Here is a 55,807-nt window from a genome sequence, read left to right as displayed (position 1 = left end):
TCTGCCCATGCTGCGGGCGGTGAGCCATCCCCATGCGGTCAATCCGGCCCCCGCGCTGCGCCAGCAAGCCGAGGAGCTGGGCTGGCCGGTGTGGGAGTGGCAGCGCTGAGTCGCGTGCTCAAACAGGCTTAAAGCACGGCAAGAATAGCGACATAAACAACAGAGAGAGGCAGTTGCCTCTCCCTTGTCTCCTTCCCCCGGTTGTGCTCACCCCCCCTCCGGCCGGGGGGGGCGTCGGGTAGAATCAAGGTTAGGGGAAGGATCCTCTTCCGTCACGTCGCAGGTGCGACGCTGGGGGAAGCAGATGCGATTTTTTCCCTCCCGCTTGGCCTGATAAACCCCGCTGTCGGCCAGTTCTATCAGCTCCTTGGTCGAGAGCCCGGAGTGGCTCAAGGCCACCCCGCCGCTGAGGGTAATGGTCAGTTCCGGCTCTCGCCACTCCAGTTGAGTGACCGCAAGTCTGAAGCTCTCCAGCAGCGAGGTGGCCTCACTCATTTGCATCTCCAGGCGCAAGATCAGCACCAGCTCCTCGCCACCGTAACGACAGAGCCAGCCCCACTGGTCAAACATTTTCATGCCCAGCTTGCTCACCCGTTTGAGCACTATATCCCCTGTTTGGTGGCCAAAGGTGTCGTTGACCTGTTTGAAGTTATCGAGATCGAACATCACTACTAGGAAGGGGGCACCGCTGCTGAGCTGTCTCTGCAGGCACTCGTCGAAGAAGCGGCGGTTGTAGAGACCGGTGAGTTTGTCCTGATTGGCTTGCTGGCGGATCTGGGCAAAGTCCTGACTGGCGGCATCCATCTCTTCATAGACCTTGGCCAGCTCCAGCATGCGGCTGCCATGATAGGCAATCCCGCCAGAGCGGCTGGTGCGGATCAACAGGGTAATCTCCCCCAGCATGCGGCGGAAGTAGCGGGCCCAAAGCAGGGCTAGCAGCAGATAGAAAAAGCAGGCAACGGCAATCATCAGCTGCACGTTGATGGAGACGCTGTCGATCACCTGCTGCATGCTGGCGGTGGGCTCGACACTGAGCAGGAACCAGCGCTGCTCGGGGACACGGTAGTAGGAGACCATCATGCCGCTGGCATCGTCGAGGAAGAAACCTTGCGGCTGTTGCATGTGTGTCAGCCATTCAGGGTGGGTGAGCGGTTTGAATACCTGTTCGCGATCCGGGTGAGCCAGCACCAGCCCGTCATGGTTGATCAGGATCTGATAGCCCTTGCCCAGATGATGGCTCTGTTCATGCCGGTTGTTGAGCCAGTTGGCGAGGGGGGTGAGCTGGGTATCGAGGGAGAGCACCCCCACTCGCTTGCCGTCAGGGTCTTGAATTACCCGAGCCAGCGCCATGGTGAGGGTACCCAGAGTGTAGTCGTAATAGGGATCGGTCCAGACGATCCGGTTCGGGTGGCTGGCTGCCAGCAGATACCAGGGGCGAGTTCTGGGATCGAACTTCTCGTCCGCCTGCCAGGTGGGGTGGATCAGCATCTGGCGATGCTCGGTTCCTACATAGACGTAGTCGAGCTCCATCACCTCGTGATAGGCCTGCCACTGTTGCAGGTAGCGCTCGCCGTTACTGATCGCTGGGCCGCTGAAATCCTGATAATTTACCTGCTGATAAATAAGCGTAAACTGGCGTTTGAGGGTCGCCAGATAGGGTTCTATCAGGGTATGGAAATACTGGGTGTTGCGAGCAATCAGATATTGTTGCTGCTCGTGGCGCAGGGTGCGCTCCATATGCAGGTAGTAGATGCTGCCGAGCAGCAACACAGGGATAAAGAGCAAGAGGAAGCCCAGCCGCATGCGGGTGATCAAAGACCAAGTGTTCTTGGGCTTGGCGGGGGACATGAACAGATCCTTTTCGTCTCGGGTGACACCAGCATATATGATGCGGTGCGGCTCGTCTAAAGGCAGAAAATGAGATGTTTCCGATGCTGAACCACACTCTGCTCTCAATGATTCATTATGGCAGCATAGCGGTGCTGATCCTTGCCCTCTGTGTCGAGTATCTGATCTTTCGGCGCGGCCTGAACATGCTGCGAGTGCGCCGCCTGCTGCTGGCAGATGGGGTGGCGGCGCTGGCGCTCTTCTCCATCTTTGCGACCGGGAGTCTGCTGGCCCTCGAGCATGCCAGCTCGGTGGCAGAGATCTTTGCCCATCCTGCCCACAGCCTCAAGATGGGGCTGTTTCTGCTGATTGTCGGCTCCCTCGTTTATCCCAGCCGCCTCTTCTATCGCTGGCGTCGCGCCCTGCGTCTGGGCAAGGCGCCGATGATCTCCATCCAGCAGCACTTCCGGGTGGTGTGGATCCTGCGGGGCAATCTGCTACTGATTGCCCTGTTGGCCGTGTTCACCAAGCCTTCGCTGCTGTAACACTCGCGGCGCTCAAAAGCAGTGCGATGCAGCGCGTTGAGAGCAAGGGCGAAGACAAAGAGTGGAGACAAGAGGATAGGGAGGCGGGTATCTTGGATCGGATAACCCGTCACGCGCCGATTTAAGGAAGAATCGCCATGCGCTCCAATCTGATGTTGCTGATGGCTGCCACCATCTGGGGTATGGGCTTTGTCGCCCAGCGCCTCGGGATGGATCACATGGGGCCCTATACCTTCAATGGCCTGCGCTTTCTGCTCGGCGCCCTCTCCCTGTTGCCGCTGCTCTGGTGGCTCAAATCCCGACAACCTGTTGCCGTCGCGGGCGACCATCGCCAGCTGCTGATCGGTGGTGTACTGGCCGGGCTGGTGCTGTTCTGTGCTGCCTCCCTGCAGCAGGTGGGGCTGCTCTATACCACTGCCGCCAAGGCCGGTTTCATCACCGGGCTCTACATCATTCTGGTGCCGGTACTGGGGCTGCTGCTGCGCCACAAGAGCGGGCTCAATACCTGGATCGGCGCAATCATCGCGCTGGCCGGTCTCTATGTGTTGAGCGTTACCGACGAGTTCACCATCGGCTTTGGCGATCTGCTGCAGGTGGTCGGCGCCCTGTTCTGGGCCGTTCACCTGCTGCTGGTGGATCACTACTCCAACCGGGTTGCTCCCATCAAGCTCGCCGGGGTGCAGTTCATAGTCTGCGGCCTGCTCAGCCTTGCCACTGCTTTTGTTATCGAAACCCCGACTGTGGCTGGTGCCGTGGCCGGTTGGCAGGCACTGCTCTATGCCGGGCTGGTATCGGTCGGGGTGGGTTATACCCTGCAGGTGGTGGGGCAGCGGGGCGCTCATCCTGCCCATGCCGCCATCATCCTCAGTCTGGAGACCGTCTTTGCCGCCGTGGGTGGCGTGTTGCTGCTGGGTGAGACGCTGGATGAGCGTGCCATTGCCGGTTGCGCCCTGATGTTGGCGGGAATGCTTATCTCTCAAATCCGGCTGCGCTGGTGGTGGAAGTCGCGCCGAGACAAGGTGCCTGTGACCAAGTAAACCGCGCTCGCAGCATAATAAAAACGCCCCGACTGTCGGGGCGTTTTGCATGGTGGCTGTTCGGTCAGAGGCGCTGATCCAGCTCGCGCTCCAGCTCTACCGCCTTCTGACGGGCCGGATGGGTATTGAGGCGTTCCCAATAGGCTTGCAGATGCGGGAAGTGGGCCAGCTGGCCGCTTTGCGCCAGCAGATCCACCAGGAAGGAGTTCATGATGTCAGCGCCGGAGAGGCGATCCCCCACCAGATAGTGGCGATTCGCCAGTACCTCATTGAGGTAGCCCAGCACCTTGGCACACTCCGCCTTGGCGTAGTCCGGCAGGAAGCGCATCGGGCTGCCATCCTTGCGCACGAACATGTCGAGCAGCAGCGGCAGGATGCCGGAGCTCTCGGCAAAGTGAAGCCACTGCAGGTATTCGGGATACTCCGGGCTATCTGGTGCCGGTGCCAGCCGTTCCGGAGCGTGGCGGACAATCAGGTACTCGGTGATGGCGCCCGATTCCGCCAGCACCCGGCCGTCGAACTCGATGACCGGCGACTTGCCGAGGGGGTGGATGGCTTTTAGTTCGGGCGGTGCCAGAAAGGTGGTGGCATCGCGCTGATACGCCTTGATCTCATAGGGCTGACCCAGCTCTTCGAGCAGCCAGATGATGCGTTGGGAGCGGGATTTGTTCAGGTGGTGCAGGACTATCATAACGACCTCGATTCGGTGGCAGGAAAGTGTGTACGAACGGGCGAGGATGGCGGTTCACCGGCAGTAAAAAAGAGCGGGCTTGATGCCCGCTCCCTCGTTGACTGACTCAGGCCTCCAGCGCTTGATCCAGATCCGCCAGAATGTCCTCGATCGCCTCGATCCCGACCGACAGCCGGATCATCTCGGGTTTCACCCCGGCCTTGGCCTGCTCCTCCTCGCTCAGCTGGCGATGGGTGGTGGAGGCGGGGTGGCAGGCCAGCGACTTGGCATCGCCGATATTGACCAGCCGCTTGAAGATCTTCAGCGCATCGTAGAAGCGCACGCCCGCCTCGTAACCCTCTTTCAGGCCGAATGAGAGGATGGCCGAGGGGCGACCGGCCATGTACTTCTCCGCCAGCAGATAGTGGGGATGACCCGGCAGACCGGCGTAGCTGACCCAGGCCACCTTGGGGTGATGCTTGAGGTGGTTGGCGACCCGCAGAGCGTTATCCACGTGGCGCTCCATGCGCAGGCTTAGGGTCTCCAGTCCTTGCAGCAGCAGGAAGGCGTTCATCGGCGCCAGCGCCGCGCCGGTATTGCGCAGCGGCACTGTGCGCACTCGCCCGATAAAGGCGGCCGGGCCAAAGGCCTCGGTGTAGACCACCCCGTGGTAGGAGGGTTCGGGTTTGGTCAGCTGCGGGAAGCGCTCGGCGTGATCCGCCCAGGGGAACTTGCCCGAGTCGACGATGACGCCACCCAGCGAGTTGCCGTGGCCGCCGACATATTTGGTCAGGCTGTGGACGACGATGTCAGCGCCATGTTCGATGGGTTTGCACAGCACCGGGGTGGCGACCGTGTTGTCGACGATAAGCGGCACGCCACGGGCGTGGGCGGCCTTGGCCAGCGCGGCCAGATCGACGATGTTGCCCGCCGGGTTGCCGATGCTCTCGCAGTAGACCGCCTTGGTCTTGTCATCGATAAGGGCGGCGATGGCTTCGGCGCTGTCATCCTTGGCGAAGCGTACCTCGACCCCGAAACTCGGCAGCATGTGGGCGAACAGGGTGTAGGTGCCGCCATAGAGCTGGGGCGTGGAAACAATGTTGTCACCTGCGGCGGTCAGCGCCTGAATGGCGTAGGTGATGGCGGCGGAACCTGCCGAGACCACCAGCGCGGCGATCCCCCCTTCCAGCGCAGCCATCCGCTGCTCCAGCACATCGTTGGTGGGGTTCATGATGCGGGTGTAGATGTTGCCCGGCACCGCCAGATTGAACAGATCCGCCCCGTGCTGGGCGCTCTCGAACTCGTAGGCCACCGTCTGGTAGATGGGCACGGCGACCGCTTTGGTGGTGGGGTCGCTGGAAAAGCCGTGGTGCAGGGCCAGGGTCGCATCTTTCATCACACACTCCTTGTTGGATGTTGCTTGTCGCAGTTATAGATGGATAGACGTCCAATCTATCAGGCCCGTGGCCGATGTAAACAGCAAGATCCGGCAAAGCAATGTCGCCCGCAGGGGATGCGCCTCCCGAGTGGCTGGCACGGCTCGCACTCAGAGGCGACGGCGATACTCCTTGTCATCGATCTGGTTCATATCCCACTGCATCAGGCGGTTGAGCTGCTGCATGGGATCCTCGATGAGCGGCAGCGGGCGCGGCAGGATCCGCTTGAAGTAACGGCGCAAGGTCTGCTGGATCCGGTTCGGTTTGAGGGGGTTGGCGTGGCTCATGATGGTGCTCCTCTACTGTGGTTCTCACGTTCATCAGCAGTATTGAGCTAAAATGCGGAAGTAAAAACTGATGACTTATAGCAACAGGATTTCCTCTTTTATGCCGACCGGTCGCCTTTACCAGCAATTTCAACGACTCGCCCAGCTGCTTGGCAGCGACGAACGGGAGATCAGCCTCGCCGAGGTGGCGGATCTGCTCTGCTGCACCCCGCGCAACGCCCGCCTGCTGCTGCGGCGGATGCAGGATCAGGGCTGGCTCAGCTGGTCGGCAGAAGCGGGGCGGGGGCGGCGCTCCCGGCTCACCCTGCTCGACAGTCAGGAGAGCCTGACCCGGCGCCGCTTACGGGATCTGCTCAGCCAGGGCCAGCTGGCGCAGGCGGTACGGCTGGCCGCAGATCGCCTCGATCTGCTCACCCCGCTGTTGATCGAACAGCTCGGTCAGGCTACCCGCGAGGGGCGCCAGATCCTGCGGGTGCCCTACTACCGGCCGTTGCCACAGTTGCTGCCCACCGGCCCGATGCGCCGCTCCGAAATCCACCTGAGCCGCCAGATCTTCAACGGCCTCACCCGGCGAAATGAGGAAAATGGGGAAATCGAAGGGGATCTGGCCCACCACTGGGAGTGTCTGGGCCCCTGTCACTGGCGCTTCTATCTGCGCCCGGCGGTGCGCTTTCACCACGGCCGCGAGCTGGTGGTGGAGGATGTGATGGAGAGCCTGCTGGCCCTGCGGGATCGCCCGCTGTTTTCCCATCTGATTCGGCTGGAGAGCCCCTGGCCGCGCACGCTGGATCTCTATCTCGACAGTCCGGATCCCTGGCTGCCCCACCTGCTGGCGGAGCCGGTGGCGACCATTTTGCCGCGGGAGCTCAAGGGGGAGGCGGGCTTTGCCCTGCAACCGGTGGGTACTGGCCCCTACCGGGTGGCCGCCAACGATCCCCTGCATCTTTGCCTTGCGGCGTTTGACGACTACTTCGGCCTGCGCGCCCTGCTCGACGAGATCGATATCTGGATGCTGCCGGAGCTGGCGGAACGGCTGGAGACCCACCTGCAGCTGGGGCGCGACAGCCCTGAGCTCGGCACCATGCGTGGCGAGTCGGAGCTGGAGTCGGGCTGCTACTTCCTGCTGCAGGACGATCGTTCCGGATCCTTGCAGGATCCCGCCCTGCGCCAGTGGCTGGGCCAACTGCTCAATCCGGTAGCCCTGATGGGACGGGTCGCCCTCGAGTTGCAACGGGGCTGGACCAGCGCCCTCGGCCTGCTGCCCCACTGGCGCGAAGCGCTGCCCGCGCCCTTGCCCACACCGGCGCAGTTGCCGACGACCTTGGTGCTCGCCTGCTTCAACCAGCATCTGGAATTCAACGAGTGCGCCAACGCCATGAGCAGCCTGCTGGCCGAACAGGGGATCCGGCTGGAGGTGCGCACCCTCGATTACGGTCGCTGGGTGAGCGGCGAGGATGAGGATGTGGATCTCTGGCTCGGCACCCTCAACCTCGAACATGCCGGCCCCTTTGCCCCCTACGCCTGGTTGCAGGGGACCCCGTTGCTGCGCAAGGTGTGGAGCAGTCAGCATGAGTTGTGGCAAGGGTTGATGCAGTGGCGGGCCAGTGGTGAGGAGCCCGGCCCCCGCGCCCTGCTGGCAAGGGTGCAGCAGCAGAGCTGGTTTGTGCCGCTGTTTCACCACTGGCTGGAGCTGGAGAGCCGGGTCGGCGTGCATGGGGTGCGGATGACGGCGCTCGGCTGGTTCGATTTTCGCAGCGCCTGGTTGCGGCCCGAGCCGCCCCATCAGCCCGCAGAGGCGCCATAGTTCGTCCAATTTCTGTCGCGGCTGACGGGCGTTCCGTGGCCGCTTGCGTGAAAGATCCGTAAATCGGCCGCTGCTGCACAGTTTGTGTCACGCCTCTGTGCCATGCTGTTTCAGGTTATGGACAGCAGAGCAAATGAGGAAAACGATGAGCAATAATTCAGACAGTTCCGCAGGAAAATGCCCGGTCATGCACGGGGGAACCACCTCCGTCGAGACGTCCAGAATGGAGTGGTGGCCGAAGAGCCTCAACCTCGACATTCTTCACCAACACGATACCAAGACCAATCCGCTGGGGGCCGGTTTCAACTATCGGCAAGCCTTGAAGGGGCTCGATATGGCGGCCCTCAAGCAGGATGTTACCGCCCTGATGACCGACAGTCAGGAGTGGTGGCCCGCCGACTGGGGCCACTACGGCGGCCTGATGATCCGCATGGCCTGGCACTCGGCCGGGACTTACCGCATCGCCGATGGTCGCGGCGGTGGTGGCAGTGGCAACCAGCGTTTTGCCCCCCTCAACTCCTGGCCGGATAACGCCAACCTCGACAAGGCCCGTCGCCTGCTGTGGCCCATCAAGAAGAAGTACGGCAACAAGATCAGCTGGGCCGATCTGATCATTCTGGCGGGCACCGTGGCCTATGAGTCCATGGGGCTCAAGACCTTCGGCTTCGCCTTTGGCCGCGAGGATATCTGGCACCCGGAGAAGGATATCTACTGGGGATCGGAGAAGGAATGGCTGGCGCCCAGCGGCAAGCCGGGTGGTCGTTACTCCGGCGAGCGGGATCTGGAAAACCCGCTGGCGGCGGTGATGATGGGGCTTATCTACGTCAACCCGGAAGGGGTGGATGGCCAGCCCGATCCCCTGAAAACCGCGCAGGATATGCGAGTCACCTTCGCCCGCATGGCGATGGATGACGAAGAGACGGTGGCGCTGACCGCCGGTGGCCACACCGTCGGCAAGGCTCACGGCAACGGCAACGCCAAGCAGCTCGGCCCCGAGCCGGAAGGGGCCAGCCTCGAGGAGCAGGGGCTGGGCTGGATCAATCACCACAGCCGCGGCATCGGCCGCAACACTGTGACCAGCGGCATCGAGGGGGCCTGGACCACCCACCCGACCCAATGGGACAACGGCTACTTCGATCTGCTGTTCAAGTACGACTGGTGGTTGCAAAAATCACCGGCGGGGGCCCATCAGTGGGAACCGATCAATATCGCCGAAGAGGATATGCCGGTAGATGTGGAGGACCCCTCGATCCGCTGCAAACCCATGATGACGGATGCCGACATGGCGCTCAAATTCGACCCCGAGTATCGCAAGATTGCCGAGCGCTTCCGCGATGATCCGGCGGCCTTCTCCAACGCCTTTGCCCGCGCCTGGTTCAAGCTGACCCACAGGGATATGGGGCCGAAGAGCCGCTATGTCGGCCCCTATGTGCCGACAGAAGATCTGATCTGGCAGGATCCGGTGCCTGCCGGACGTGCCGATTATGACGTGGCGGCGGTGAAGGCCAGGATTGCCGCTAGCGGCCTCTCCATCAGCGAGCGGGTGAGTACCGCCTGGGACAGTGCCCGTACCTTCCGAGGCTCCGACAAGCGGGGCGGAGCCAACGGTGCCCGCATCCGGCTGGCGCCGCAGAAGGATTGGCCGGGCAACGAACCGGCGAGGCTGGCGAAGGTGCTGGCGGTCTATGACAAGCTGGCGGCCGAGTGTGGCGTCAGCGTCGCGGATCTCATCGTGCTGGGGGGCAACCTCGCCATCGAGCAGGCTGCGCAGGCCGCTGGGGTGACGGTGAGCGTGCCGTTTGCGCCGGGCCGGGGGGACGCCACTCAGGCCCAGACCGATGTGGCCTCGTTCGAGGTGCTGGAGCCGTTGGCCGACGGCTTCCGCAACTGGCTCAAGCAGGACTATGTGGTGACGGCGGAGGAGCTGCTGCTGGATCGCGCTCAGCTGATGGGGCTCACGGCCTGTGAAATGACGGCGCTGGTCGGCGGGATGCGGGTACTCGGTACCAACCACGGCGGTACCGGGCACGGGGTCTTTACCGACCGGGTTGGGGTGCTCAGCAACGACTTCTTCGTCAACCTGACCGACATGGACTACCAGTGGCTGCCGAAAGCGAGCAATCTCTACGAGATCCGCGATCGCCGCAGCGGCGCCCTGAAGTGGACGGCCACCCGGGTGGATCTGGTGTTCGGATCCAACTCGGTGCTGCGCGCCTATGCCGAGGTCTATGCCCAGGATGACAACAAGGAGAAGTTTGTCTGTGACTTCATCACCGCCTGGAACAAGGTGATGAATGCGGATCGCTTCGATCTGCTCGGCTAGTCCCCAAGCCGTTTGGTTATCTGCACCAGCCCCGCACAGCCGAGATGTGCGGGGCTTTTTACTGCCCGCTTTTCTGTGCAGCCCTACAATCCGCCGCGCTGCGACACCCGCTGGCCGGTCGCGCAGGGCCGCTGGCATCCCTGTCCTTGGCCCAGCAGTATCATGTAACATGCTGATCCGCTGGTGATGCTCGGCGGCCACCCATTGGCCACTGATGTCCCATGAACGGACAAGGACAGACACAAAGAGACAAGGAGTCAACCCATGCTGGAAATGCAGATCCAACCCCGCTTTCAGGAGACGGATGCCCTCGGCCATATCAACAATACGGTGCCGGCGGTCTGGTTTGAATCGGCGCGGGATCCCCTGTTCCGGATCTTCTCCCCCGATCTGGATGTGCATAACTGGCAGCTGATCATCGCGGGCTATACGGTGCAGTTCAAACGGGAGCTGTTCTACGGCCAGCCGGTCACCATCAAGACTGGCGTGCGCCGCATCGGCACCAGTTCCTTTACGGTCTGGCAGGAGGCCTGGCAGGGCGGCGAACTGGCCGTCACCGCCGAAACGACCCTGATCCATTTTGACTACCGGGCCCGCCAGTCCCTGCCCCTGAGTGATGCCCACCGGGAAGGGCTGCGGGCCTGGCTGACAGAGAGTTAACCACGGGCCGGATGGCCCATCACAGGAGTGCTATGTACAACTCAATGCGCAACACAGCGATCGCGCTGACCCTGGGATTCTGCTCCCTCCCTTCTCTGGCCGCTTCTCTCGCCGAGCAGTTTACCCTGATGGAGAAGGGGGCCGAGAGCGCCCTCGATACCCGTCAATTCAGCCATGACGGCGTCGATATCAAGGCCTGGATCGATGGTGCCCCCGTCATCATCGCCGTGCCCATCATGAACGAGCTGGGCAAGCTGGAAGGGGAGAGCCGCTACTACTTCAAGGGCGGCAAGCTGTTCGGGGTCAAAGAGCCCGCCGCCCAGTTCGCATTTGACGACAGCGGCAAGCTGACCCAGTGGCTGGATGAGAAGGGCCAGCCCGCCGAGTTCGTCAGCAAAATGAGCATGCAGCAGCGTCAGGAGTGGCTCACCAAGCGGGCTGCCGAGCTGAGCAAGCTGTTTGTGGTGAGCGCGGCCGAGCAGAAGGCGGCCAAGGGTGGCGTCAAGCTGAAGGGGGCGGATCTCGCTCACTGGCTCTGCAACGGCAAACTGATGGATCTCGCCCATGGCGACAAGGTGATCTTCGAGCAGGATAAGCTGAAGATTGGCGAGCAGGGGATCGAGGGGGAGGTCTCCCTGCGTCAGGATAAGGGGTGGCAGGAGTTGAGCCTCAAGTGCGAGGTGCAGGGCACTCAGGTGACCCGCCTCACCTGGCAATCTTTACCGGCAACCAACAAGCCGCAATAAGTGCACCACAGCAAGGGGCCCATCGTGGGCCCCTTGTCATTGGCTCATTGTTCCCCCAGCTTGAGCCGGGTGAGCGCCTCGACCCGGCGCCACTGTCCGGGTTCGAACCAGCGGGCCAGCAGCTCCTGTTGCTGTTCGGCCCGGGCCTCGTTCGGCAGTTGCCTGAGTTCGGCCAGAAAGCCGCTGAGCTGCTCCTCGAACCCTTGCCGGTTCTGCTCCAGCTGGCGCATCCGATCCACCGCTTCCGGCCCCCCCGTCTCCAGCAGCAGAGCCTCCCGTTTGGCCGGGTCCATCTGCGCCAGCCCTTGTAACTCCTCAAGCAGACGGCTGTTGGCCTCCGCCTCGCGAAACCAGCCCGGTTGCTCCACCAGCCAGAGATCCAGCTCGCTGGCCAGCTGCGACTTGTCGCTGTCTCTTGCCTCCGCCAGCGCCCTGCGGCGCAGGGTCAGCTGCTCCATCAGCCGATCCTCGGCAAACAGCTGGGCCTGCTCCGCCGGGGTAAAGCTCTGCTGGCGCAGCTGCTCCCGCTCGTCAAACAGGATCTGCAGGCTGGCGAGGGAGATCTCGGTGGGCACCGTCAGGCTGCTCTGGGCGGAGACAAAGGTGCGATAGCGCGCCTGCAGGGCATCGGCGGCCTCCTGCTCGGGATCGTGCGGGTGGCTCTGTGCATGCTGATTGGTTTGAGCCTGTGATGAGTCTGCCGTCGGTGCTGTGGGCCAGAGCAACACCCCGCCAAGCAGCAGGGTGATGGCGCAGGGTACGACGAGCAGGGTGGCTATCTTCATAGTCCCAGCTCCTTGAGACGGTTGGCATGCTGGCGATAGAGGGTGACCGGATCGGTCTCGAACAGATGGTGGATGCCGAAGGACTGGTTCACTTCGTCCAGATGGTTCATCCGGTAGCCGGTGCCGATCACCTTGCCGAGGTGACTGCTGCAGACTCCGACCAGTCCGTCATTGGGCTCCTTGAAGAAGGCGCCGGTCAGCGCCAGCGCAGGATCCACCGGATCCAGCAGATTGGTCAGGTTGCCGCGCCCGCTCCAGGAGAAGTAGTAGACGCCGTTGCTGGCCTGCATCGGCCCCTCGCCGCAATAGCGGCTGGGCAGCCCCTCCGGGTAGCGCTGGTTGAACTGGCTGGCCCCCTTGCTAGTGAGGGCATCGAGGGCGGCGACCGGATCTTGCGGCAGCTGGCTCCCGCCCGAGAGCAGCGAAATCATGTCGGAGAGGGCGTGGGCTGCGGCGGCCGCCAGCTTCTCGGCGGCCGAGCCGGGGGCGGCATTGGCCCGCACCAGATCGGCAATCTCGGAGCCGTAGTTGACCCCGCCGACGCTGGTGGCGGAGGCGACCAGCTCGGGGGCGACCGAAGCGACATAGCGGATGGTCGGGCCGCCATGGGAGTGGCCGATCAGGTTGACCTTCTCGGCGCCGGTGGCGGCCAGCAGCAGTTCAATCTGGGCGAGCAACTGCTCCCCCCGCTGCTCGGAGCTGGCGGTAGCAGATACCTGAGCCACGTAGACCTTGGCGCCATCGCGGCTCAGGGCTTGCGGAATGCCGTAGAAGTAATCGACCCCGAGCAGCTTGTCGAAGCCGAACAGGCCGTGCACCAGCACTATGGGGTAGCGGGTCTGGGTGTATCCGCTGGCGTGTGCCAGCATGGGCAGGGTGCAGAGCAGCACCAGAAGCCATCTCTTCATCATCAGCATCCTTGTTGATTCGTGAGGAACAGATTGTGTGGCGTACTCCATGTTCGCCGGTGCCAGTATGGTGGCTGCTGACGGGAGAGGCTGTGAGGGGGATCGCAACTCGGGAGTCAAAAGGGATTCAGGGGGCGGGCAGGGAGGCTGTGCTCCCCGCCCTGCGGCTTATTGCCACGCCACCAAGTGATACTGCTTTTTGCCCCGGCGCAGCAGCAGGTAGCGGCCAAACAGCCGATCAGTGGCACTCAGCTGATCATCTTGCTTGAGCACACCATTGAGGCTGATAGCGCCCGCCGCCAGCAGCTCGCGGGCGATGCGTTTGGAGTTCGCCAGACCGCAGCTGACCAGCAGGCTGACCAGATCCGTCTCGCCGCTGACGGTGCTGCACGGCATGCCATCCTGCGCCAGCTGGGCCAGATCGCTCTCGCCGAGGCGGGCCACATCGCCGCTAAACAGCAGCTCGCTGATGCGCTGCACCGCCGCCAGCGCCGCCTTGCCGTGTACCAGCTCGGTCAGCTCGTTCGCCAACACCTGCTGGGCCTGCTTTCGCCCCTGCCGCTTGGTATCTTCCGCCTCCAGTGCATCAATCTCGCTCAGCGACATAAAGCTGTAGTAGCGCAGGAAGCGGTAGACATCCTCATCCGCGGTGCCGAGCCAGAACTGGTAGAAAGCGTAAGGGGAGGTGAGCGCCGGATCGAGCCAGACCGCGCCCCCTTCGGTTTTGCCGAACTTGGTGCCGTCTGCCTTGGTGATAAGGGGCAGGGTCATGCCGTGTACCTGCGCCTGATGGAGGCGACGGGTGAGATCCATGCCGCTGGTGATATTGCCCCACTGGTCATTGCCGCCAATCTGCAGGGTGCAACCGAGCCGCTGGTGCAGCACCGCAAAGTCGTAGGATTGCAGCAGAGCGTAGGAGAACTCGGTGAACGAGATGCCCTGATCCGGGCGAGCCAGCCGCTGACGCACCGATTCCCGCGCCAGCATGGCGTTGACCGAGAAGTGCTTGCCGATATCCCGCAGAAAATCGAGGGCGGACATCTGCCCCATCCAGTCGCCATTGTTGACCAGTTGCGGGGCCGACAGGCCCTCATCGGCGGGCAGCAGCGCCCTGATTTGGGCCGACAGGCTGGCGACCCAACCCTGCACGGTATCGGCACTGTTGAGGCTGCGCTCGGTCGCCTTGAAGCTGGGATCGCCAATAAGGCCGGTTGCCCCGCCCACCAGTGCCACCGGGGTGTGGCCCGCCAGCTGGAAGCGGCGCAGCATCAAGAGCGGCACCAGATGACCGATATGCAGGCTGCCGGCGGTGGGATCGAACCCGCAATAGACTGTGCGCGGGGTGGCAAGATGATCGGCCAGGGCCGCCGGGTCGGAATTCTGGGCCACAAGGCCGCGCTCGGTCAGCTCATCGAGCAGGTGGGGGTTGATCATGAGTGCTCCAACAACAGGGGAAAAGCCGTCATCCTCGCCGTTCTGGCCGGTGGCGGATATGTCCCCTGAGGGACAGTTTTGCCACTCTCGTGCTAGCATTCAGCCATAGCGGGGAATCGCTCCCCGTCACTGGAAACGTGCCACCATGACCCAGCCATTCACCACAGATGCCTTGACCCGCAGCATGACCGGGGTGGTCGATGCCCTGCACAGCAGCGCCTTTCCGGCGGCGCTGGTGCGGCTGATCCAGCAACAGGTGGCGTTTGATTGCGCCCTGCTGCTCGGGGTGGGGCAGCGCCCCGTCTACCTCTACGACAACCTCAATCATCAGCGGGCTCTGTTGTTTGACCGCTACCTCACCAGCCACTTCAGTCAGGATCCCTTTATGCAGGCGCTGGAGCAGGGCTTGCCTGCCGGCGTCTGGACCCTGGCGCAGGTCTCCCAAGGGCGGCTCGATCCCGAATATCGCCACCACTTCTATCAGGCCACCGGCTGGCAGGAGGAGGTGGGGCTGATCCTGCCGGTGTGGGACGGACTGACGCTGATGCTGTTTCTGGGGCGCCTCGACAAGCGCAGTACCCTCAGTCGTAACGAGCTGGCGAGGCTGGAGCAGCTGTTCCCGCTGGTACATTCGCTCTGTCGTCAGCAGTGGCAGCAGAGCCGGCCGCTGCTGGCCCAGAGCACTGCGCTGCCCGACAGCGCCAGCCTCAAGAGCGCGGTGGAGCTGGCGATGGCGAGTGTCGGGGGGGATCGGCTTACCCGGCGCGAGCGGCAGGTGGCGGAGTTGCTGCTGCAGGGATTGGATACCGAGGCGATTGCCGCGGAGCTCGGGATTGGCAGCGGCACGGTGAAGAATCACCGCAAGCATCTCTATGGCAAGCTGCGGCTCGGCTCGCGGGCCGAGCTGTTCAATCTCTTTCTGAACCACCTCATTACGGCGCCGCTGGAGGCATCCCCCGTTTCATCGATGGGAGATACAACGAGCCCGCCATAGGGCGGGCCGGGGTTACTCGAGGCGCGGGATGGGGGGATTGGTTTCGGGCAGGATACTGAGCAACTGGTAGCGCTTCACCAGCTGCTTGTATTCATCCCCCTGTCTGACCTTGTCCAGCGCCTGTTGCAGGCGGGCAACCTGCTGCTTGTCTGCCCTCAGGTTGAAGGCGAAGCAGTTGTCCTGCTCTTCAAGAATCGCGACGGTGACAAAATCCTCGCTGGGGAAACCCAGCTCCTTGGCCTGATGGCGCAACATCACCTCGTTGCCCGCCACCAGATCGGTGCGCGCCATGATGAGCTGGCGCACCACCTGCTCCATGCGCTCTACCGACATCATATTGCCAGGGCTGATCCCGCGGTTGAGTAGCAACTGCTCCCCGACATCTGCCTGCATCACGCCGATCTGCAGCTTGGCGAGATCCGCTTTGCTGGCCACTTTGGGGGCATCCTGCTTGCGGCCGACCAGCGCGACCCTGGAGTGGCTGATGGGGCAGACCCAGAGGAAGTGGGGATCCCGCTCCTTGGTGTGCGCCGTGGTAAAGAGCACGGCCTCTTGCTGCTGGGTCAGCAGATACCAGCCGCGGGCCCAGGGCAGAAAGTGGATGGGTTGCTCCGGCTCTCCCATTTCACGCCACATCAGGCGCAGCAACTCGACTGCCAACCCCACAGGCTGACCATTTTTATCCTGGCCATTGAGCGGCATGTTCTGTTCCGAATAGTAGATAAGTGCCGGAGCCGGGAGCGCGATAAACAGGGCGAGAGAAGCGAGAGCAGGGAGCAGACGACGCATGATGCACTCCTTGTGCGGGTAGTTACCTAACAGTCTATGTGGCCTTTTCCATAACGTCATGATCCGGTAGCGGGATAAAAAACAGGCCACCTTGCGGTGGCCTGTCGGTTTATTTGAGCAGGGCTTCCATCTCTGCCTCTGCCTTGGCGCGAGCCTTGGCCTCCGCCGCTCTGGCGGCATCGGCGACGCTCTCTCCGGCCGTATGAGAGGCTGCACTGACAGCCTGTTTGGCTGGAGCGGCAACAGCCTTGGTTGCCTCTTGCGTCGCGGTTGCAGCGGCACTGCTGACGGCTTGCTTGGCAGGAACGGCAACAGCCTTGGTGGCTTCTTGGGTCGCGGTCGCAGCGGCGCTGCTGACGGCCTGTTTGGCAGGAACGGCAACGGCCTTGGTGGCTTCTTGCGTCACGGTGGCAGCAGTGCTGCTGACGGCTTGCTTGGCTGGATCGGCAACGGCCTTGGTGGCTTCTTGCGTCGCGGTGGCAGCGGCACTGCTGACAGCTTGTTTGGCAGGAGCGGCAACAGCCTTGGTGGCCTCTTGCGTCACGGTCGCAGCGGCACTGCTGACAGCTTGTTTGGCAGGAGCGGCAACGGCCTTGGTTGCCTCTTGCGTCACGGTCGCAGCGGCGCTGCTGACGGCTTGCTGGGCAGGAGCGGCAACGGCCTTGGTGGCTTCTTGCGTCGCGGTCGCAGCGGCGCTACTGACGGCTTGCTTGGCAGGAACGGCAACGGCCTTGGTAGCTTCTTGCGCCGCGGTCGCAGTGGCGCTGCTGACAGCCTGTTTGGCAGGGGTGACAACGGCCTTGGTGGCCTCTTGCGTCACGGTGGCGGCTGCGCCGCTGATAGCCTGGCTGGCGCTGTTGGTCAGCGAGCCGGTGACGCCGCGGGTCACTGTGCCCAGCGCGCTGCCAAGGGAGAAGGGGGAGGCGCCACTCTGACTGGTCGCTGCGCCGGTCAGGGCATTGGCCGCCGGGGTAAGCTGGCTGGTGGGGGTCTGCCAGCCCTGCATGGCGGTTGGCCACGTCGGTGCCGTGCCCGCCAGATTTTCGCCGAAGGTCAGGGTGGTGCCATCCCCTTTTTGCAGCAATACCGACATCTGGTTGGTTTGCGAGTTCCACACCATCCCCGCCTGCTTGGCTATATCCGGCACCGGTGCATACTCGGAGACCACATAGAAAAGCGGCCCCTCCTGCTGTAACTTGTCGGCAGTCTTGAGCAACTGCATGGTGCTGTCGTAGTTGGGGCCAAGGATGGCGGTCATCCGATCCTTGATCAGGGGTTGTTCGAACAGATTGACCTCGTTCGGGTCAAAGCCGACCAGCGGCTTGAGCAGGGCCCACATCAGCTGGCTGGTGGGGCTCATCATCAGCAATGGGGCAACGCAGGCGGACAACATCAGGCTCAGGCAGGCCGCCTGAAGCAACGGCATGATACGCATTGGGATAATATCCAAATAACGACTTGATAAATAAGGTTATATTTTGTCAGGACGTGACAAATTCACCGGAAGTTTGCGCGTGGCAGCGAGAGACTGCCCGCAGGCGCTGGCAGGCTACCATATTGGTTCCACAATGCCAGCAGGCAGTATGATTGTCAGTCAAGTAAACCACGGGGCTGGTCGACTCTTCTAGAGTGCCTCCCATCGCAACAGGATCCCCCTCATGAAAAATGTACTGCTCTGCCTGCTGGCCTCCCTCTGGCTCACCCCCGCTCTGGCTGCGTCCAAAACCACTGTGGTGGGCGAGTTTGCCAGTCCCGAGCTGGTGTTGCCGCTGGGCTCATTGCCCGAGCGGGTTTGCTGGTTTGCGGATCAGAAATATTCCGAAGGGGCCCGCATTCTGCAGGGAGATATCTGGCTGGAGTGCGGCCCGCAGAACGACCTCGAGAGCAATGGCCCACTGGCCTGGCGTTCTCCTGTGGTGGTGTTGCCTGCCACCCGTGGTGCGAAAAACCAGAAGACGATTTCCATGGGTCAGTGAGGCTTTTCTTGATCCAGCTAAAGACATGGACGTGATCCCTGTCGCATAATGCAGCTCCTTTCTTCTCTTGGCTGGAACCTAAGAAATGGCTCGTCGCTCTTCCAATGCACAACGTCGTCGCAGTAGCTGGTGGTACAAACGCTTGTTGGCAAGGGAGCGGGAAGAGCGCGAAGCTCGTTCCGTAAGGGATTGATACTGCATTGAAAAACGGAGCCTCGGGCTCCGTTTTCTATTTCTCACCGTCAATATCACGAGAACGGGGGCCATCAGGCCCCCGTTTTGTTTTTGCTGATGTTGCCTGCTTGCGGCTTAGCGCTGCAGGGCGGCCAGTGCCAGTTCGACCCGTTTGGCGTACTCGGGGTCGGCCTGTTCGAAGTGTTTGAGCTGGGCCGCGACGATGGCGTCATCCTCCACATTGATAAGGGAGCGGGCCAGGTTGGCGGCGAGCCGCGAACGCTGTCCCTCGTCCATGATGCGGAACAGGTTGCCCGGCTGGCTGTAGTAGTCGCTGTCGTAGTCATGGAAGTCGTAGTGCAGGGCGGCCCCTTCCAGACTCAGCGCCGGTTCGTGCTGTTCGCTCGGCTGCTGGGTACCGAAACGGTTCGGCTGATAGTTGGGGCTGGCGCCGCCATTGCTGTCTGCCCGCATGGCACCGTCACGATGGGCACCGTGATGGAACGGGCAGCGCGGGGCGTTGACCGGCAGCAGACCGTGGTTGACGCCAAGGCGATAGCGCTGGGTGTCCCCGTAGGAGAAGAGCCGCCCTTGCAACATGCGATCCGGCGAGAAGCCGATACCGGGCACCACGTTGGCTGGGGTAAAGGCGGCCTGCTCCACATGGGCGAAGTAGTTGTCCGGGTTCTGGTTGAGCTCCAGCACGCCCACCGGGATCAGCGGGTAGTCGCTGTGCGGCCACACCTTGGTCAGGTCGAACGGGTGGATGTTGTAAGTCTGGGCTTCGGCCTCCGGCATCACCTGCACATAGACCTTCCAGCGCGGGAAGTCGCCCCGCTCGATGGCGTTGAACAGGTCCGCCTGACTGGTCTCCCGATCCTGCCCGACGGCGGTGGCGGCTTCTTCATCGGTGTAGAAGCTGTGGCCCTGCTCGGTCTTGAAGTGGAACTTGACCCAGAAACGCTCGTTGGCCTCGTTGATAAAGCTGAAGGTGTGGCTGCCGTAGCCATTCATCTCCCGCAAGCTCTTGGGGATGCCGCGATCGCTGAACAGTATGGTGACCTGATGCAGGGATTCCGGATGGCGTGACCAAAAGTCCCAAGCGGCAGTGGCGCTGCGCAGGTTGGTGCGCGGATCCCGCTTCTGGGTGTGGATGAAGTCAGGGAATTTCAGCGGATCGCGGATGAAAAAGACTGGGGTGTTGTTACCCACCAGATCCCAGTTGCCCTGCTCGGTATAGAACTTGAGGGCGAAGCCGCGCACATCGCGTTCGGCATCGGCGGCGCCCTTCTCACCGGCTACGGTGGAGAAGCGCAGGAATACAGGTGTCTGCTTGCCGATTGCGCTGAACAGATCGGCCTTGCTGAACTGGCTGATGTCGTGGGTCACGGTAAAGGTGCCGTAGGCGCCCGAGCCCTTAGCGTGAACCACCCGCTCGGGAATGCGCTCGCGGTCGAAGTGGGCGAGTTTCTCCATCAACCAGATATCCTGCATCAGGATGGGGCCGCGCGGACCGGCGGTGAGGCTGTTGTTGTTGTCGACGACGGGGGCGCCGTTGGCGCTGTGCAGGGTCTTGTCAGTCATGGCTTCTCTCCTTGTTGATATGGGGTCAGCCTACGGATCTGCGCCGTGCTCGGCCAATGGGCCTTTCCTCGCCCTTTGATAGGCAAGACAAATGGGTGCAGGTGGGGGATGTGTAACCGCGCCGGATATTGCATGATGGTGGCTTCGAGAAGGAGCCTCATATGCAGATTACTATCCGTCATGCCGAACCCGCTGATGCCCCCGCCTTGCGGGATCTTTACGCCATGCCCAATGCTCAGGCGGGCACTTTGCACCTGCCCACACCTCCCCTTAGCCAGTGGCAGAAGCGGTTGGAGAGCGACAGCGTGGTGGCACTGGTCGCCGACGTTGACGGCCTGCTGGTAGGCCAGCTATCGCTTCTGGTTGAGCCCAATCCGAGACGCAAGCATGTGGCCGGTATCGGCATGGGAGTGCGGGATGACTGGGCTGGCAAGGGGGTTGGCTCTGCCCTGATGGCCGCGGCGCTGGATCTGGCCGATAACTGGCTCAACCTGCATCGGATTGAGCTGACCGTCTATACCGACAATGAGGCCGCACAGGCGCTCTATCGCAAGTTCGGTTTTACCGAGGAGGGGCGAGCCCGTGACTATGCCTTCCGCCAGGGACGCTATGTGGATGTGTTCTATATGGCCAGAGTCGCGGGGGGCGCCAGTCGCTAACGGTATGGTCGATTATCAGGCCAGATTGCGCCCGGTGATCCGGGCGCTGGAGCAGAATCCCGATCTCTCCATTGAAACGCTGGCAAGCAGTGCCTGCTTGTCTTTCTACCATTTTCACCGGGTGTTTACGGCTGTGGCGGGGGAGACGCCCGGGGAGATGTGTCGTCGTCTGCGCATCCAGCGGGCTGCTTGGCAGCTCTGCTATACCGATGCCAGTGTCACGGCCATTGCGTTGGGGGCGGGGCTCGCCAGCTCCCAGGCGTTTGCCAAGGTATTTCGCCGTTACTATGGTTGCACGCCGGGAGAGTTTCGCCGCGACAAGAGCAAGAATGGACACTTGATGAGCAAGGATGGACACGCACTTGTGCAGCCTAATCCTTATGCTGAGGGTCACTCATCAGCACGGAGCAATACCATGAAAACCATCGAGATGGACGCCCGCACTCTGGCCTATATGCGTGTCACCGGCCCCTATGGCGAGGGGTATGACCCCGTCTGCAGCCAGCTGCATCAGTGGGCCAGCGCCCGCGGTCTGGAAGGTGGGGAGTGGATCTTCATCTATCACGATAACCCCGAGGTGACTCCGCCAGCCCAGTGTCGCACTGACATCGGGGTGACGGTGCCTGCGGGGACGGTGGGGATGGGTGCGGTCGAGATCCAGATTATTCCCGCCGGTCGTTACGCCCAGTCCCGTTATCTTATTACCGACCGCAGTCAGTATGGCCCTCGTTGGCAGGAGCATATCGGCGACATCGTTGCTGCCGGGCTGGAGTTTGGCAATGGTCCCTGCTTCGAGCTTTATCACAGCATGAGCGATGATCCTGTGCAGGACGATGTCAGCTTTTGCTCCAGCCTCAAGGGGTAGGACGCAGCAAGACGGAAGGGATGGTACAGAACGTCGCGCAGAAACGAGAGAGCCGGACAGTGTCCGGCTCTTTTGCATCTGGCGGATAGGGCGGCGGTTAGCGCTGGAACCCCTTCTGGGCGAACTTGGGACGGGCGTTCATGATCTGCTCCACCTGCTCGTCGCTCATCTTGCCGCGCGACAGCCCCAGCACCTTGTAGGTGAGCAGCGGTCGGGCGGGCAGGGCGATCATCAGGGCGCGGATCTGGTTCTCGTCATCCTTCTCCCGGGTCGGCTTGCCGTAGGCGTAGGTGAGGACGCCGGCATCCATCAGGTTTTTGACGGCGGGCTCGGTGATCGGCAAGTTTATGACGCTTTTACGCTGCAGCACGAACTCGCGCAGCACCGCCTTCTCGTTGAAGTCGAGGAAGCCGATCATCTGGGCCAGCTGGTCCTGCTGACGGCGCGCCTGCCACTCTTCGCATGCCCACTCCCAGGCGATCAGGAAGCCCTGACTGCAGAAGTAGGAGATGGCGATCAGCATGCCGACCCCCAGCCAGGCCGCATGATCCGCAGCCCACTGGCTGACGGCCCCTTTCATCAGCCCGGCCGGAAACAGCAGAATGATGCTGCAGCAGAGCAACAACCAGACCATCAGCCAATTGAGGCGGTTCAGTTGATAGAAATGTTGGATCCACCGTTTCATTGTTCATCCTTCCCAAACTGTTGTGGATAGTGAACTACCTACAGCAATCGGTGTGCCAACAGCGAAATGGCGGTGGGGAGGGGAGGCTGGCGAGGTTACATTCCCTTACAACTTATTGAATGAGTTGTCATTAATTTGCCTTGTGAGGCGGCGGTCGAGTTGGTAAAACGTCCCTTCAGTCATTGGGGAGTAGCAACCCGCCCGCATTCCGGGCCGGGCCCATGTCAACACTCTTGGATCCTCGTATCCATGGCATGGGCGGCGATAGGCACTATCGCTCTGCAAGACCTTTGGCCTCGATATGCACGCCAGCCGGGCGAGCCATATCGGGTCCATCGGTTATTCTGCTCGCCTGGCGGTATCTATTATGTTGATTACCCTGCTGTTATTTCTCGTCTCTGCGGTCACCATCTACCTTGCCTGCGAATACTTCGTCAACGGCATCGAGTGGACCGGCCACCACTTCAAACTCTCCCAAAGCGCCACCGGTTCGCTGCTGGCGGCACTGGGTACGGCCCTGCCCGAATGCATCGTCACCCTCACCGCCCTGCTGATGGGCAACACGACCGCCCAGCAGGAGATCGGCATCGGTGCCGCCCTCGGCGGGCCGCTGGTGCTGGCTACCATCGGCTACGCGGCGGTCGGCCTCACCCTGCTGCTTTGCATGGGGCGTACCGAACGGGCCATCGATGGCGAGGTGCAGCGCGAGATTGGCCGGGATCAGCGCTGGTTTATGGCGATCTTTCTGGTGGCAACCGCGCTGGGGCTGGTCGCTTTCACCGGCAAGAGCTGGCTGGCCCCGCTCTTCCTGCTGGTCTACCTCGTCTATGTAAGGCGCGAGCTGAAACAGGCTGACAGCCACGAAGTCGAATTGCCGGAGCCCCTCAAGCTGGCCCCAGATGCCGGGATCCCACCCCTTGGCAAGGTGTTGCTGCAGACACTGGCTGCACTGGTGGTGGTGGCGCTGGCGGCTCAGCTGTTTGTTCATCAGCTGGAGAGCATGGGCGAGCTGTTTGGCCTCTCGCCGGTACTGGCGGCCCTGCTGCTGAGTCCGGTGGCGACCGAGATGCCGGAGCTGATGAACGTGCTGATCTGGGTGCGACAGGGCAAGAATCGGCTGGCGCTGGCCAATATCTCCGGGGCCATGATGATCCAGGGCACTATCCCCAAGGCCTTCTGTCTGCTCTTTACCCCCTGGTTGCTGGATGGCGCCATGATGGCCTCCTCGCTGGTGACGCTGCTGGCAGTGGGCTTGCTCTGGTGGGGGTTCAGAAAGGGGGTCATGACCGCCTGGCGGTTGGCGCTGGTTGGTCTGCTCTATCTCGGTTTCTGCGGCTGGCTGCTGGTGAGCTGAAACGGGAGGCGCGGATATGAAAAAGCCCCCTTGAGTCAGGGGGCTTTGCTGTCGCGGTTGGTCGCGGCGCTTACAGCGCGGCGATTTCGGCCTGCTGGGCTTCCAGCTTGGTCAGCTGGAGACGGTAATCTTCCAGCTTCTCGCGTTCTTTGGCGATGACCGCTTCCGGTGCTTTGGCGACGAAGGCTTCGTTGCCGAGTTTGCCTTCGATACGGCCGCACTCGCCCACCAGACGGGCAACCTCTTTGGCCAGACGGGCCAGTTCGGCATCCTTGTCGATGATACCGGCCATCGGGATCATCAGCTCGGTGGCACCGATCAGCTTCTTCACTGACAGCGGGGCGGTTTCACCGTCCGCCAGAACGCGGATGGACTCCAGACGGGCCAGCGACTTGAGGAAGGCCTCGTTGTCAGCGGCGCGCCGGGCATCCTTGGCATCGCACTGGAGCAGCACGTTGAGGGGCACGCTCGGCGCCACGTTCATCTCGGCGCGGATGTTGCGGATGCTGACGATGAACTCCTTCACCCACTCCTGATCCGCCATCGCGGCTTCGTCCACCTTGGCGGCATCGAACTCCGGGAAGGCCTGAATCATGATGGTGTCGGCGTGTACGCCAGCCAGCGGGGCGACCGATTTCCAGATGGTCTCGGTGATGAACGGGATGATCGGGTGCGCCAGACGCAGCAGGGTTTCGAGCACAGTCACGAGGGTGTGGCGGGCAGCGCGCTGCTCGGCCTCGGAACCCTTGGTCAGTACCGGCTTGGTCAGCTCCAGATACCAGTCACAGAACTGGTTCCAGATAAATTCGTACAGCACGCCAGCCGCGATGTCGAAGCGGTAGGTATCGAGGGCGGTACGGAAGTCACGGATGGCCACTTGCAGCTGAGACTGGATCCAGCGATCCGCCAGACTGAACTGCATCTCGCCGCCGTTGAAGCCGCAATCCTGATCTTCGGTGTTCATCAGCACATAGCGGGAGGCGTTCCACAGCTTGTTGCAGAAGTTGTTGTAGCCGTCCAGGCGCTTCATGTCCCAGTTGATGTCACGACCGGTAGAGGCCAGCGCGGCCAGAGTGAAGCGCAGGGCGTCGGTACCGTGGGCATCGATCCCTTCCGGGAATTGCTTGGCGGTACGCTTGGCGATCTTCTCGGCCATCTGCGGCTGCATCATGTTGCCTGTGCGCTTCTCCAGCAGGTCTTCCAGCGAGATACCGTCGATCATGTCGAGCGGGTCCAGCACGTTGCCCTTGGACTTGGACATCTTCTGGCCCTCTTCGTCACGGATAAGACCGGTGATGTAGACGGTCTTGAACGGGACTTGCGGCTGGCCGTTTTCGTCCTTGATGAAGTGCATGGTCATCATGATCATCCGGGCAATCCAGAAGAAGATGATGTCGAAGCCGCTCATCAGCACGTCGGTCGGGTGGAAGGTCTTGAGTGCCTCGGTGTTGTTCGGCCAGCCCAGAGTGGAGAAGGTCCACAGGGCGGAGCTGAACCAGGTGTCGAGCACGTCTTCGTCCTGACGCAGTACGGTTACGGCCGGGATGCTGTGCTTGGCGCGCACTTCGTCTTCGCTGCGGCCAACGTAGACGTTGCCGGCGTCGTCATACCATGCCGGGATGCGGTGACCCCACCACAGCTGACGGGAGACGCACCAGTCCTGAATGTCGCGCATCCAGGAGAAGTACATGTTTTCGTACTGTTTCGGCACGAACTGGATGCGGCCATCTTCCACCGCCTCGATGGCGGTCTTGGCCATCGGCGCCACGCGCACGTACCACTGGTCGGTCAGCATCGGCTCGATGGGCACGCCACCGCGATCGCCGTAAGGCTGTTGCAGCACGTGATCCTTGATCTCGTCCAGCAGACCCAGCTCTTCAAGCTTGGCCAGAATCGCTTTACGGGCGGCGAAGCGCTCCAGACCGGCGAACTCGGCCGGCAGGGCGGCGTCGTAGGCAGTGCTCGGGTTGCCGTTGGTGTCGACAACTTCGGCCTCGGCACGCACGTGGGCGTCCAGCGTGAAGATGTTGATCATCGGCAGGCTGTGGCGCTTGCCCACTTCGTTATCGTTGAAGTCGTGGGCAGGGGTGATCTTCACGCAACCGGTGCCCTTCTCCATGTCGGCGTGTTCGTCGGCGACGATGGGGATCAGACGGTTCACCAGCGGTAGCAGGATGTGCTGGCCGATCAGTGCCTTGTAGCGCGGATCTTCCGGGTTCACGGCCACGGCGGTATCGCCCAGCATGGTCTCCGGACGGGTGGTGGCGACGATCAGGTAATCCTTGCCTTCGGCGGTCTTGGCGCCGTTGGCCAGCGGGTAGCGCAGGTGCCACATGTGGCCCTTGATCTCGCGGTTCTCCACTTCCAGATCGGAGATGGCGGTGTTGAGTTTCGGATCCCAGTTCACCAGACGCTTGCCTCGGTACATCAGGCCATCTTCGTAAAGACGAACGAACACTTCCTGCACGGCGGCGGAGAGACCCTCATCCATGGTAAAGCGCTCGCGCTCCCAATCCACGGAGTCGCCCAGACGGCGCATCTGACGGGTGATGGTGCCACCGGACTCTTCCTTCCACTGCCAAATCTTGTCGATGAAGGCATCACGGCCGTAATCGTGGCGAGTCTTGCCCTCTTCTGCGGCGATCTTGCGCTCAACCACCATCTGGGTGGCGATACCGGCGTGGTCGGTACCTGCCTGCCACAGGGTGTTTTTGCCCTGCATGCGGTTGTAGCGGATCAGGGTATCCATCAGGGTTTGCTGGAAGGCGTGACCCATGTGCAGGCTGCCGGTGACGTTCGGCGGCGGGATCATGATGCAGAAGGAGTCTTTGCTGGTGTCGCCGTGGGGCTTGAAGTAACCCTGGGCTTCCCAGTGCTGATAGAGCGCCTGTTCGATGGCGTTGTGATTAAAAGTCTTTTCCATGGTCTCGCCGTAATCTGGATGGATGGAGTCTGGTGTTGATTCTTTATGGATCAATTGGTTGCAGTCAGGGCTGCGCCGGATCCGGTGCGGCAAGGACGGGCTGCTCCCTCATTTCGAGGGTATGGCCTGCCTGGCGATAGTGCTTGTAGCGCTCGCGGGCTTGCTGCTTTTGTGTTTCGTCAGTGGGGACAAAATCTACCACTTGAGCGAAGTGTCCTGCAAACAAAGGTGTCGCAGTGGCCAGATTGATGAGGCGGGCGTAGCGCCGTTTCGGTGGCTGATAGCCGATCTCCACCGGGGCCATGCCGCTTTCGCCTTGCAGCTGGTGCGGCACGAAGCGCTCCGGCGGCAGCTGCCACAACAGTTCGTCGAGGCGCAGGGCCTGGGCCTCGTCGTTGCAGAGCAGGTAGATATGGCCCGCCCCCCACGACTCGGCCGCAAGAGTGCAGGCCAGTCGCTCGACCGCAGAGGCCTGCGCGTCATCCTGTTCGCTCATCAGGTAAAAGGTCACTTGGCTCATCAGGTTGATCCCGTTTTGCGGTGACGGACTGTTGACCGCCTCATGAGGCTGACGGGGCGTTTCCCGTCCGCAGCTCACTGATTCAAGAATGAAACAAGGAAGAGGCGGGCCTCTTCCTTGTGGTTCAGGGTAACGCCAACCCTTCCGATGCAGCCATCGGCAGGGGCCGGAGAGTTACTCTTTCTCTTCGATATCCACGCCAGCCCGGTTCAGCAGGAACTGGGTCAGCAGGGGCACCGGACGACCGGTGGAGCCTTTATCCTTGCCACTCTTCCAGGCGGTCCCGGCGATATCCAGGTGGGCCCAGTTGTACTTCTTGGTGAAGCGTGACAGGAAGGCGGCTGCGGTGATGGTGCCGGCCGGACGACCGCCGATGTTGGCCATGTCGGCGAACGGGCTGTCGATCTGCTCCTGATACTCGTCAAACAGCGGCAGACGCCAGGCGCGATCACCCGCCTGCTCGGAGGCGTTGAGCAGCTCGTGGGCCAGCGGGTTGTGGTTGGCCAGCAGACCCGAGGTGTGGTGACCCAGCGCGATGACGCAGGCACCGGTCAGGGTCGCCACGTCGATCACGGTTTCCGGATCGAAGCGGTCCACATAGGTCAGCGCATCACACAGCACCAGACGACCTTCCGCATCGGTGTTGAGCACTTCGATGGTCTGGCCGGACATGGAGGTGAGGATGTCACCCGGACGATAGGCGTTGCCACCCGGCATGTTCTCGCAGCCAGCCAGTACACCGATGACGTTGATCGGCAGTTGCAGCTGGGCCAGCGCATGCATGGTACCGAGCACGGAGGCGGCGCCACCCATGTCGTACTTCATCTCGTCCATGCCGTCGGCCGGTTTGATGGAGATGCCGCCGGAGTCAAAGGTCAGTCCCTTGCCGACCAGCACGATGGGCTTGGCATCCGGATGACCCTTGTATTCGATGATGGCCATCATGGCTTCGTTGTCGGAGCCGCGAGCCACCGCCAGATAGGAGTTCATGCCGAGTTCGGCCATCTCCTGCTCGCCCACCACCTTGGTGGTGATGTTGTCGTAGGCATCGGCCAGACGACGGGCCTGGGAGGCCAGATAGGCCGGGTTGCAGACATTGGGCGGCATGTTCGCCACGTCGCGACAGACCCGCACACCCTTGGCCACGGCCAGACCGTGAGCGATGGCTTTTTCACCAATGGTCAGTTCCCGACGCGTCGGCACGTTGAATACCAGCTTGCGCAGCGGGCGACGTGGCTCGGCCTTGTTGGTCTTGAACTGATCAAAGCTGTAGAGGCCCGCCTTGGTGGTTTCCACCGCCTGGCGCACCTTCCAATAGGTATCCCGCCCCTTGACGTGCAGCTCGGTGAGGAAGCAGACCGCTTCCATGGAGCCGGTTTCGTTCAGGGTGGTGATGGTCTTGTTGATGATCTGCTTGTACTGGCGTTCGTCGAGTTCCCGCTCCTTGCCGCATCCGACCAGCAGTACGCGCTCGCTGAGCACGCCCGGTACTTGATGCAGCAGCAGCATCTGGCCTGGTTTCCCTTCCAGGTCGCCACGGCGCAGCAGCGAACTGATATAGCCATCGCTGATCTTGTCCAGTTGTTCGGCAACCGGAGAGAGGCGACGAGGCTCAAATACGCCGACTACGACGCAGGCGCTCCGTTGCTTCTCTGGACTGCCACTCTTTACACTGAACTCCATGGAATCTCCTACATCCTAAAGACAAAAGGCACCTTTTATTGAATAATGCGGTGCTTGTTGGGGTATCAGAGGCGGAGCGAACAGCCACAGGCTCCGCAGTTCAAACTGGTAAAAATCCAATATACGGCCCTATTTTTCAGGCATTCGACTAAAAACACAAGTTTACTTGGGAATGACTGTGATCGTTTTCCGATATTTGTTCAGGGAAACCCTGAAAACCCAGCTGGCAGTGTTATTCGTATTGCTGCTTATCTTTGTCAGCCAACAATTTATCAAGATCATCGGTGACGCCGCCGATGGCCAGGTGCCGACACGTCTGGTCTCTACCCTGCTGCTGCTCAACTTGCCCAATATGGCGCTGTTGATGCTGCCAATCAGCCTGTTTTTGGCCATCTTGTTCGCTCACGGACGCCTCTATGCCGAAAGCGAGATGACGGTGATGCATGCGGTCGGTTTCAGCCACCGTTTCGTGATGCGCAGCGCCATGTTGCTGGCCTTGCTGACTGCCGCAGTCGCAGCGTTCAACACCGGCTGGATCGCTCCGCAGGCCAAGGAGCGCGAGTCGCAGGTGATCGACCAGTTCAAAGCCGATCCGGGTATCTCCTTCCTGCAGCCTGGCCGCTTTATGGAGCTCGACAAGGGGCGTCTGGTTGCCTATATCCAGGATTTGAACGACAACGGCTCAAAACTGCAAAAGATCTTCGTGCTGCAGCGGGCGGAGGGGAACAGTCCTCCCTCGGTGGTGGTGGCGACCGAAGGGGTGGTGACGGTCGATGAGAACGGTCTGCAGTGGCTGACCCTGATGGATGGCTCCCGCTACGAGGGGAACTTCTCCGGCAAGCAGTTCCAGATCTCCGATTTTCGCGAATATGGTCTGGTGATCCGCCAGCAAGAGATGGAGCGTTCCAACCGCAAGGCGGCGGCCAAGCCGACCATGGAACTGTTCGGTACCCAGGACAACGCCATGATGGCGGAATTGCAGTGGCGTATCTCGCTGCCCCTCTCCATTCCGGTGCTGACCCTGCTGGTGGTACCGCTGGCGCGGGTCAATCCCCGTCAGGGGCGCTACGCCAAGCTGCTGCCGGCCATCATGCTCTATCTCTCCTACTTCCTGCTGCTCAGCGCCGCCCGTTCGGCCATCGACAGCGGTCGGCTGCCCTACTGGCCGGGGATGTTCCTGGTGCCGCTCGGTTACCTGCTGTTTATCGGCCTGCCCCTCAATCTGCAGGGCACCAGCTGGTGGAACGGGGTGAAAGGGCGCTATTTCAACAGAAAATCAGCATGATGCTGCAACATAGGAACTTCTGCTGATGTTTGGCATTCTCGATAGATATATCGGTAGGGTCATCTTTATGTCGATCCTGCTGTGTGAAATCACGCTGGTTGGTCTGGCGGGGCTCATCAAATATGTGGAGCAGCTCAAGTCGGTCGGTGACGGCAACTACGACATGATCAACGCCCTCTACTATGTGCTGCTCTCCATGCCCAAGGAGGCGGTGCTCTTCTTCCCGCTGGCCGCGCTGCTGGGTGGCCTGATTGGCCTGGGTCAGCTGGCGACCAGCTCCGAGCTGGTGGTGATGCAGGCGGCGGGTCGCTCCAAGATCAGTATCGTGATGGCGGCGCTCAAGACGGCGATCCCGCTGATGATCATGGTGGGGTTGATGGGGGAATATGTGGCCCCCATCGCCAAGCGGATGGCAGATGACATCAAGGCAGGCGCGCTGTCCGAAGGTCGTCTGACGGTTTCCGCCTACGGGGTGTGGGCTCGCGATGGCAACAACTTCGTCAATATCAACGGGGTGCGTAACGATGGCGCCCTCACCGGCATCACCCTCTATCGCTTCACCCCCGAGCGCAAGCTGATCGACGTGGTGCAGGCGCAGGAGGGTGTGTTCGAGCGCCACCACTGGCTGCTCAAGCAGACCCTGGTTACCCGCTTCGACGATCCCGCGCAGATCCGCAGCGAACAGCACGACAAGATGGAGTGGAGCTCGGAGCTGACGCCCAAACAGCTGGGGGTGGTGAGTATCGACCCCGAGAACCTCTCGGTCTCCGGTCTGCTCGACTACATCGGCTATCTTGATGCCAACAAGCAGGATGCCGGTCGCTACAAGCTGGAGATGTGGCGCAAATTGCTGTCACCACTCTCGGTGGTGGCGATGATCCTGCTGGCCTCCTCCTTCATCTTCGGCCCGTTGCGTTCGGTGAGCATGGGGGCGCGGATGCTGATGGGGATCATGACCGGCTTTGCCGTCTATGTGAGTGATCGGGTGTTTGGCCCCATCAGTCTGGTCTATGCGGTACCGCCGATTCTGGCGGCTATCGCGCCCAGCCTGCTGTTTGGCGGTATCTCCTTCTACATCCTCAGCCGCAAGCAGTAATCCGCACGAGGTTATGAGGAAATGCAAAGAGGGCACCTGTTGGTGCCCTCTTTCGTTGCTGCATTGCTCCGGTATTACTTGTTCAACAATTCCAGATTTTCCTGCTTGCTCAGCACGATCACTTCGCACTCGGCCCAGATATCCTGAAACGCTCGCGGACGTTGGCGGTTGAACAGGCACATCAGGTTGCCCAGACCAAAGGCGGCGGTGGCGAGACGGATCAGCGCCTGGGTAATACGGATATGGCTGCCATCTTCGTTCTGAATGCGCAGCCGCCAGGCGCGCATGCCGACGGTCTGGCCAGCACGGGTCCAGAACCAGGTGTAGAAACCGCAGATGACGAAGGCGAGCCACAGGGTGTAGATCAGGCTCAGGTGGTGGCGGGTCAGCAACCAGACGGTATCTTCACCCGCCGGTACGCTGGCCATGCCGGTGACCAGCAACAGCTTGGCGACACCCATGCCGATAAAGCCGGCGATGATCAGCAGCGAAGTCACCACCAGCGCATCATAGATGAGGGCGCCGAGGCGACGCATCAGACCCGCTGACGGGTATGGCTGAGTGGCGGGAGAGGGGGATTTTTGTTGGACTTTATTAGGCTTGGCCATCGTTTTTATTCCATTAAGATGATGGCGGCATTCTATGTAACTGGCCCCGCATCGGCAAGGCGTTGAATAAATGAACAAACGGGAGTGTTCAATCGAAAAACACCTTGCATGGCATCGCGCCATTCGTATAATCCCTCGCAGTTGCCCGGGTGGCGAAATCGGTAGACGCAGCGGATTCAAAATCCGCCGGTGAATAACCGTGTCGGTTCGAGTCCGACCCCGGGCACCATCAAATTCATGACAAAAGGCCATCAGCAATGATGGCCTTTTGTTTTTTGGCGTTTCTGCGCTTTTGGGGCGTTACTGTTGAGCTGGCAGTACTTCCTGTTACCTCTTGGTATCCCTTCTCTTTTCCTGCTCTCCATTATTTCCTTTTCTTGATATAGCCGCTGACGGCATCACCGCCAGCGGCCTGTTTCTATTGCGGTTTTTTCCAAACCTTGCTGCATCAGAACATGGTTGCCGCACTATCCCAGCAGGGCAAACAGCAGGGTACCGAGGGTGCCTGCGAGCGTCAGCGCAATGATGGCTCTGGGTGTGCCGTGCAGCTTGGTCCACATAAACAGGCTGGTGAGGGCGAGCAGCAGCAGGGCCAGGGCGGCGATATCGCCAAACAGCTGCCAGCCGAGGCCGGTGCCCATGCCGCGGTGCAGCCGGTTGAGGCTGGCGGCAAAGTTGGCCAGTTGCAGGTCGGTACGTACCAGCAGGGTACCCTCAACATAGCTGGCAGCCACGCTCTGGCTGAGGGTAATGCCGCGCATCTCCCACTTGGCGGGCAGGATGAGCGGGCCGTTCGGGGTGGGTAGGGTCTGGGCCGGGGTGATCATGGTTCGCCCGTCGGCAAAGGTATCGGGATAGCGCTGTTGCAGCAGGCTTTTCAGCTGCTCCGGGCTGGTGAGTGGTGCCTTGAGCACTATCTCTTCACTCGATTTGTCGGTGTGGGGGCCGGGGATGGGCAACACGGCACGGTGTTGCAGCCAGAGACCGGTGATGCCGTACATCAGCATCAGGGCGAGGGTAAAAAAACCGGCCCAGGCATGGAGGCGACGTACCCATTTGTTGTTGTGAAGGGGAACTCTTCTGCGTTTCATCGTGGTTGCTTCATAAAAAAACTGGCCAGCAGGGGCTGGCCAGTCGGGGTGGTTGTCACAGAGATCAGAAGCGGTAGGTACCGGTCAGGCTCAGCTGACGGGGCGTGCCCGGCATGATCTGGTTGGCACTGGTAGCGCTGACGAAGTACTCGTGGTCGGTCAGGTTTTCGGCGCTCAGCTCGGCTTCCCACTGCTGCCAGCGATAACCGGCGCGCGCATCGAAGCGGGCGTAACCGGGCAGTGTGGTGGTGTTGGCGTTGTCGGCAAAGCGATCGCCCACCGCCGTCACGCCGGTTTCGCCGAACCAGCCCTGCTCGCCACTCTTGTAGCCGAGATAGAGCTGGCCATTTTGACGGGAGACGTTCATCGGGCGCTTGCCCTGCAGATCCGCATCCGCCTTGACCTGCTCCGCATCCTGAATGGCGAAGCCGCCACGCAGGTAGATCTCGTCGGTCAGCTCGGCACGGGCGCTCAGCTCGACACCCTCGGTACGCTGCAGACCGGTGAGGATCACCTTGGTGGGATCCAGCGGATCCTTGGTGCGCTTGTTGTACATCTCCAGTCGATAGAGGGAGAGGGTGGTCGCCAGCTTGCCGTTCAGCCAGTCACTCTTCACACCCCCCTCGTAGAGGCGGGTGTGCTGGGGTTCCAGCCCGTTGTTCTTGTCACCCGGGGTGATGCCGATCAGCTCGCCGCCCACTGGAGTGAAGGTCTTGCTGTAGGAGGTGTAGAAGGCGTGATCCTCGAGGGGATTCCACACCAGACCGAGGCGCGGGCTCAGGCTGTTGACCGAGACGCTCTCCTCCTTGTTGAGGTCGTAGCGGCGACTGGTGACGGTGAAGTCGTCACGGCGCAGCCCGCCAACCAGATGCCAGTCACCCAGGCTGAGCTGATCCTGCAGATAGAGGCCATTGCCGCGCACCTTGTGTTTGGCGTCGCTGGAGAGCTTCATGGCACCATTGTAGGTAGGCAGTGAGCCCGGATCGTAGAGATTGCCAGACGGGATTGCGGTGGCGTTCTGGTAGAGCTTGGGTGTGCGCTCCTGCCAGTTCTGCTCGAAGCCAACCAGCAGGCGATGTTCCACCGGGCCGGTCTGGAACAGACCCTCGGCCTCGGTGTTGCTGATCAGGTTCTTCGCTTTCAGATCCTGCTGCCAGCGGGAGCGGGTCACCTTATCCCCTTTGACGCTGGTGACATAGGTGTTGTCAAACTGGCTGTCGAGGGTGGAGTACCCGAGCTGCTGGCGCAACTGCCACTGATCGTTGATATCCCAGGAGAGGCGGGAACGGGTGGATTGCGCCACGTCATCAATGAAGTCACGGCTGGTATCGCTGTAGACATACTCTCGCGGCACATCGGCCGGACGACCATTGATCCCGGGAATGCCGCGATCCGGGGTGCGGTCATGTTCGTTGCGTTCGTATTGCACCAGCCAGTTGAGGTTGTCGCTGATCTCCCAGTTGGCGGAGGGGGCCAGCAGGGTGCGCTTGCTCTTCACGCCGTTGCGGAAGCTATCTTTGTCCTCTTGCGCCATATTGAGGCGCAGTTGCACCTGCTCACTCGCCTCGCCATTGAGGTCGGCGGCCAGCCGCTGGCTGTCAAAGCTGCCGACCCGGGCGGTGACGCTGGACTCCTGCCCTTTTTGCGGCTTCTTGCTGACCCGGTTGACGATGCCTCCCGTGCTGCCACGGCCGTAGAGCACGGCAGCCGGGCCCTTGAGCACTTCCACCCGCTCGATGTTGCCGAGATCCCGGGTGTACTGCATGTCGTCGCGGAATCCGTCGAGATAGAAGTCGTTGCTGGCGCTGAAGCCGCGGATATTGACTCCATCGAAGCGGGTATCACCGCTGGCGTTGACCCCGGGAATGCCGCTCAGGGCTTCACTCAGCGTCGGTTGGCCGAAGGCGGTCAGCTCGCTGACCTTGACGCTGTCGATGGTCTGGGGAACCAGCTTGGCTGGCGTATTGGTACGGGTAGCGGTGGCAACTTCCTGATGCTGGGAGCGTTTGCCAACCACAGTCATGGTTTCATCGGTGGCCTGGGCAGTGAAGCCGGTGCCCAGCAGTGCCAGCGAGACCAGCGTTCTGCGAAAGTGAGGGTGCTGCATATTCAATATTGACTCTTTGGATGTCGACCTGACGGCTCGAACATATTGATTTAATTATAATTAGCCTGACCCGCCAAAGCGGGATGCCAATGATATTGATTTTCATTTGTCTGGCAAGGTGAAAATGGAGGGGGGTATTGGAGGCGGGTTGTGCGGTCGGGGGAGCTCGGCTGAAAAGCAGAGCCATTGCAGCAAACCGCGCGAACGAAGCGAGGGAAAAAGGGCGTAGCGGAAGAGAAAGGGACAAAACGTGAAGAGGCATCCGGCCCGATAGGGCGGGCCGGATGGAGGGTTCAGTGGGTACGCAGCAGTCGATGGGCGAGTGGCAGGGCCGCCAGCAGGCGATAGACTAGCAACGACGATCCTAGCAGCAGCGGCACCTTGGTGATCTCCCACAGGATGGATGCGCCCTGTGGGCCAAACACGAAGAGCCAGACCACCAGCATCATGTGCAGGCAGTAGATCCCGAGCACTTTGGGGGCCTGGCGCTCAAGCCAGCTGCCCTTGCCCCACTCGGGGTTGGCCAGCAGCAGCCCAAACAGGCCGATAGCCCAGGGAAGGGAGCCGAGCAGAAAGTCGTGGCGGGTGAGCGGCACTGCGGCAAAGTGCTGCAGCGCCCAGGCTTCACAACCATAGAGCGCCACGCCCGCCAGCAGAAGTTGCCAGCCGGTGCGGGCATCGGGCTGCCACTGACGCTGGCGCAGCAGGGCGCCAAGCGCCACAAACAGCAGGGAGAAGAAGGGGCCGTTACGGGTGAGCAGTGGCCACTCGGCGCCCAGCAGCGGCTTGGCATAGGAGCCCCCCAGCAGAGCCAGCAGGTAGAGGCCAAGACCCAGCCAGAGGGCGAGCGCTGGTCTGCCAAGCCGGTAGCAGAGTGCCAGCAGGGTCACCGCCATGATCAGGGCTGGCAGGAACCAGAGGTGGATCATACCGCCCACCAGCCAGCCATTGAGGGGGTCGCCGAGCTGGAATTGCCACTGCCCGCGCAGGGAGGCCAGATAGCCTTGCTGCACGGCATCCAGCGGATTGAACGGCACCAGCAGGTAGACCAGACTCCACACCAGCCAGAGCCGCAGCAAGGGGCGGCAGTAGCGCCAGGCCACGGTCAGCGGCGCTTCGCGGCTCAGTCTCGGCTGCAGAAAGTAACCGGCACAGAGGAAAAACAGCGGCACGGCAAAGCGGCATAACTGGTTGATGGTGCCGCTCAGCCAGAGCCAGGAGCCACTTCCCCACAGGGCGGGATTGAAGGGATTGGCGAAGGGGGAGACGTGAATGGTCATCACGGCCAGAATGGCCAGCACCCGCCCGCACTCGATACTGGAAATACGCATGGTGGCTCGTTGTTACAGGGGTTGTGATGGCACGCTAAAATTCTCGCTGCTAGGTTACAACCAATTGATTCTATTAGTGTGAATCACGCTGTTGAGTAGTTACATTTTGTAACGGGATGGTGGAAGGTGTTACCTGTAACGGGAGCGGGCTCCCGTTTTTTGGGCGCGGTCACGCAGAAAAAAGCGAGGCGGGTGCCTCGCTTGGTTGGGGATCTCGATCTTACTGGTGAGTCAGCATGCTGCTCTGGTTGGCTGCAAGGGTGGTTCTGCCCGAGCTCTCCAGCCAGGTTTTGATCCGCTTGGCGTCGGCGACCCGATCGTTGGTGGTCTCGGCATTGAGCAACACCATGATCACCGGCTCACGATTGACCTTGGTGCCCAGCACCAGACAGCGGCCCGCTTCGCGGATATAGCCGGTCTTGGAGAGGGTGAACTCCCATTGCCCTTCGCGGATCAACCGGTTGGAGTTGAGGTAGTGCAGCTGACGCTTGTTGGTGCGCACATAACTCTGCTCGTCGGTGGAGTACTGGCGGATCAGCGGATAGGAGGCCGCTGCGGCGGCGAGCTTGGCGAGATCCTGCGCGGTGGAGACATTGCGCGGGTTGAGCCCTGTGCTGTCGGCGTAGCGGGTATTCCACATCCCCAGCATGCGGGCCTTGGCATTCATCGCCTCGACGAAGGCGCGCTGGCCGCCGGGATAGTGGCGGGCCAGCGCCGAGGCGGCGCGGTTTTCAGAGGACATCAGGGCGATATGGAGCATTTCGGCGCGGCTGAGCCTGGAGCCGATGGCCAGGCGCGAGCCGGTTCCCTTGATGCGGTCGATGTCGGCATTGGTCACGGTGAGCATTTCGTTGAGGCGCAGGTTGGCATCCAGCACCACCAGCGCCGTCATCAGCTTGGTGAGTGAGGCGATGGGCATTACCCGGTTGCCGTTGCGCTCGGAGATCACCTCGCCGGTTCTGTGGTTGGCCACCACGAAGGCAGCCGAGCTGAGGTTAGGCACATCCCGTCGCTCGAGAAAGCCGCTGCTGCTCTTGCTGCTGGCGGAAAAGGGGTTGGCATGGGCACTGTCCATAGTGGCCGGCAGCATTACTGCGCCAAGCAACAGGGGAAGGAGGGAACGCATCATCATGATCAGCTCTACCGGACGAAGTACAGGGATATCTCGCTAAGTTATATGTCGTGAACTGGCGCTTCACAATCATTCTCACCTTGATATTGATAATTTACGGCGTTGAGCGTGCTCTGACGGCGAGGAGAGCGTAAAAGAGGTCTCTATAGAGTCTTTTTTTGCATTGAAACTATGGACTGGCCGTGATGGCGAGCGGAAGCCGGCGCTAAAAAAATCGGGACCAGAACGGTCCCGATTGGCATGGAGCATTGCTTACCGTTTAGTGGGCATCTTCCTGCTTGATCTTGAAGCGCATGGCGATCACCACGAACAGCAGCGGGCCAATGATGGTCCAGACGCCGGTGGAGATATCGCCGGAGATAAAGGGGGCCACCACGGTAAAGACGTTGCCGAAGGCGACCAGGATCAGGCTGATGATGGTAGCCAGCAGCACGGCACCTGAGCTCTTGAAGAAGATCAGGTCCTTGCCCAGCGTCGGGTTGTTGCGATAGCGATACCAGGCGTAGATGAGGAACATGTAGGGCAGGGTCATGCCGACGTTGGTCATGGTGATGATCAGCTCATAGAGGGCGGCGGCCCCTTCCGGGTTGATCAGGGTAAAGATGGATTTGGCGGCAATGAACAGACAGACCACCCAGGCTTGCACCTTGAGGGCTTCAATGCGCACGCCATTCTCGTTCTCGCGCTGGAAACGCTCCGGCCAGAAGTAACTCGGGGTGCCGGTGATGAACTGGCGCAGTGGCGCGTAGGAGAGGGCGATAAAGGCACCCAGATAGCTCAGGAACATACCAAGGCCAGCAAAGCGCATGAATACCTGTCCCAGCCACTCGCCACCAAGATGGCGCCCCAGCTCCAGCATGATGATGAAGAGGGCGGAGAGAGAGGTGATCCCCTCGGCCGGGAAGTCGCTCCAGCGCATGATGGAGCCGACCGCCAGAAAGCCGATGATGTAGCAGAGCACGATGAAGGCGCCGGAGAGGAAGATGCCGCGCTTGAGGTCGCGCTCCGGATCTTCCAGCTCGTCAGCCACCCCGGCCATCGCCTCGACCCCGCCGTAGGCGAAGATGGCGAACACCATAAAGCCGAGGAAGGGGATGATGTCGTTGAACGCGGCATTGGGAGAGGCTGCCAGTGATGCCTGGGTGAGGGGCTCCTGCAGGGTCATGCCGCTCACTGCGAAGGTGAAGACGCCACCGACCAGCAGCAACACGTTGAGCGCCACTACGGAGAGGCCGCCGATGGCCGCCACTTTGGCGAAGCGGGCGCTACCCAGGGTGATGAGCTTGGTGACGGTGGCAACCAGCGCGATGGCGACCACTCCCAGAATAAAGGGGCCGAAGTCGATGCCGCTGCCCAGGGTGACCGGGATGACGGTGATGTCGCGGCCAAACAGCATGAAGGAGAGGGGCACCCACATGGAGAGCGCCTTGCCAAACATCCAAATGACGTAGGAAGCGAACCACATGGTCAGACCGATAAAGGCGAATCGGGTCGAGACCGAGTGGCGCATCCAGGTAAAGATGCCGCCCGCCTCTTTGCGAAAGCCGGTGCCGAATTCGATCATCATCAAAATGAACGGGATGAAGAAAAACAGACCGCCAATGACGAACATCGGAATGGCGGCATATCCCATTCGGTAAAAACCGATTCCGATATTAGTGACGCCAAATACCGATGTTAATATCATCAATATAAAGGCGCCCAATTTCAGCTTTTTTGCTGACATATTAAAAACTCCCTGATGGTGCTGGATTTAAAATAATCAAAAATTAAACGGACGAAACCGGACCCATTAATAACGCGGTAGCGCCATGCCATCTTGCTGTGGCGGGCGCGATCGGGTCATCTCTGACCGGGCTGGCTTACCCGTCAGGCGGCCAATGAATGTATGGGCGGAGCGGCATGGTCTGTGCCATGCGCGGTATTGGTCAGCGTTGCCGAAAATTAACTGTGAACGATTTTATCATTAATGCTGCTGGGCAGGTAAGTTTCCCGAATGAAGCTGTGGTTGAAATAAACAGACCTGCCAGTTAATTGATACGTTGCGGATGTAAACATTTACGCTCGGGTCGACACTTATTTCCATTATTTGTATTCGGCATATTTGGCGGAGTGAATTACGCCATCCTGCCTGATAAATGCGCCCCAATGGCGACAGCGCTTATCCTCCCAGCCGGGTCAGCAGCACGCCGCCGGTAATAATGGCAGCCGCCGTCAGCCGCATGCGCCCGAGCGGCTCTTTCAGCAGCCAAACCGAGAGCAGCATGGCAAACAGCACACTGCTTTCACGCAGCGCTGCGACCACGCCAATGGGGGCTTGGGTCATGGCCCAGATAACAATCCCGTAGGCGAGCAGTGACATGGCGCCTCCCGCCATTCCTGACAGCGCATGGCGGCGGATTTGGCGCCATGCGTTGCGCCTCTGGTGGACGATCAGCACCAGCAGCATCGCCAGCCCGGTGCAGGCAAAGAGCCAGAGGGTGTAGCGTACCGGTTCACCCCCTGCACGGGCGCCGGCTCCATCCGAGAGGGTATAGGTCGCCGTGAACATGGCCGTGATCAGTGCCGCCCGAACCGCTTTGCTGTCAAGGCGCTGCTGCCCACCTCGCCAGGCCATCAGCAAGACCCCCATGATCAGCACGCAGGCGCCGACGATGCCGCCGTAACCGGGGTAGTCCCCCAGCAATGTGGCACTTAACACCATGGCGAGCAGCGGGGCACTGCCACGGGCCAGCGGATAGATCTGGCCAAAATCGCCCTGATTGTAGGCATGGCTGAGAAACAGGCAGTAACCGATATGGAGCAGGACTGAGAGGCCGAGCCAGGGCAGCTCGGCAGCAGAGGGAAGCCCGATTGGCAGCAGCGCGACGGCGGCGATAAGCCCGGAGAAGATCGCCACCAGTGACACCCCCACCAGCCGCTCTTCGCCAATTTTGACCAGCGCATTCCAGCTGGCGTGAAGCAGGGCTGCCAGAAGAACTGCAAAAAAGACGGTGGTGCTCATGGGAAAGGGCTCTCGGGCGATGGGGGTCAACAGCATACCCGCCCGGAACCTGATTGGCCGAGATCTTTATCAAGGCTTCGGCTTTTCGGGGCTCGCCTCCTGCGTGGTGGCGCTACCCAGTTGCCCCAACACCAGTTTGGGATGGGGATCGGTCTGCAGCGGAATATCCTGCAACTCTGTTCCCTGCTGATGGCGATGGATGATCCCGGCGGCCATCTTGCCCAGCGCCTCGTAGCTGCTGATGGTGCCAACGCTGCAGCCGTGCTCGACGAACAGCTCGGCACTGCAGATGGTAGGGATGGCCGCTGCGTTGAGCGCATTCAGCAAACGGGGGGCGATGGAGAGCAGATAGCTGTCTGCGGCCAGAAAGACGATGTCGTTTTTGGCGTCCTGTTGCAACCGCTTCAGTTCGTTGTCCAGCCGCCGTGGGTCAGGGGCCATTCGCCAGGTGACCATCTGCCACTGATAGCGTTTCGCTTCATTGAGCAGCATATCGGCCACCAGCAGGGTGTTCTGCTCACGGGGGTTGAAGGGCAGCAACAGCCGTTTTCCGGTGGCCAGGTGCTCGCTGGCGTTGGCCAGTTGCAGCGCCATCGGCACCATGTTGCTTACTCCGGCCACCATGCTGTTCTGGGCTTTGTCTTCCGAGAGGATGTCTGCCCCGACCGGATCGGATACTACGTTGAAGATCAGTGGCTTGCGGTTGGCCACCAGACTCTTGGTCATGGTGGTGGCGGTGGTGCCAAAAGTGTAGATGTAGTCGTATTCGGCCAGTTTCGGCAGCATCTGCTGGCGCAGCATGGTTGCCAGCGCCGTACGATCCTGATCGGCGTTATAGGTGGTGATGGTGGCCTGATAGCCAAGGCGGGTCAGCTCTGCCCGAAAGCCCGCTTCGGCTGCGGTTTCACCGCGCCACAGCACCATGGCGATAGATAGGGCGTGAGCGGGAAGAGCCAGCAGCAACAGCAGGACGAAAAGCAGCCTGACCATGATCATCTCTCCGGCGATACATCTACTGTTGAGCCTAGGCCACTTTCTCCGGTCGTGAGCGATGCCCAGCAAAAAGCGCGATGGCAAGCCATCGCGCTTTGGGGATCCGCAAAACCTCGATTAGAAGTCGTAGCGGGCAGCCAGCTGGAAGTCATCCTTGTTGGCTGTCGCTTTGCCGGCAACGCTGTCCAGATTGTTGATGCGGTACTCGCCAATCACCCGCAGGTTCTTGTTGAATTTGTACTGGGCACCCAGGGTGTAGTAGTCAATGGAATCGGTTTTCTTGCCGCCAGTGACTTCCTGCTCCTGTTTGTTCCACAGGGCCATCAGACCGAAGCCGTTTTCGAAGTTGTAGCCCAGCGCGGCTTCCCAGCCGGTATGGTCGGTGCCACTTTGGACAAAGTCAGAGCCATCGGCATAGCTCAGAGCCGCATAGGCCGCCTTGTTGTCGAACTTGGCAGAGATCAGCCACAGTTTGGCGTCTTCGGTATTCTTTTCCTGACGTTGGCCAACGTTGTAGGCGGTACCCAAAGACAGATTGAACGGGAAGGTGTAAGCCACGGCTGCACCATAGGCTGGGTCAGCTGCGGAGGTCTTGTTGCTGCTCTTGTCTTCTTCTTGGCCGCCATCAAATTTGTAGCTGGCATCAAACTGGAAGCCATTGAACAGGCCGGAATACTTCAACACGGAACCAGCGCGGTTGGTGGCGAAGGTGTCAGTCTTGGCGCCCAGCGCTTCGTTGCCGTAGCCGTCGGAGAGGGAGACATCAGTCCAGTCGGCCAGGAAGCCCGGGGCCCCTTTCTGGCGACCGAAAGTCACAGTACCCCAGTCAGCGCCGACACCGGCAAAGGCCAGACGGGTGCGCAGGTTGTCTGTGCTTCCATCTTTACCCAAGGTCTTTTCGCTGTCGTTGATGTACATCTGCACTTCGTACTGGGCCAGCGCCTTCAGGCCGCTCTGGATCTGGGTCTCGGCCTTGGCACCGAAACGGACAAACTGGTTTGCCCCTTGCTTGGCACTGTAATCCTTGGTGCCATTCGGATTGGTAGTATCGACGTTTTCTTTCTTGTCACCGAAGAATTGACCGGCATAGATGCGGCCATAGAGATCCAGCAAAGAGGTGTCGTTTTTATACACTTCAACGGCTTGAGCCTGGAAGGCGGCAGTCAGCGCCAGTGCCACTACAGTCAGCTTTTTCATCTTAATCCCTTGTGTTGCAAGCTTTTGTTTGGAAGACGGGGCCATCCTAGGGAGGCCGGATGACAGCGGGGTGACAGTTGGATGAAGAGTCGATGGCAGTTGGATTGCAATTGGATGAATTGGCTACATTTATGCGCCTGCCAGCTACTTTTGTGCGCAAAGGTTTGCCCTTGTGGTAGAATGCCGCCCGTTTTCGAGCTCCATAGGTTGGATATGCGATGAGACGTGAACTGGCAATCGAGTTTTCCCGAGTGACGGAAGCGGCTGCACTGGCTGGCTACAAGTGGCTCGGACGTGGTGACAAGAATATCGCCGATGGGGCGGCCGTTGCGGCCATGCGCCACATTCTCAACCAGATCGAGATCGATGGTGAGATTGTGATCGGCGAAGGTGAAATTGATGAAGCGCCGATGCTCTACATCGGCGAGAAGGTCGGTACCGGGCACGGCGACGCGGTGGATATCGCGGTCGATCCCATCGAGGGTACCCGCATGACCGCCATGGGTCAGGCCAATGCGCTGGCCGTGCTGGCGGTGGGCGACAAGGGGTCCTTCCTGAAAGCGCCTGACATGTACATGGAAAAGCTGATCGTCGGGCCCAGAGCCAAAGGCGCCATCGACCTGAATCAGGCTCTCGAGCTGAACCTCAAGGCCGTGGCCAAGGCGCTGGGCAAGCCGCTCTCCCGTCTGACCGTCATTACCCTGGCCAAGCCGCGTCATGACAAGGCGATCAAGGAGATGCAGGGGCTGGGCGTGCGCGTTTTCGCCATTCCCGATGGTGACGTCGCAGCCTCCATCCTCACCTGTCTGCCGGACAGCGAAGTGGACATGCTGTACGGCATTGGCGGCGCACCGGAAGGGGTGATCTCCGCTGCGGTGATCCGCGCGCTGGATGGCGATATGCAGGCCCGTCTGGTGCCGCGTCACCGGGTCAAGGGCGACAGCCCCGAGGTGATCGCGCTGGGTGAGCAGGAGATTGCCCGCTGCGAAGCGCTCGGCATCGACGTCAACAAGGTGCTCAAGCTGGAAGACATGGCGAAGAACGACAACGTCATCTTCTCCGCCACCGGCATCACCAAGGGTGATCTGCTGGACGGCATCACCAGCGATGGCGTGATGGCTACCACCGAGACCCTGCTGATCCGTGGTAAATCCCGTACCATCCGCCGCATCAAGTCGATCCATTATCTGGAACGCAAAGACAGCGTGGTTCGCGACATCATCCTGTGATGATGGCTCTGCCCGCCATGCGGTAGTGAATCAAGCCCGATCGCCTCGCGGTCGGGCTTTTTGCTGCTCGCTCTCTACGTTTGTCATCTGGCCTGAGCTATGGTGGCAGAGAGTCCGACAGTGCAGGTTGATCCTGTGACAGGAGTGGGTTGTATGGAGTGTCGTTCCGGTTGCGGTGCCTGTTGCATCGCTCCCAGTATCAGCAGTGCCATCCCCGGCATGCCCGATGGCAAACCGGCTGGCGTCCCCTGCATCCAGCTTGATGCGCGCCTTGGCTGCAAGATCTTCGGCCAGCCAGAACGGCCGGCGGTATGTGGCGGCTTTCGTCCGATGGCGGATGTGTGCGGTAGCCACCGCGCCGAGGCCATCTGGCTGATTGGCGAGCTGGAGCGGCTCACCGCCTGACGAGAGCAGAACAAAGAGATAAAAAAGAGGCCGCATTGTGCGGCCTCTTCTCTTTTTGCTGTTTGTAGTCTGAGGATCAGATCCCTGCCAGCTCCAGCGCCTGACGGTAGTACTCGTTGGCCTTGTTGGTAAGGCGGCGCTTGTCCATCACTTGACCGAGCGCGTGGTAGACGGCGGCACTGGGGGCCTTCTCCACCTGCTGTTCCAGCAGCTTCTGGGCCTCGTCGAGCTGGCCGGCCAGCAGATAGAGCTGGGCCAGCGCGTTGTCGACCTCCGGCTGCCCCTGCTGTTTTTGCAGCTGCGCCAGCAGCGGCTGGTAGTTGTCGAGTTTCAGCTTGGGCAGACGGCTCAGCAACTGCGGCATGGCTTGCTTGCGCAGTGCCTCCTGCCAAAGAGTTGCCGCTTCGCTGTCGGCACCCAGACCGCGCAGCAGATCGCCGTAGCTGGCCAGCAGCTCCGGCTCAAGGCGCAGTTTGCGCGGCAGCTCCTGCCACACCGCCTTGAGGGTCTCCAGATTGCTGGCCGCCTGCTGCAGACGGCCATTCCAAGCCTGTTGCAGCAGCTCCTCTTCCTGTTTCGGGGTCAGCTTGCCCACCTTGTGCAGGGTGGGGATAAGGTCGCACAGGGCCGCCCAGTCGTGGCGGGCCAGATGCACCTGACGTAGCTGATCCAGCACCATGGGATGGCGCGGGTTGAGGGCGTAGACCGACTCCAGCATCGCCAGCGCCGTGTCGTACTGGCCCTGTTCGATCTGCAGCTGGGTCTGGGTCAGGGTAAGCGCCAGCTCGGCCTTGGGGTTCTCCTCCTGCGCCTTTTGCAGGTATTGATCCCGGCGGACATCGTCACCGCGCGCCTGGGCCGCCTTGGCGGCGCTCAGATAGTTGAGCAGCGGAGTGTCGCTGTTGCTGGCGCCCTTGAGCATCAGCTTTTCAGCCTGGCTGTAGTGGCCTTCGGCCATCGCCAAGGTTGCTGCCACGGTCTGCTGATTGGCCTTGCGGCGGCGACGGGAGCCGTACCAGCCGAGGGTCTTGCGGCGTAGGCCGAACACCCGGCCCAGCAGCCACTCGACGATGAGCAGGGCACCATAGAACAGCACGGCCAGGATCACCGCGCTGGTGACGGAAGATTCGATGGTGTAATTGCCAAGAGCAATCAGCACATAGCCCTTGTTACCGGAGGCTTGCGGGCCAAAGATCAGCCCTGCGACCATCACGGCAACCAGAATGATTATACGGATCATGGTGCCCTCCTCAGCTGCTGGCCAGAATGCGTTGCAGGCGTTCGGTCAGCACCTGCTCCAGCATGGCCTGGGTCTTGAACTGGGCCGGATAGTCGATCTGGATCTGCTCACCCTTGAGCTTGTCGATCTCGCCCTGCATGTAGCGGGTGGCGCTGTTGTCGGTGTCGAAATACTGGGTCAGCCAGCGCTGGGCCTTGTCCAGGCTGTCTTCGTAGAGCGCCTGCTGCTCGCGATAGACGGAGAGCTGGGCCTGCAACAGCTTGGTCTTGAGGTTTTCACGCAGGAAGATCTCCTGCTGCGGCGAGAGCAGTGCCTCGACCGCGCCATCGCGGCGACGGATGGTGACGAAGTTCTCGGTGAACTTGACCCAGTTTTTCTTCAGGTTGCTCTCCCACTCGTCGGGATTGGTGCTGACCGCTTGATCCGGCTCGGCCTTGGCTTCCGGCATGCTGACGGTGGAGAGGGGCAGCAGCTCGATCTGGTCGGACAGGGCAGCCAGCTTGAGGGTCAGCCCCTCGCGGTCGATGCGCGGCATGCCCTTGAGCTTGGCGATATCCTCGGCCAGCGCCTTGCGGATCGGCATCAGGCTGGGGTCGTTGAGGGCGGCGATCCGCTCGTCGGCATTGCCGAGCAAGGTGATGGCGGAGACGAGGTCATGCTCCAGCCACAGCTTGCGGCCCGCCATTCGTACCAGATATTCGGATTCGGCCAGCATCCAGTCGTTGGGGCGCTTGTCGTTGAGATCCAGTACCCGATTCTGCAGGCCCTGCATCTCCCCCTGCAGCCGCTGCTGGGTTTGATCCAGTGCGGCCAGCTGCTCGGCATCCTTGCTGCTGGTCTGGTCGATCTTGCTCAGGGCGCTCGCCAGCTGCTGCTTGAGCTGGGCCAGTTCGGCCTGCTGGGCCACGGCATTCTTGTGACCGTGTAGATAGAGGCCGCCGGTCAGGCCAAGGGCCAGCAGGATGGCAACCCCTCCCAGTACGGCACCGGAGCGGCTCTTGCTGCCATTGACCACAGCGGTCGGCTGGGGTTTGACCTGGGATTCTTGTTGTTCTGTCATTCCATCTTCCTCAGTTCCAGTGCGGCCGTCAGGGCCTGGTTGGATGCACCTTGGGCAATCGTGATATGGATAAAGCCCGCTGCGCTGGCCATCTCGGCCACGCGCGGGCTGGGGACCACCAGCAGGCGGTCAAAAAGCCAGAGCCTCTGGTGCTCGGGAACCAGCTCCAGCAGGCGTTGCAGTAGTTCACCACTGGTAATGAGCAGGCTGTCCAGCCCCGCTGCCTGCCAGTGGCGGGTTAATGTGTCCCCGTCTAGCTCGGGGTAGTGGCGCTCATAGGCCGCACAATAGTGCACCAGAGCACCGCGTGAGGCCAGCGTGCTGGCGATGAGATCCCGCCCGCCATTGCCGCGCAGGATCAGTACCCGTTTGCCTGCTATCTGCTGCAGGGCGGGCAGGGCCAGCAGCCCTTCGCTGCGCGGGTCATCCGGGCAGCTTGCCGTGATGCCGATGGCTGCAAACGCATCTGCGCTGGCCTGACCCACCGCAAAGTACTCAATATGTGGCCAGGTCTGACCAGTTTGCAACAGAAAATCGTGTGCAAAATGAACGGCATGGATGCTGACGGCGATAACCGCGTCAGCACTGCGCAGCAGGTCGGGCAGGAGAGGGAGTTCGCTGCCCGCCACGGTTTCCAGCAGCGGGCAGCAGAGCGGTGCATGACCGTGCTGGCGCAGCAACTGCACCAGCTCGGCGGCCTGGGCGGCCGGACGCACCACCAGCGGGGTCATGCGCGGTAGACCTCGGCCAGGATCTCGTCGGCACCGGCGGCCAGCAGGCGCTGGGCCAGTTGCTCGCCGAGGGCCTCACCATCGGCCAGCGGGCCGCGGATCTCGTCACGGATTACCTGGCTGCCATCCGGGCTGCCCACCAGACCGCGCAGCCAGATCTGCTCGCCGTCGACCAGTGCGTAGGCACCGATAGGCACCTGACATCCCCCTTGCAGGGCGCGATTCATGGCGCGCTCGGTCAGCACCCGGGCGCGGGTCTCGGCGTGCTCGAGCGGCGCCAGCAGAGCGTGCAGCTCAACGTCGTCGAGGCGGCATTCGATGCCGACAGCCCCCTGACCGTTGGCAGGCAGGCTCTGTTCCGGCTCGATAAAGGCGGTGATGCGGTGCGCCATCTCCAGTCGTTTCAGACCAGCGGCGGCGAGGATGATGGCGTCGTACTCACCGGCATCCAGCTTGGCGAGGCGGGTGTTGACGTTGCCACGCAGGTCGCGGATCACCAGATCCGGGCGCGCGGCGCGCAGCTGGCACTGGCGGCGCAGGCTGGAGGTGCCGACCACGGCCCCTTGCGGCAGTTCGGCAATGGCCTTGAAACGGTTGGAGACGAAGGCATCGCGGGGATCTTCCCGCTCGCAGATGGTGTGCAGGCCGAGCCCCTCGGGGAACTCCACCGGCACATCTTTCATGGAGTGAACGGCGATATCGGCCCGCCCTTCCAGCATGGCGGTCTCCAGCTCCTTGACGAACAACCCCTTGCCACCGACCTTGGCCAGCGGGGTATCGAGGATCTTGTCACCCTGAGTGCTCATGGGCACCAGTTCGACCTGCAACTGCGGGTGCAGGGCTTCGAGCCGGTCTTTGACAAAGTTGGCCTGCCACAGGGCCAGCGGGCTCTTGCGAGTGGCAATTTTCAGGGTTCGGGCTGCCATATCAATCAGTTGTTTCATTTTTAGAAGGAAATCGATATTACCACCCTTTGCCCGGGCTTTCATGGCGGAGCCGGCAAAAGCGGGGCCAAGCTCAAAAATGCATGCTGAAAATGATTTTCATTAAGCAAGCGCAGTTGATTAATTCATTGAATATATTGGAATTTAATGATTTCCCCTGATACTTGATGTGGTCATACCAGAAATAATCTGACGTTTAGCTGAAGGCTTGTTTACCACCGCTGTTTGCATTGTTAACATGATCACACTTTTTTGACGTATCCCCCTTTTGGTGCGTCATTTTCACTTAGGTGATAGGCAGGGCATTGCAGGAACACATCGATACGCTGGTTGCGCGTTATGACGACATTACCCGTCTCAAGACGCAACGGGCGTTAGGCCTCATGAGTCGCTATGGGCAGCAGGTATTCCAACTGCTGCCTGTCATGCTGCACTTCAATCATCCCCTGCTGCCCGGTTATGTCTCCGGTGATGTCCCTCATGGTATCTGGAGCTTCAGCGCCACTGCCGAACAGCAAGCTTTTATCGATGACCTCTGTCGCAACGCCAACTGCCAGAGCGGTCTTGCCACCCATGATCGGGCTATTCAGGGGCTCTACTCCATGGGCAGCACCTCCTCCATCGGTCAATGCTGTCACTCCGATCTCGATATCTGGGTCTGCCACGTGACCGGTTTGTCGCAGGAGCGGCTCGATCTGCTGGAGCTGAAATGCCAGCAACTCTCCAAGTGGGCCGAACAGCGCGGGGTCGATCTCAACTTCTTCCTGATCCCGGAAGACAAGTTCCGCCAGACCAACGATGCCCAGATGCAGGGGGAGAGCTGCGGCAGTGCCCAGCACCTGCTGCTGCTCGACGAGTTCTACCGCAGTGCCATGCGTATCGCGGGCAAACGCTTGATCTGGTATCTGGTGCCCACCGAATGTGATGATCACTACGATGCGTATGTGAACGAGCTGTTCGAGAGCGGTAAGCTCAAGCAGGACGACTGGCTCGATCTCGGCAGTTTTGACCGTATTCCGGCCGAAGAGTATTTCGGCTCCGCCTTGTGGCAGCTCTACAAGGGGATCGACTCCCCCTACAAGGCGGTGCTCAAGTCGGTGCTGATGGAAGCCTACTCCCACGAGTATCCCAATACCCGCCTGCTGTCGATGATTGGTCGCGACTGGTTCCAGCACAACGAGGGGATGCACTACCGGCTCGACAACTACTGTCTGATGCTGGACAAGGTGACCAACTACCTCAAGTCCATCGGCGACATGGCGCGGCTCGATCTGGTGCGCCGCTGCTTCTACCTCAAGGTGTGCGACGGTCTCAGCCATCCCAAGGATGATCACTCCCCCGAGTGGCGTCGCGAGCAGATGAGCCAGCTGGTCTCCTACTGGGGCTGGAGTCAGGACAAACTCTATCAGCTCGATCACCGCCACGAGTGGAAGATCGAAGAGGTGAAGATCGCTCACGCCGAGCTGCTGGAAGCCCTGATGCAGAGTTACCGCAACTTGATCCAGTTCGCCCGCCGCAATAACATCAGCGAGTCGATCAACCCGGAAGATATCGGCATTCTGTCGCGCAAACTCTACGCCGCGTTCGAGAGCCTGCCGGGCAAGGTGCAGCGCATCAACCTCAAGATCGCGCCGGATCTCAGCGAGCCGGATCTCAGCTTCGTGCAGGTGCCTCACGGTCGCCTCAACCGCGCCGGCTGGTATCTCTACAAACATTCGCTGGAGCCGGTGGACATCATTGGCCGCGCGCCGCTGGAGTTCAACGGTTACATCAGCAAGCTGGTCTCCTGGGCCTACTTCAACGATCTGTTGACACCCCAGTCGCGGGTGCACCTGTTCAATCAGGGTTCGGATCTGCACATCGACAATCTGCACCAGTTCTGCCGCGATCTCTCCGGCTGCTTCCCCGAGAAGTACCCGCTGGCCACCAATCTGGCTCTCAGTCGGCCGTGCGAGATCCGTCAGCTCTCCATCTTCCTCAACCTGGAGATGGACCCGACCAGCCACTGGGTCGGTCAGGTGATCGAATTTGACGCCAATACCGTGGATGTCTTCTCGTTCGGTCGCAATCAGGAGTGTCTGGTGGGATCTGTGGATCTGGTCTATCGCAACTCCTGGAGCGAGATCCGTACCCTGCACTTCCAGGGGGATGAAGCCGTGGTCGATGCCCTCACCACTATCCTCGGCAAGATGCATCAGGATGCTGCCGCCCCCGAGATGATCGAGGTGTTCTGCTACAGCCAGCACTTCCGTTCTCTGGTGCGCTCCCGTTTCCAGACGCTGGTGGCGGAGTGTATCGACCTGCGCCTTGCACGCGACAAGCAACAGCTGGTCAAGACCATGGCCCTTGGCCGCGAGAAGTACGGCATCTTCTTCGAGCGGCGCGGGGTGTCGGTGAAGAAGCTGGAAAACGCCATCGATTTTTACCGTCACATCTCCCACAACAAGCTGGATCACCTGCCGCTGCGGCTCGACAAGACCCACAGCCAGCATCTGCCGAGCATCGTCGATGCCTACGCCAGCGAAGGGTTGGTGCAGTTCTTCTTCGATACCCGTGATGCGGGCACCAACATCTATATCCTCGATGAGGCGAACCGGGTGGAGATCTACCAGCACTTTGCCGGCAACAAGGATGAGCTGGTGGCGGGGGTCAACCGCTTCTACACCTCCAATCACGAGCGGTTCAGCGATGATGGGCAGTTCATCAACTTCAACCTGCCCCAGTACTACGAGATAGTACAAGTGAATGGCGAGCTGGATGTGATCCCCTATCGCAGTCAGGGGACTCTGCGTGAACAGGTGCCGCCCGCTCGCGAAGTGGGCTGACCCGTCAGTTGGAATCGCAATAAAAAACGGCCTGCAGATGCAGGCCGTTTGCTTTGCCGGAAGGGCTCACACGCCGAGGCGGGCCAGCAGCCAGCTGCGAATGTCGCCCAGCTGCGGACGGCAGATCTCGTGACGCATCGGGTACTCGTGCCACTCGGGGGCGAGTCCGACGCTTTCCAGCCGGTTCTTGGCATCCCAACCGAGCGACAGGCTCACCACATCGTCGTAGATGCCGTGCATGTAACAGATGGGCAGGGTGCGAGCAGCCTCGCTCATCTCGCCGAGCAGCTTGTCGGGGGCAGCCAGATAGGTGGACATGCAGAGCAGGCCCGCCAGTGTTGCCTGATAGCGCAGCGCGGTGAAGGAGGCAATCACCCCGCCCTGAGAAAAACCTGCCAGCACAATATGCTCGGGGGCAAACCCGTCGGCCACCAGCTGATCGAGCAGGGCGGCAATCTGGTCGGCTGATTCACGGACATGGGACTCCACGGCCCGCTCGGCGGGATCCTCGAAGCTTTTGATGTCGTACCAGCCGCGCATCTTGTAGCCCATGTTGATAGTGATGGGGCGCTCGGGGGCATCCGGCAGCAGGTGACGCACCGGCAAGTCGGCGGGCAGATCCAGCGCGTCCACCAACGGGGCGAGACCGGCGCCGGAATCACCCAGCCCGTGTAGCCAGATCACCGCATGACGGGCGCCCTGCGGGTGCAGGTCAATCATGGGAACACCACCTCTTCGCCCGCCTGGGCGGTGCAGGATTGGCTCAGCAGCGCCTTGAGCTCGTGGCCGAAGCGGTTGTCGATCCAGGTGTCACCCTGCAGTTCGAAGTGGAAGCCGTTCTCGCGGGTGGCGACCCAAATCTGGTGCAGTGGCTCCTGCTTGTTGATGATGACCTTGGTCTTGTTCTCGAAAGAGAGGGTCAATACGCCGCCGCTGCGTTCGCAGTCGATATCCGGATACCCCTCGTCGAGCGTGTCTTCCACATATTGGAAAAAGGCGTCTGTCAGGGCGTGATACTCGTGATCCTTCATCGGTTTATCCTGTTGCTTTTAACAATGTGAGTGCGATTATAGAGGGCCAAAAATTTTTTCGCAGCGAACCATTATGATCACCCAGTTCACCAAGTGTCTGCTTGCCACTCTTCTGTCCCTCGGCTTGGCCGCGTGCGGTCTGAAGGGGCCGCTCTATATGCCGCCCCCCGAGCAGCCACAGAGCCAGAGTACACCGCAAGCAGCACCGCCTGCGACCACTGAGGCTGCCACCGAGGCCGCGCCGCACTAATGCCGCACCCATTCTAGGAAGGAACCGCCCCCTTGGATCACTTTAACTACGACGCCGCCGGCCAGCTTCAGGCCGAGCAAACCTCGCTGCAACAGCTTGCCGAGCAGTACGGTACCCCGCTTTACGTCTACTCCCGTGCGACCCTCGAGCGCCACTGGCACGCCTTCGACAAGGCCGCTGGCGATATTCCCCATCTGATCTGCTACGCGGTGAAGGCCAACTCCAACCTGGCGCTGCTCAACCTGCTGGCCCGTCTGGGCTCGGGGTTTGACATCGTCTCCGGTGGCGAGCTGTCGCGGGTGCTGGCGGCGGGCGGTGATCCGGCCAAAGTGGTCTTCTCCGGGGTGGCCAAGAGTGAAGCGGAGATGCGCCTTGCGCTGGATAAAGAGATCCTCTGCTTCAATCTGGAGTCGGAAGCCGAGCTGGAGCGCCTCAATCGGGTGGCGGGCAGCATGGGCAAGAAGGCTCGCGTCTCGGTGCGGGTCAATCCGGATATCGATGCCGGTACTCACCCCTATATCTCCACTGGCCTCAAGCAGAACAAGTTCGGCATTCCCATCGAGCTGGCGCCCGCCATCTATCGCAAGGCGGCCGCGATGGCGAACATCGAGATCGTCGGGGTCGATTGCCATATCGGCTCGCAACTCACTGAATTGAATCCCTTTATGGAAGCGGCTGACAAGCTGTTGCGGCTGATCGACGGTCTGGCTGCAGAAGGCATTCATATCCACCATCTGGACGTGGGGGGCGGCCTTGGGGTCAACTATGGTTCCGAGCAGCCACCCCATCCGACCGAGTATGCCGAAGCGCTCAAGCAGAAGCTGGCGGGCCGGGATCTGACCCTGCTGTTCGAGCCGGGCCGCGCCATCGTCGCCAATGCCGGTGTGCTGCTGACCCGGGTCGAGTACCTGAAGCCGGGCGAGACCCGCAACTTCGCGCTGATCGATGCCGGCATGAACGACATGCTGCGCCCTTCGCTCTACGGCGCCTGGATGAACATCATCGAGGTGGATAGCCGTGCTGGCCATGCTCCCGCGATCTATGACGTGGTGGGCCCGGTGTGCGAGACCGGCGACTTCCTCGGCAAGGAGCGCACCCTGGCGATTGCCGAGGGTTCCCTGCTGGCAGTGCGTTCGGCCGGTGCCTACGGCTTTACCATGTCATCCAACTACAACACCCGTCCGCGCGCTGCCGAAGTGCTGGTTGATGGTGCCGAGGCGCACCTGATCCGCGAGCGGGAGCAGTTGGCCGATCTCTGGCGCGGTGAGCACCTGCTGCCCTGATGCAGTAGATAGAGATGACAGAATTTTACAGCCCTGACAGCACAGGAATGCACGATGTGGATAGATTATTCCAGGATGCATGGGGCTTTGGACAACGACTTCATAGTGGTTGACGGTGAGTTTTTACAGCCCTAACAGCACAGGAATGCACGATGTTGATAGATTGTTCCAGGATGCATGGGGCTGTGGCCAACGACTTCATAGTGGTTGACGGTGAGTTTTTACAGCCCTAACAGCACAGGAATGCACGATGTTGATAGATTTTTCCAAGATGCATGGCTTGGGCAACGACTTCATGGTGGTGGATGGCGTCACCCAGAAGGTATTTTTCAGCAATGACGTCATCAAGAAGCTGGCAGATCGCCACTTCGGGATCGGCTTTGATCAGCTGCTGCTGGTGGAGCCGCCCTATGACCCTGAACTCGACTTTCACTATCGCATTTTCAATGCCGATGGCAGCGAAGTGGAGCAGTGTGGCAACGGTGCCCGCTGTTTTGCCCGTTTCGTGCGTCTCAAGGGGCTGATCAACCGGGATCGCATCGCGGTCAGTACCGCCCGGGGTCGCATCGTGTTGCAGCTGGAGGGGGAGAACCAGGTCACGGTCAACATGGGTGTTCCCCAGTTTGAGCCGGGCAAGATCCCGTTCCGGGCCCAGAAGGCAGAGAAAACCTATCTGCTGCGGGCGCAGGAGCATACCGTGATGTGTGGTGTGGTCTCCATGGGCAATCCCCACTGCGTCATCGAGGTGCCTTCGGTCGCCGATGCACCGGTCGAGACGCTCGGTGCCATCATGGAGCGCCACGAGCGTTTTCCCGAGCGGGTCAACGTCGGCTTCATGGAGATGGTCAATGCTACCGAGATCAAACTGCGTGTATTCGAGCGGGGCTGTGGCGAGACCCTGGCCTGCGGCACCGGTGCCTGTGCAGCGGCGGTGATTGGCATCAGTCAGGGCAAGCTCAAGGAGCGGGTCACCGTCAGTCTGCCGGGCGGCAAGCTGACCATCGCCTGGAAGGGGCCGGGCCAGCCGGTCTACATGACAGGCCCCGCCGAGCATGTGTTTGACGGCCAGATAGAGGTTTAGCCGATAAAGGTTCAGGTACGGGGGGCGCTGGCCCCCTTTGCCCATGATGTCGGGGCAGCAAGCCCCATTTCTCTGATGGATCAACCAATTTATGAGCGAACTCAAACGGCAGGAGCAATCGGTGGATGAAGCCACTGTGCTGGAGTACCTGGCCCGTTATCCCGAGTTTTTCCAACGCCATGCCGCCGTGCTGGACCGGATCCGCATTCCCCATGAACGCAAAGGGTCGGTCTCGCTGGTTGAGCGCCAGCTGGAGCGGCAGCGCGAGCGGATCGAACAGCTGGAGCAGGAGATCACCGAATTGATGGGGATCGCCAGCGAGAACGAACGGATCTTCCGGGTCTATGCCGATCTCTACGGCGAGCTGTACGGTTGCCAGACCCTGTTCGAAGTGAGTGCCGTGATGGGCAAGGCCTTTGTCCAGCGGCTGCGCCTGACCGGGCTGCGGCTCTGGCTCAATCCCAAGAAGTTTGCCCTGAGCGGGCCCGAGCAGCGTTTTCTGGCGCAGGGCAAGCAGCTCGAATCCCTGCTGGGTCAGCGTTTGCCGGGGCAGGATTACTACTTTGGCCGCCTGAGCCAGAGCGAGAAGCAGGCGCTGTTTGGCCACGATGTGCTGGTCAACTCGGTGGCCCTGATGCGGCTCGGCGATCTCGGTGTGCTGGCCTTCGCCAGCTCGGATCCCGGCCACTTTACTCCCCACAACGACACCCTGCTGCTGGGCCAACTGGGGCGCCTGCTGCAACTGCGTCTGCCCGAGTTGACTCATGGCTAGAACACCGGCCAGGGCGCCTGCCAAAGCACCCGTCATCGCACCGCCACTGCCTGCGGCACTGGCGGACGAGCTGGCGGCCTTTATCGAATACCTGAGGGTCGAGCGTCAGCTCAGCCCTCATACCCGCAATAACTATCAAGCCCATCTGGAGGCGATGACCGCCGAGCTGGTGGCCCTGGGGCTCACTGACTGGGGTCGGCTCGAGGCGAGTCAGGTGCGCACTCTGGTGACCCGGATGCACAAGGGGGGACTTGCTCCTCGTTCCCTTTCCACCAAGGTCTCGGCCCTGCGCAGCTTTTGCGACTGGCAGGTGCGGCAGGGGCGGCTGACCGCCAATCCGGCCCGCGGCATCGTCACCCCCAAACAGGGGCGGCCGCTGCCGAAAAACCTCGATGTGGACGAGATGCACCAACTGCTCAACATCACCGACGAGCAGGATCCGCT

The 55,807-nt window shown here is 61.1% G+C and carries 51 protein-coding genes, 1 tRNA gene and 1 riboswitch (2 of these 53 cut by a window edge); of the genes, 23 read left to right on the top strand and 29 right to left on the bottom strand.

Annotation, left to right across the window (positions count from 1 at the left end):
* Positions 1–109, top strand: the end of a protein-coding gene (locus OKC31_RS09470) for an HAD family hydrolase (RefSeq protein ID WP_270656800.1). 545 nt of this gene lie to the left of the window's left edge; the window shows 109 of its 654 coding nt (coding positions 546–654); the start codon falls outside the window, past its left edge; the stop codon is at positions 107–109.
* 98 nt (positions 110–207) lie between these two features.
* On the opposite strand, the gene OKC31_RS09465 is transcribed toward OKC31_RS09470, so the two are convergent.
* Positions 208–1,848 carry a sensor domain-containing diguanylate cyclase gene (locus OKC31_RS09465; protein WP_270656798.1) on the bottom strand — a complete coding sequence of 547 codons (1,641 nt, stop codon included), beginning with the start codon at positions 1,846–1,848 and terminating at the stop codon, positions 208–210.
* Between the two features lie 83 nt (positions 1,849–1,931).
* Here OKC31_RS09465 and OKC31_RS09460 point away from each other — a divergent pair, with 83 nt between their 5' ends.
* Positions 1,932–2,372, top strand: a complete 441-nt coding sequence (locus OKC31_RS09460) for a DUF2214 family protein (RefSeq protein WP_100652388.1) — start codon at positions 1,932–1,934, stop codon at positions 2,370–2,372.
* A 137-nt stretch (positions 2,373–2,509) separates the two neighbouring features.
* A complete protein-coding gene (locus OKC31_RS09455; protein WP_270656797.1) occupies positions 2,510–3,409 on the top strand; it encodes a DMT family transporter in 900 nt (299 codons plus the stop codon).
* A 64-nt stretch (positions 3,410–3,473) separates the two neighbouring features.
* Here OKC31_RS09455 and OKC31_RS09450 read toward each other — a convergent pair whose 3' ends face one another.
* The 3 genes from OKC31_RS09450 to OKC31_RS09440 all read right to left on the bottom strand — a co-directional run bounded on the left by OKC31_RS09450 (position 3,474) and on the right by OKC31_RS09440 (position 5,802).
* A complete protein-coding gene (locus tag OKC31_RS09450; protein ID WP_270656796.1) occupies positions 3,474–4,100 on the bottom strand; it encodes a glutathione S-transferase family protein in 627 nt (208 codons plus the stop codon).
* A 106-nt stretch (positions 4,101–4,206) separates the two neighbouring features.
* Positions 4,207–5,475, bottom strand: a complete 1,269-nt coding sequence (locus OKC31_RS09445; RefSeq protein WP_236367767.1) for an O-acetylhomoserine aminocarboxypropyltransferase/cysteine synthase family protein — start codon at positions 5,473–5,475, stop codon at positions 4,207–4,209.
* A 150-nt stretch (positions 5,476–5,625) separates the two neighbouring features.
* A complete protein-coding gene (locus OKC31_RS09440) occupies positions 5,626–5,802 on the bottom strand; it encodes a hypothetical protein (protein WP_005336463.1) in 177 nt (58 codons plus the stop codon).
* A 100-nt stretch (positions 5,803–5,902) separates the two neighbouring features.
* Between OKC31_RS09440 and sgrR the strand changes: the two genes are divergently transcribed.
* The 4 genes from sgrR (at position 5,903) to OKC31_RS09420 (ending at position 11,335) form a co-directional block, all read left to right on the top strand.
* Entirely contained in the window at positions 5,903–7,606 is a 1,704-nt protein-coding gene (gene sgrR / locus OKC31_RS09435; protein ID WP_270656795.1) for an HTH-type transcriptional regulator SgrR, read from the top strand.
* Positions 7,607–7,751: 145 nt separating this feature from the next.
* Positions 7,752–9,929, top strand: a complete 2,178-nt coding sequence (gene katG, locus OKC31_RS09430; RefSeq protein ID WP_270656793.1) for a catalase/peroxidase HPI — start codon at positions 7,752–7,754, stop codon at positions 9,927–9,929.
* A 264-nt stretch (positions 9,930–10,193) separates the two neighbouring features.
* Positions 10,194–10,589 (top strand): acyl-CoA thioesterase, encoded by a 396-nt coding sequence (locus OKC31_RS09425; protein WP_270656791.1) that lies wholly within the window; start codon positions 10,194–10,196, stop codon positions 10,587–10,589.
* 44 nt (positions 10,590–10,633) lie between these two features.
* On the top strand, positions 10,634–11,335 hold the full coding sequence (locus tag OKC31_RS09420; protein ID WP_270656807.1) for a hypothetical protein: 702 nt from the start codon (positions 10,634–10,636) through the stop codon (positions 11,333–11,335).
* Positions 11,336–11,379: 44 nt separating this feature from the next.
* On the opposite strand, the gene OKC31_RS09415 is transcribed toward OKC31_RS09420, so the two are convergent.
* The 3 genes from OKC31_RS09415 to tyrS all read right to left on the bottom strand — a co-directional run bounded on the left by OKC31_RS09415 (position 11,380) and on the right by tyrS (position 14,462).
* Positions 11,380–12,120, bottom strand: a complete 741-nt coding sequence (locus tag OKC31_RS09415) for a lipase secretion chaperone (RefSeq protein ID WP_270656790.1) — start codon at positions 12,118–12,120, stop codon at positions 11,380–11,382.
* Positions 12,117–13,028: a triacylglycerol lipase gene (locus OKC31_RS09410; RefSeq protein ID WP_270656806.1), complete on the bottom strand. Its 912-nt coding sequence runs from the start codon at positions 13,026–13,028 to the stop codon at positions 12,117–12,119. The genes OKC31_RS09415 and OKC31_RS09410 overlap by 4 nt, the downstream gene beginning before the upstream one ends.
* 168 nt (positions 13,029–13,196) lie before the next feature.
* Positions 13,197–14,462 carry a tyrosine--tRNA ligase gene (gene tyrS, locus OKC31_RS09405; RefSeq protein WP_270656789.1) on the bottom strand — a complete coding sequence of 422 codons (1,266 nt, stop codon included), beginning with the start codon at positions 14,460–14,462 and terminating at the stop codon, positions 13,197–13,199.
* A gap of 145 nt (positions 14,463–14,607) precedes the next feature.
* Between tyrS and OKC31_RS09400 the strand changes: the two genes are divergently transcribed.
* Positions 14,608–15,456, top strand: coding sequence for a helix-turn-helix domain-containing protein (locus tag OKC31_RS09400; RefSeq protein WP_270656787.1), 849 nt, complete (start codon positions 14,608–14,610; stop codon positions 15,454–15,456).
* A 12-nt stretch (positions 15,457–15,468) separates the two neighbouring features.
* On the opposite strand, the gene OKC31_RS09395 is transcribed toward OKC31_RS09400, so the two are convergent.
* The gene (locus tag OKC31_RS09395) at positions 15,469–16,245 is read right to left on the bottom strand and encodes a substrate-binding periplasmic protein (RefSeq protein WP_043821827.1); all 777 of its coding nucleotides are present in this window, start codon (positions 16,243–16,245) and stop codon (positions 15,469–15,471) included.
* Between the two features lie 109 nt (positions 16,246–16,354).
* Complete coding sequence (locus tag OKC31_RS09390) at positions 16,355–17,680, bottom strand: hypothetical protein (RefSeq protein ID WP_247823608.1); 1,326 nt, start codon at positions 17,678–17,680, stop codon at positions 16,355–16,357.
* Between the two features lie 223 nt (positions 17,681–17,903).
* Between OKC31_RS09390 and OKC31_RS09385 the strand changes: the two genes are divergently transcribed.
* Positions 17,904–18,221, top strand: a complete 318-nt coding sequence (locus tag OKC31_RS09385) for a YnjH family protein (RefSeq protein ID WP_247823607.1) — start codon at positions 17,904–17,906, stop codon at positions 18,219–18,221.
* Positions 18,222–18,530: 309 nt separating this feature from the next.
* Here the strand turns inward: OKC31_RS09385 and OKC31_RS09380 are convergent, their stop codons facing one another.
* The gene (locus tag OKC31_RS09380; RefSeq protein WP_247823606.1) at positions 18,531–19,979 is read right to left on the bottom strand and encodes a catalase; all 1,449 of its coding nucleotides are present in this window, start codon (positions 19,977–19,979) and stop codon (positions 18,531–18,533) included.
* Between the two features lie 161 nt (positions 19,980–20,140).
* Here OKC31_RS09380 and OKC31_RS09375 point away from each other — a divergent pair, with 161 nt between their 5' ends.
* Positions 20,141–20,638 (top strand): GNAT family N-acetyltransferase, encoded by a 498-nt coding sequence (locus OKC31_RS09375; RefSeq protein ID WP_247823605.1) that lies wholly within the window; start codon positions 20,141–20,143, stop codon positions 20,636–20,638.
* A 4-nt stretch (positions 20,639–20,642) separates the two neighbouring features.
* Positions 20,643–21,503, top strand: coding sequence for an AraC family transcriptional regulator (locus tag OKC31_RS09370; RefSeq protein ID WP_181269605.1), 861 nt, complete (start codon positions 20,643–20,645; stop codon positions 21,501–21,503).
* 97 nt (positions 21,504–21,600) lie between these two features.
* Here the strand turns inward: OKC31_RS09370 and OKC31_RS09365 are convergent, their stop codons facing one another.
* Positions 21,601–22,188, bottom strand: a complete 588-nt coding sequence (locus tag OKC31_RS09365) for a superinfection exclusion B family protein (RefSeq protein ID WP_005336432.1) — start codon at positions 22,186–22,188, stop codon at positions 21,601–21,603.
* Positions 22,189–22,360: 172 nt separating this feature from the next.
* Positions 22,361–22,468, top strand: a riboswitch (yybP-ykoY riboswitch).
* Between the two features lie 87 nt (positions 22,469–22,555).
* Between OKC31_RS09365 and OKC31_RS09360 the strand changes: the two genes are divergently transcribed.
* Positions 22,556–23,542 (top strand): sodium:calcium antiporter, encoded by a 987-nt coding sequence (locus tag OKC31_RS09360; RefSeq protein WP_247823604.1) that lies wholly within the window; start codon positions 22,556–22,558, stop codon positions 23,540–23,542.
* 70 nt (positions 23,543–23,612) lie between these two features.
* On the opposite strand, the gene OKC31_RS09355 is transcribed toward OKC31_RS09360, so the two are convergent.
* The 3 genes from OKC31_RS09355 to pepA form a co-directional block, all read right to left on the bottom strand.
* Positions 23,613–26,465, bottom strand: a complete 2,853-nt coding sequence (locus tag OKC31_RS09355; RefSeq protein WP_247823603.1) for a valine--tRNA ligase — start codon at positions 26,463–26,465, stop codon at positions 23,613–23,615.
* Positions 26,466–26,529: 64 nt separating this feature from the next.
* Positions 26,530–26,985 carry a DNA polymerase III subunit chi gene (locus OKC31_RS09350; RefSeq protein WP_247823602.1) on the bottom strand — a complete coding sequence of 152 codons (456 nt, stop codon included), beginning with the start codon at positions 26,983–26,985 and terminating at the stop codon, positions 26,530–26,532.
* Between the two features lie 174 nt (positions 26,986–27,159).
* The gene (gene pepA / locus OKC31_RS09345; RefSeq protein WP_005336423.1) at positions 27,160–28,668 is read right to left on the bottom strand and encodes a leucyl aminopeptidase; all 1,509 of its coding nucleotides are present in this window, start codon (positions 28,666–28,668) and stop codon (positions 27,160–27,162) included.
* A gap of 172 nt (positions 28,669–28,840) precedes the next feature.
* Here pepA and lptF point away from each other — a divergent pair, with 172 nt between their 5' ends.
* Together lptF and lptG are read left to right on the top strand one after the other, a co-directional pair.
* The gene (lptF, locus tag OKC31_RS09340) at positions 28,841–29,953 is read left to right on the top strand and encodes an LPS export ABC transporter permease LptF (protein WP_040068778.1); all 1,113 of its coding nucleotides are present in this window, start codon (positions 28,841–28,843) and stop codon (positions 29,951–29,953) included.
* A 25-nt stretch (positions 29,954–29,978) separates the two neighbouring features.
* Positions 29,979–31,049, top strand: coding sequence for an LPS export ABC transporter permease LptG (lptG, locus tag OKC31_RS09335; protein ID WP_103251070.1), 1,071 nt, complete (start codon positions 29,979–29,981; stop codon positions 31,047–31,049).
* Between the two features lie 74 nt (positions 31,050–31,123).
* On the opposite strand, the gene OKC31_RS09330 is transcribed toward lptG, so the two are convergent.
* Complete coding sequence (locus OKC31_RS09330) at positions 31,124–31,657, bottom strand: RDD family protein (protein ID WP_247823601.1); 534 nt, start codon at positions 31,655–31,657, stop codon at positions 31,124–31,126.
* A 143-nt stretch (positions 31,658–31,800) separates the two neighbouring features.
* Between OKC31_RS09330 and OKC31_RS09325 the strand changes: the two genes are divergently transcribed.
* A tRNA-Leu gene (locus OKC31_RS09325) sits at positions 31,801–31,886 on the top strand.
* Positions 31,887–32,124: 238 nt separating this feature from the next.
* Here the strand turns inward: OKC31_RS09325 and OKC31_RS09320 are convergent.
* From OKC31_RS09320 to OKC31_RS09285, 8 genes are all read right to left on the bottom strand, one after another.
* Positions 32,125–32,748 (bottom strand): PepSY-associated TM helix domain-containing protein, encoded by a 624-nt coding sequence (locus tag OKC31_RS09320; RefSeq protein WP_247823600.1) that lies wholly within the window; start codon positions 32,746–32,748, stop codon positions 32,125–32,127.
* Between the two features lie 64 nt (positions 32,749–32,812).
* Positions 32,813–34,855 carry a TonB-dependent receptor gene (locus OKC31_RS09315; protein WP_247824150.1) on the bottom strand — a complete coding sequence of 681 codons (2,043 nt, stop codon included), beginning with the start codon at positions 34,853–34,855 and terminating at the stop codon, positions 32,813–32,815.
* Positions 34,856–35,148: 293 nt separating this feature from the next.
* A complete protein-coding gene (locus OKC31_RS09310) occupies positions 35,149–36,186 on the bottom strand; it encodes an acyltransferase (RefSeq protein WP_270656785.1) in 1,038 nt (345 codons plus the stop codon).
* A 220-nt stretch (positions 36,187–36,406) separates the two neighbouring features.
* Positions 36,407–37,318 carry a D-alanyl-D-alanine endopeptidase gene (pbpG, locus tag OKC31_RS09305; protein WP_005336410.1) on the bottom strand — a complete coding sequence of 304 codons (912 nt, stop codon included), beginning with the start codon at positions 37,316–37,318 and terminating at the stop codon, positions 36,407–36,409.
* A 259-nt stretch (positions 37,319–37,577) separates the two neighbouring features.
* Positions 37,578–39,044, bottom strand: a complete 1,467-nt coding sequence (gene yjeM / locus OKC31_RS09300) for a glutamate/gamma-aminobutyrate family transporter YjeM (RefSeq protein WP_247823598.1) — start codon at positions 39,042–39,044, stop codon at positions 37,578–37,580.
* 435 nt (positions 39,045–39,479) lie between these two features.
* The gene (locus OKC31_RS09295; RefSeq protein ID WP_333563519.1) at positions 39,480–40,358 is read right to left on the bottom strand and encodes a DMT family transporter; all 879 of its coding nucleotides are present in this window, start codon (positions 40,356–40,358) and stop codon (positions 39,480–39,482) included.
* A 33-nt stretch (positions 40,359–40,391) separates the two neighbouring features.
* Positions 40,392–41,312: an ABC transporter substrate-binding protein gene (locus OKC31_RS09290; RefSeq protein ID WP_270656782.1), complete on the bottom strand. Its 921-nt coding sequence runs from the start codon at positions 41,310–41,312 to the stop codon at positions 40,392–40,394.
* A 120-nt stretch (positions 41,313–41,432) separates the two neighbouring features.
* Positions 41,433–42,512, bottom strand: coding sequence for a porin (locus OKC31_RS09285; protein ID WP_247823596.1), 1,080 nt, complete (start codon positions 42,510–42,512; stop codon positions 41,433–41,435).
* A gap of 218 nt (positions 42,513–42,730) precedes the next feature.
* On the opposite strand from OKC31_RS09285, the gene glpX reads away from it, so the two are divergent.
* Together glpX and OKC31_RS09275 are read left to right on the top strand one after the other, a co-directional pair.
* Positions 42,731–43,741 (top strand): class II fructose-bisphosphatase, encoded by a 1,011-nt coding sequence (glpX, locus tag OKC31_RS09280; RefSeq protein ID WP_041210099.1) that lies wholly within the window; start codon positions 42,731–42,733, stop codon positions 43,739–43,741.
* 153 nt (positions 43,742–43,894) lie between these two features.
* Positions 43,895–44,146 carry a YkgJ family cysteine cluster protein gene (locus tag OKC31_RS09275; RefSeq protein WP_209297332.1) on the top strand — a complete coding sequence of 84 codons (252 nt, stop codon included), beginning with the start codon at positions 43,895–43,897 and terminating at the stop codon, positions 44,144–44,146.
* A 76-nt stretch (positions 44,147–44,222) separates the two neighbouring features.
* Here the strand turns inward: OKC31_RS09275 and OKC31_RS09270 are convergent, their stop codons facing one another.
* The 4 genes from OKC31_RS09270 to hemC are packed head-to-tail and all read right to left on the bottom strand — an operon-like array spanning position 44,223 to position 48,103.
* The gene (locus OKC31_RS09270; RefSeq protein ID WP_185227889.1) at positions 44,223–45,386 is read right to left on the bottom strand and encodes a heme biosynthesis HemY N-terminal domain-containing protein; all 1,164 of its coding nucleotides are present in this window, start codon (positions 45,384–45,386) and stop codon (positions 44,223–44,225) included.
* 10 nt (positions 45,387–45,396) lie between these two features.
* A complete protein-coding gene (locus OKC31_RS09265) occupies positions 45,397–46,446 on the bottom strand; it encodes a uroporphyrinogen-III C-methyltransferase (protein WP_076495577.1) in 1,050 nt (349 codons plus the stop codon).
* Positions 46,443–47,177: a uroporphyrinogen-III synthase gene (locus tag OKC31_RS09260; RefSeq protein WP_247823595.1), complete on the bottom strand. Its 735-nt coding sequence runs from the start codon at positions 47,175–47,177 to the stop codon at positions 46,443–46,445. Before OKC31_RS09260 ends, OKC31_RS09265 begins: the two co-directional genes overlap by 4 nt.
* Positions 47,174–48,103, bottom strand: coding sequence for a hydroxymethylbilane synthase (hemC, locus tag OKC31_RS09255; RefSeq protein WP_139495464.1), 930 nt, complete (start codon positions 48,101–48,103; stop codon positions 47,174–47,176). The genes OKC31_RS09260 and hemC overlap by 4 nt, the downstream gene beginning before the upstream one ends.
* Positions 48,104–48,426: 323 nt before the next feature.
* On the opposite strand from hemC, the gene OKC31_RS09250 reads away from it, so the two are divergent.
* Positions 48,427–50,946, top strand: a complete 2,520-nt coding sequence (locus OKC31_RS09250; protein WP_247823594.1) for a class I adenylate cyclase — start codon at positions 48,427–48,429, stop codon at positions 50,944–50,946.
* 66 nt (positions 50,947–51,012) lie between these two features.
* Here the strand turns inward: OKC31_RS09250 and OKC31_RS09245 are convergent, their stop codons facing one another.
* Complete coding sequence (locus tag OKC31_RS09245) at positions 51,013–51,666, bottom strand: alpha/beta hydrolase (RefSeq protein ID WP_247823593.1); 654 nt, start codon at positions 51,664–51,666, stop codon at positions 51,013–51,015.
* Positions 51,663–51,977 carry an iron donor protein CyaY gene (gene cyaY / locus OKC31_RS09240; protein WP_019444859.1) on the bottom strand — a complete coding sequence of 105 codons (315 nt, stop codon included), beginning with the start codon at positions 51,975–51,977 and terminating at the stop codon, positions 51,663–51,665. Before cyaY ends, OKC31_RS09245 begins: the two co-directional genes overlap by 4 nt.
* A 73-nt stretch (positions 51,978–52,050) precedes the next feature.
* Here cyaY and lptM point away from each other — a divergent pair, with 73 nt between their 5' ends.
* The 5 genes from lptM to xerC all read left to right on the top strand — a co-directional run.
* Positions 52,051–52,227, top strand: a complete 177-nt coding sequence (gene lptM / locus OKC31_RS09235; protein WP_019444858.1) for an LPS translocon maturation chaperone LptM — start codon at positions 52,051–52,053, stop codon at positions 52,225–52,227.
* Between the two features lie 32 nt (positions 52,228–52,259).
* On the top strand, positions 52,260–53,510 hold the full coding sequence (gene lysA, locus OKC31_RS09230) for a diaminopimelate decarboxylase (protein ID WP_123172212.1): 1,251 nt from the start codon (positions 52,260–52,262) through the stop codon (positions 53,508–53,510).
* A 250-nt stretch (positions 53,511–53,760) separates the two neighbouring features.
* On the top strand, positions 53,761–54,591 hold the full coding sequence (gene dapF / locus OKC31_RS09225; protein ID WP_005336371.1) for a diaminopimelate epimerase: 831 nt from the start codon (positions 53,761–53,763) through the stop codon (positions 54,589–54,591).
* A 91-nt stretch (positions 54,592–54,682) separates the two neighbouring features.
* Positions 54,683–55,363 (top strand): DUF484 family protein, encoded by a 681-nt coding sequence (locus tag OKC31_RS09220; RefSeq protein ID WP_005336370.1) that lies wholly within the window; start codon positions 54,683–54,685, stop codon positions 55,361–55,363.
* Positions 55,356–55,807, top strand: partial view of a tyrosine recombinase XerC gene (gene xerC, locus OKC31_RS09215; protein WP_100652483.1) — the beginning only. It continues 526 nt past the right edge of the window; 452 of the gene's 978 nt are visible here — the first part of the coding sequence; it begins with the start codon at positions 55,356–55,358; its stop codon lies beyond the right edge, outside the window. Before OKC31_RS09220 ends, xerC begins: the two co-directional genes overlap by 8 nt.

Origin of the sequence: Aeromonas sp. Y293-4, assembly GCF_027705905.1 — a bacterium.
Classification (GTDB): Bacteria; Pseudomonadota; Gammaproteobacteria; order Enterobacterales; family Aeromonadaceae; genus Aeromonas; species Aeromonas veronii.
The sequence above is the reverse complement of the archived record's forward strand: the minus strand, read 5'-3'. Positions and strand labels throughout refer to the sequence as shown.

Excerpts from the sequence above, each read along its gene's own strand:
- OKC31_RS09465 (WP_270656798.1), bottom strand. The coding sequence starts at position 1,848 with ATGTCCCCCGCCAAGCCCAAGAACACTTGGTCTTTGATCACCCGCATG.
- OKC31_RS09460 (WP_100652388.1), top strand. The coding sequence starts at position 1,932 with ATGCTGAACCACACTCTGCTCTCAATGATTCATTATGGCAGCATAGCG.
- OKC31_RS09455 (WP_270656797.1), top strand. The coding sequence starts at position 2,510 with ATGCGCTCCAATCTGATGTTGCTGATGGCTGCCACCATCTGGGGTATG.
- OKC31_RS09450 (WP_270656796.1), bottom strand. The coding sequence starts at position 4,100 with ATGATAGTCCTGCACCACCTGAACAAATCCCGCTCCCAACGCATCATC.
- OKC31_RS09445 (WP_236367767.1), bottom strand. The coding sequence starts at position 5,475 with ATGAAAGATGCGACCCTGGCCCTGCACCACGGCTTTTCCAGCGACCCC.
- OKC31_RS09440 (WP_005336463.1), bottom strand. The coding sequence starts at position 5,802 with ATGAGCCACGCCAACCCCCTCAAACCGAACCGGATCCAGCAGACCTTG.
- sgrR (WP_270656795.1), top strand. The coding sequence starts at position 5,903 with ATGCCGACCGGTCGCCTTTACCAGCAATTTCAACGACTCGCCCAGCTG.
- katG (WP_270656793.1), top strand. The coding sequence starts at position 7,752 with ATGAGCAATAATTCAGACAGTTCCGCAGGAAAATGCCCGGTCATGCAC.
- OKC31_RS09425 (WP_270656791.1), top strand. The coding sequence starts at position 10,194 with ATGCTGGAAATGCAGATCCAACCCCGCTTTCAGGAGACGGATGCCCTC.
- OKC31_RS09420 (WP_270656807.1), top strand. The coding sequence starts at position 10,634 with ATGCGCAACACAGCGATCGCGCTGACCCTGGGATTCTGCTCCCTCCCT.
- OKC31_RS09415 (WP_270656790.1), bottom strand. The coding sequence starts at position 12,120 with ATGAAGATAGCCACCCTGCTCGTCGTACCCTGCGCCATCACCCTGCTG.
- OKC31_RS09410 (WP_270656806.1), bottom strand. The coding sequence starts at position 13,028 with ATGAAGAGATGGCTTCTGGTGCTGCTCTGCACCCTGCCCATGCTGGCA.
- tyrS (WP_270656789.1), bottom strand. The coding sequence starts at position 14,462 with ATGATCAACCCCCACCTGCTCGATGAGCTGACCGAGCGCGGCCTTGTG.
- OKC31_RS09400 (WP_270656787.1), top strand. The coding sequence starts at position 14,608 with ATGACCCAGCCATTCACCACAGATGCCTTGACCCGCAGCATGACCGGG.
- OKC31_RS09395 (WP_043821827.1), bottom strand. The coding sequence starts at position 16,245 with ATGCGTCGTCTGCTCCCTGCTCTCGCTTCTCTCGCCCTGTTTATCGCG.
- OKC31_RS09390 (WP_247823608.1), bottom strand. The coding sequence starts at position 17,680 with ATGCGTATCATGCCGTTGCTTCAGGCGGCCTGCCTGAGCCTGATGTTG.
- OKC31_RS09385 (WP_247823607.1), top strand. The coding sequence starts at position 17,904 with ATGAAAAATGTACTGCTCTGCCTGCTGGCCTCCCTCTGGCTCACCCCC.
- OKC31_RS09380 (WP_247823606.1), bottom strand. The coding sequence starts at position 19,979 with ATGACTGACAAGACCCTGCACAGCGCCAACGGCGCCCCCGTCGTCGAC.
- OKC31_RS09375 (WP_247823605.1), top strand. The coding sequence starts at position 20,141 with ATGCAGATTACTATCCGTCATGCCGAACCCGCTGATGCCCCCGCCTTG.
- OKC31_RS09370 (WP_181269605.1), top strand. The coding sequence starts at position 20,643 with ATGGTCGATTATCAGGCCAGATTGCGCCCGGTGATCCGGGCGCTGGAG.
- OKC31_RS09365 (WP_005336432.1), bottom strand. The coding sequence starts at position 22,188 with ATGAAACGGTGGATCCAACATTTCTATCAACTGAACCGCCTCAATTGG.
- OKC31_RS09360 (WP_247823604.1), top strand. The coding sequence starts at position 22,556 with ATGTTGATTACCCTGCTGTTATTTCTCGTCTCTGCGGTCACCATCTAC.
- OKC31_RS09355 (WP_247823603.1), bottom strand. The coding sequence starts at position 26,465 with ATGGAAAAGACTTTTAATCACAACGCCATCGAACAGGCGCTCTATCAG.
- OKC31_RS09350 (WP_247823602.1), bottom strand. The coding sequence starts at position 26,985 with ATGAGCCAAGTGACCTTTTACCTGATGAGCGAACAGGATGACGCGCAG.
- pepA (WP_005336423.1), bottom strand. The coding sequence starts at position 28,668 with ATGGAGTTCAGTGTAAAGAGTGGCAGTCCAGAGAAGCAACGGAGCGCC.
- lptF (WP_040068778.1), top strand. The coding sequence starts at position 28,841 with ATGACTGTGATCGTTTTCCGATATTTGTTCAGGGAAACCCTGAAAACC.
- lptG (WP_103251070.1), top strand. The coding sequence starts at position 29,979 with ATGTTTGGCATTCTCGATAGATATATCGGTAGGGTCATCTTTATGTCG.
- OKC31_RS09330 (WP_247823601.1), bottom strand. The coding sequence starts at position 31,657 with ATGGCCAAGCCTAATAAAGTCCAACAAAAATCCCCCTCTCCCGCCACT.
- OKC31_RS09320 (WP_247823600.1), bottom strand. The coding sequence starts at position 32,748 with ATGAAACGCAGAAGAGTTCCCCTTCACAACAACAAATGGGTACGTCGC.
- OKC31_RS09315 (WP_247824150.1), bottom strand. The coding sequence starts at position 34,855 with ATGCAGCACCCTCACTTTCGCAGAACGCTGGTCTCGCTGGCACTGCTG.
- OKC31_RS09310 (WP_270656785.1), bottom strand. The coding sequence starts at position 36,186 with ATGCGTATTTCCAGTATCGAGTGCGGGCGGGTGCTGGCCATTCTGGCC.
- pbpG (WP_005336410.1), bottom strand. The coding sequence starts at position 37,318 with ATGATGATGCGTTCCCTCCTTCCCCTGTTGCTTGGCGCAGTAATGCTG.
- yjeM (WP_247823598.1), bottom strand. The coding sequence starts at position 39,044 with ATGTCAGCAAAAAAGCTGAAATTGGGCGCCTTTATATTGATGATATTA.
- OKC31_RS09295 (WP_333563519.1), bottom strand. The coding sequence starts at position 40,358 with ATGCTGTTGACCCCCATCGCCCGAGAGCCCTTTCCCATGAGCACCACC.
- OKC31_RS09290 (WP_270656782.1), bottom strand. The coding sequence starts at position 41,312 with ATGGTCAGGCTGCTTTTCGTCCTGCTGTTGCTGCTGGCTCTTCCCGCT.
- OKC31_RS09285 (WP_247823596.1), bottom strand. The coding sequence starts at position 42,512 with ATGAAAAAGCTGACTGTAGTGGCACTGGCGCTGACTGCCGCCTTCCAG.
- glpX (WP_041210099.1), top strand. The coding sequence starts at position 42,731 with ATGAGACGTGAACTGGCAATCGAGTTTTCCCGAGTGACGGAAGCGGCT.
- OKC31_RS09275 (WP_209297332.1), top strand. The coding sequence starts at position 43,895 with ATGGAGTGTCGTTCCGGTTGCGGTGCCTGTTGCATCGCTCCCAGTATC.
- OKC31_RS09270 (WP_185227889.1), bottom strand. The coding sequence starts at position 45,386 with ATGATCCGTATAATCATTCTGGTTGCCGTGATGGTCGCAGGGCTGATC.
- OKC31_RS09265 (WP_076495577.1), bottom strand. The coding sequence starts at position 46,446 with ATGACAGAACAACAAGAATCCCAGGTCAAACCCCAGCCGACCGCTGTG.
- OKC31_RS09260 (WP_247823595.1), bottom strand. The coding sequence starts at position 47,177 with ATGACCCCGCTGGTGGTGCGTCCGGCCGCCCAGGCCGCCGAGCTGGTG.
- hemC (WP_139495464.1), bottom strand. The coding sequence starts at position 48,103 with ATGGCAGCCCGAACCCTGAAAATTGCCACTCGCAAGAGCCCGCTGGCC.
- OKC31_RS09245 (WP_247823593.1), bottom strand. The coding sequence starts at position 51,666 with ATGATTGACCTGCACCCGCAGGGCGCCCGTCATGCGGTGATCTGGCTA.
- cyaY (WP_019444859.1), bottom strand. The coding sequence starts at position 51,977 with ATGAAGGATCACGAGTATCACGCCCTGACAGACGCCTTTTTCCAATAT.
- lptM (WP_019444858.1), top strand. The coding sequence starts at position 52,051 with ATGATCACCCAGTTCACCAAGTGTCTGCTTGCCACTCTTCTGTCCCTC.
- dapF (WP_005336371.1), top strand. The coding sequence starts at position 53,761 with ATGTTGATAGATTTTTCCAAGATGCATGGCTTGGGCAACGACTTCATG.
- OKC31_RS09220 (WP_005336370.1), top strand. The coding sequence starts at position 54,683 with ATGAGCGAACTCAAACGGCAGGAGCAATCGGTGGATGAAGCCACTGTG.